This window comes from Halopiger aswanensis (genome assembly GCF_003610195.1).
Lineage (GTDB): Archaea > Halobacteriota > Halobacteria > Halobacteriales > Natrialbaceae > Halopiger > Halopiger aswanensis.
In genome coordinates, this window is sequence record NZ_RAPO01000002.1 from 1,005,598 (window position 1) to 1,063,268 (window position 57,671).

Annotated in this window: 50 protein-coding genes (2 of these 50 only partly in view); 21 read left to right on the forward strand and 29 right to left on the reverse strand. The window is 56.1% G+C overall.

What is annotated here, in order from left to right:
- A protein-coding gene (locus ATJ93_RS11905) for a hydrogenase iron-sulfur subunit (RefSeq protein WP_120244843.1) crosses the window boundary here: on the reverse strand, positions 1 to 1,819 show its 5' portion. It extends 341 nt beyond the left edge of the window; only the first 1,819 of its 2,160 coding nucleotides appear in the window; it begins with the start codon at positions 1,817 to 1,819; its stop codon lies off the left edge, out of view.
- A 277-nt stretch (positions 1,820 to 2,096) separates the two neighbouring features.
- Between ATJ93_RS11905 and ATJ93_RS11910 the strand changes: the two genes are divergently transcribed.
- The 4 genes from ATJ93_RS11910 to ATJ93_RS11925 are packed head-to-tail and all read left to right on the forward strand — an operon-like array spanning position 2,097 to position 7,500.
- Positions 2,097 to 5,330: a molybdopterin oxidoreductase family protein gene (locus ATJ93_RS11910; protein ID WP_120244844.1), complete on the forward strand. Its 3,234-nt coding sequence runs from the start codon at positions 2,097 to 2,099 to the stop codon at positions 5,328 to 5,330.
- 6 nt (positions 5,331 to 5,336) lie between these two features.
- Positions 5,337 to 6,017 carry a 4Fe-4S dicluster domain-containing protein gene (locus ATJ93_RS11915; protein ID WP_120244845.1) on the forward strand — a complete coding sequence of 227 codons (681 nt, stop codon included), beginning with the start codon at positions 5,337 to 5,339 and terminating at the stop codon, positions 6,015 to 6,017.
- Positions 6,014 to 6,463 (forward strand): hypothetical protein, encoded by a 450-nt coding sequence (locus ATJ93_RS11920; RefSeq protein WP_120244846.1) that lies wholly within the window; start codon positions 6,014 to 6,016, stop codon positions 6,461 to 6,463. Before ATJ93_RS11915 ends, ATJ93_RS11920 begins: the two co-directional genes overlap by 4 nt.
- Positions 6,460 to 7,500, forward strand: coding sequence for a cytochrome b/b6 domain-containing protein (locus ATJ93_RS11925; protein WP_120244847.1), 1,041 nt, complete (start codon positions 6,460 to 6,462; stop codon positions 7,498 to 7,500). Before ATJ93_RS11920 ends, ATJ93_RS11925 begins: the two co-directional genes overlap by 4 nt.
- Positions 7,501 to 7,796: 296 nt before the next feature.
- Here ATJ93_RS11925 and ATJ93_RS11930 read toward each other — a convergent pair whose 3' ends face one another.
- Complete coding sequence (locus ATJ93_RS11930) at positions 7,797 to 8,210, reverse strand: EamA family transporter (RefSeq protein ID WP_120244848.1); 414 nt, start codon at positions 8,208 to 8,210, stop codon at positions 7,797 to 7,799.
- A 226-nt stretch (positions 8,211 to 8,436) separates the two neighbouring features.
- Complete coding sequence (locus ATJ93_RS11935; protein ID WP_120244849.1) at positions 8,437 to 8,832, reverse strand: hypothetical protein; 396 nt, start codon at positions 8,830 to 8,832, stop codon at positions 8,437 to 8,439.
- Between the two features lie 96 nt (positions 8,833 to 8,928).
- Here ATJ93_RS11935 and ATJ93_RS23660 point away from each other — a divergent pair, with 96 nt between their 5' ends.
- Positions 8,929 to 9,102 (forward strand): hypothetical protein, encoded by a 174-nt coding sequence (locus ATJ93_RS23660; RefSeq protein ID WP_170155561.1) that lies wholly within the window; start codon positions 8,929 to 8,931, stop codon positions 9,100 to 9,102.
- A 48-nt stretch (positions 9,103 to 9,150) separates the two neighbouring features.
- Here the strand turns inward: ATJ93_RS23660 and trpB are convergent, their stop codons facing one another.
- Positions 9,151 to 10,302 carry a tryptophan synthase subunit beta gene (gene trpB, locus ATJ93_RS11940; RefSeq protein WP_120244850.1) on the reverse strand — a complete coding sequence of 384 codons (1,152 nt, stop codon included), beginning with the start codon at positions 10,300 to 10,302 and terminating at the stop codon, positions 9,151 to 9,153.
- Positions 10,303 to 10,400: 98 nt separating this feature from the next.
- On the opposite strand from trpB, the gene ATJ93_RS24060 reads away from it, so the two are divergent.
- The gene (locus ATJ93_RS24060; RefSeq protein ID WP_245977553.1) at positions 10,401 to 10,811 is read left to right on the forward strand and encodes a DUF7553 family protein; all 411 of its coding nucleotides are present in this window, start codon (positions 10,401 to 10,403) and stop codon (positions 10,809 to 10,811) included.
- A 7-nt stretch (positions 10,812 to 10,818) separates the two neighbouring features.
- Here ATJ93_RS24060 and ATJ93_RS11950 read toward each other — a convergent pair whose 3' ends face one another.
- On the reverse strand, positions 10,819 to 12,516 hold the full coding sequence (locus ATJ93_RS11950; protein ID WP_120244851.1) for an NADH-quinone oxidoreductase subunit D: 1,698 nt from the start codon (positions 12,514 to 12,516) through the stop codon (positions 10,819 to 10,821).
- Between the two features lie 213 nt (positions 12,517 to 12,729).
- Between ATJ93_RS11950 and ATJ93_RS11955 the strand changes: the two genes are divergently transcribed.
- Positions 12,730 to 13,887: an NAD(P)/FAD-dependent oxidoreductase gene (locus tag ATJ93_RS11955; protein WP_120244852.1), complete on the forward strand. Its 1,158-nt coding sequence runs from the start codon at positions 12,730 to 12,732 to the stop codon at positions 13,885 to 13,887.
- A 36-nt stretch (positions 13,888 to 13,923) separates the two neighbouring features.
- On the opposite strand, the gene ATJ93_RS11960 is transcribed toward ATJ93_RS11955, so the two are convergent.
- The 4 genes from ATJ93_RS11960 to ATJ93_RS11975 all read right to left on the reverse strand — a co-directional run bounded on the left by ATJ93_RS11960 (position 13,924) and on the right by ATJ93_RS11975 (position 17,271).
- On the reverse strand, positions 13,924 to 14,946 hold the full coding sequence (locus ATJ93_RS11960) for a zinc-dependent alcohol dehydrogenase family protein (protein WP_120244853.1): 1,023 nt from the start codon (positions 14,944 to 14,946) through the stop codon (positions 13,924 to 13,926).
- 118 nt (positions 14,947 to 15,064) lie between these two features.
- Positions 15,065 to 16,042 (reverse strand): flap endonuclease-1, encoded by a 978-nt coding sequence (gene fen / locus ATJ93_RS11965; protein ID WP_120244854.1) that lies wholly within the window; start codon positions 16,040 to 16,042, stop codon positions 15,065 to 15,067.
- A gap of 122 nt (positions 16,043 to 16,164) precedes the next feature.
- Positions 16,165 to 16,740 (reverse strand): GNAT family N-acetyltransferase, encoded by a 576-nt coding sequence (locus ATJ93_RS11970; RefSeq protein ID WP_120244855.1) that lies wholly within the window; start codon positions 16,738 to 16,740, stop codon positions 16,165 to 16,167.
- A gap of 39 nt (positions 16,741 to 16,779) precedes the next feature.
- A complete protein-coding gene (locus ATJ93_RS11975; RefSeq protein WP_120245267.1) occupies positions 16,780 to 17,271 on the reverse strand; it encodes a hypothetical protein in 492 nt (163 codons plus the stop codon).
- Positions 17,272 to 17,579: 308 nt separating this feature from the next.
- Here ATJ93_RS11975 and ATJ93_RS11980 point away from each other — a divergent pair, with 308 nt between their 5' ends.
- Positions 17,580 to 17,999, forward strand: coding sequence for a DUF7344 domain-containing protein (locus tag ATJ93_RS11980; protein ID WP_120244856.1), 420 nt, complete (start codon positions 17,580 to 17,582; stop codon positions 17,997 to 17,999).
- 905 nt (positions 18,000 to 18,904) lie between these two features.
- Positions 18,905 to 19,093 carry a YqaA family protein gene (locus tag ATJ93_RS11985; RefSeq protein WP_147376647.1) on the forward strand — a complete coding sequence of 63 codons (189 nt, stop codon included), beginning with the start codon at positions 18,905 to 18,907 and terminating at the stop codon, positions 19,091 to 19,093.
- A gap of 528 nt (positions 19,094 to 19,621) precedes the next feature.
- On the opposite strand, the gene ATJ93_RS11995 is transcribed toward ATJ93_RS11985, so the two are convergent.
- Entirely contained in the window at positions 19,622 to 20,335 is a 714-nt protein-coding gene (locus tag ATJ93_RS11995) for a hypothetical protein (RefSeq protein ID WP_120244859.1), read from the reverse strand.
- A gap of 600 nt (positions 20,336 to 20,935) precedes the next feature.
- Here ATJ93_RS11995 and ATJ93_RS24065 point away from each other — a divergent pair.
- Positions 20,936 to 21,820, forward strand: coding sequence for a hypothetical protein (locus tag ATJ93_RS24065; protein ID WP_245977554.1), 885 nt, complete (start codon positions 20,936 to 20,938; stop codon positions 21,818 to 21,820).
- 3 nt (positions 21,821 to 21,823) lie between these two features.
- The gene (locus tag ATJ93_RS24070) at positions 21,824 to 23,113 is read left to right on the forward strand and encodes a DsbA family protein (RefSeq protein ID WP_245977555.1); all 1,290 of its coding nucleotides are present in this window, start codon (positions 21,824 to 21,826) and stop codon (positions 23,111 to 23,113) included.
- A gap of 5 nt (positions 23,114 to 23,118) precedes the next feature.
- On the opposite strand, the gene ATJ93_RS12020 is transcribed toward ATJ93_RS24070, so the two are convergent.
- The 6 genes from ATJ93_RS12020 to ATJ93_RS12045 are packed head-to-tail and all read right to left on the reverse strand — an operon-like array spanning position 23,119 to position 28,873.
- Positions 23,119 to 23,598, reverse strand: coding sequence for a cytidine deaminase family protein (locus ATJ93_RS12020; RefSeq protein ID WP_120244861.1), 480 nt, complete (start codon positions 23,596 to 23,598; stop codon positions 23,119 to 23,121).
- Positions 23,595 to 24,191: a hypothetical protein gene (locus ATJ93_RS12025; protein WP_120244862.1), complete on the reverse strand. Its 597-nt coding sequence runs from the start codon at positions 24,189 to 24,191 to the stop codon at positions 23,595 to 23,597. The genes ATJ93_RS12020 and ATJ93_RS12025 overlap by 4 nt, the downstream gene beginning before the upstream one ends.
- A 15-nt stretch (positions 24,192 to 24,206) precedes the next feature.
- Positions 24,207 to 24,647, reverse strand: coding sequence for a hypothetical protein (locus ATJ93_RS12030; RefSeq protein ID WP_120244863.1), 441 nt, complete (start codon positions 24,645 to 24,647; stop codon positions 24,207 to 24,209).
- On the reverse strand, positions 24,644 to 26,617 hold the full coding sequence (locus ATJ93_RS24075; protein WP_170155562.1) for a chromosome segregation protein: 1,974 nt from the start codon (positions 26,615 to 26,617) through the stop codon (positions 24,644 to 24,646). The genes ATJ93_RS12030 and ATJ93_RS24075 overlap by 4 nt, the downstream gene beginning before the upstream one ends.
- Positions 26,614 to 26,811: a hypothetical protein gene (locus ATJ93_RS12040; protein WP_120244864.1), complete on the reverse strand. Its 198-nt coding sequence runs from the start codon at positions 26,809 to 26,811 to the stop codon at positions 26,614 to 26,616. Before ATJ93_RS12040 ends, ATJ93_RS24075 begins: the two co-directional genes overlap by 4 nt.
- A 43-nt stretch (positions 26,812 to 26,854) precedes the next feature.
- On the reverse strand, positions 26,855 to 28,873 hold the full coding sequence (locus tag ATJ93_RS12045) for a DEAD/DEAH box helicase family protein (RefSeq protein WP_120244865.1): 2,019 nt from the start codon (positions 28,871 to 28,873) through the stop codon (positions 26,855 to 26,857).
- Positions 28,874 to 29,139: 266 nt separating this feature from the next.
- Here ATJ93_RS12045 and ATJ93_RS12050 point away from each other — a divergent pair, with 266 nt between their 5' ends.
- Genes ATJ93_RS12050 through ATJ93_RS12060 form a run of 3 tightly spaced genes read left to right on the forward strand, consistent with a single transcriptional unit; the run spans position 29,140 to position 33,065 of the window.
- The gene (locus ATJ93_RS12050; RefSeq protein WP_120244866.1) at positions 29,140 to 30,252 is read left to right on the forward strand and encodes a DNA-methyltransferase; all 1,113 of its coding nucleotides are present in this window, start codon (positions 29,140 to 29,142) and stop codon (positions 30,250 to 30,252) included.
- Positions 30,249 to 31,847: an McrB family protein gene (locus ATJ93_RS12055; protein ID WP_120244867.1), complete on the forward strand. Its 1,599-nt coding sequence runs from the start codon at positions 30,249 to 30,251 to the stop codon at positions 31,845 to 31,847. The genes ATJ93_RS12050 and ATJ93_RS12055 overlap by 4 nt, the downstream gene beginning before the upstream one ends.
- 3 nt (positions 31,848 to 31,850) lie before the next feature.
- Positions 31,851 to 33,065: an McrC family protein gene (locus ATJ93_RS12060; RefSeq protein ID WP_120244868.1), complete on the forward strand. Its 1,215-nt coding sequence runs from the start codon at positions 31,851 to 31,853 to the stop codon at positions 33,063 to 33,065.
- Here ATJ93_RS12060 and ATJ93_RS23915 read toward each other — a convergent pair.
- Both ATJ93_RS23915 and ATJ93_RS12070 read right to left on the reverse strand, forming a co-directional pair.
- Entirely contained in the window at positions 33,062 to 33,205 is a 144-nt protein-coding gene (locus ATJ93_RS23915) for a hypothetical protein (RefSeq protein WP_211334051.1), read from the reverse strand. The genes ATJ93_RS12060 and ATJ93_RS23915 overlap by 4 nt on opposite strands.
- A gap of 174 nt (positions 33,206 to 33,379) precedes the next feature.
- A complete protein-coding gene (locus ATJ93_RS12070; RefSeq protein WP_120244870.1) occupies positions 33,380 to 34,180 on the reverse strand; it encodes a Cdc6/Cdc18 family protein in 801 nt (266 codons plus the stop codon).
- A gap of 221 nt (positions 34,181 to 34,401) precedes the next feature.
- Between ATJ93_RS12070 and ATJ93_RS12075 the strand changes: the two genes are divergently transcribed.
- The gene (locus ATJ93_RS12075; protein WP_170155563.1) at positions 34,402 to 35,463 is read left to right on the forward strand and encodes a Cdc6/Cdc18 family protein; all 1,062 of its coding nucleotides are present in this window, start codon (positions 34,402 to 34,404) and stop codon (positions 35,461 to 35,463) included.
- Here ATJ93_RS12075 and ATJ93_RS12080 read toward each other — a convergent pair.
- Positions 35,446 to 35,895 (reverse strand): hypothetical protein, encoded by a 450-nt coding sequence (locus tag ATJ93_RS12080; protein ID WP_120244872.1) that lies wholly within the window; start codon positions 35,893 to 35,895, stop codon positions 35,446 to 35,448. The two genes, ATJ93_RS12075 and ATJ93_RS12080, sit on opposite strands and share 18 nt — an antisense overlap.
- Positions 35,896 to 36,397: 502 nt before the next feature.
- Here ATJ93_RS12080 and ATJ93_RS12085 point away from each other — a divergent pair.
- A complete protein-coding gene (locus ATJ93_RS12085; protein ID WP_120244873.1) occupies positions 36,398 to 37,441 on the forward strand; it encodes a tyrosine-type recombinase/integrase in 1,044 nt (347 codons plus the stop codon).
- A gap of 15 nt (positions 37,442 to 37,456) precedes the next feature.
- Here ATJ93_RS12085 and ATJ93_RS12090 read toward each other — a convergent pair whose 3' ends face one another.
- Positions 37,457 to 37,756 carry a HalOD1 output domain-containing protein gene (locus ATJ93_RS12090; protein ID WP_342768860.1) on the reverse strand — a complete coding sequence of 100 codons (300 nt, stop codon included), beginning with the start codon at positions 37,754 to 37,756 and terminating at the stop codon, positions 37,457 to 37,459.
- Positions 37,757 to 37,833: 77 nt separating this feature from the next.
- A complete protein-coding gene (locus ATJ93_RS12095; RefSeq protein WP_120244874.1) occupies positions 37,834 to 39,111 on the reverse strand; it encodes a tyrosine-type recombinase/integrase in 1,278 nt (425 codons plus the stop codon).
- A 392-nt stretch (positions 39,112 to 39,503) separates the two neighbouring features.
- Here ATJ93_RS12095 and ATJ93_RS12100 point away from each other — a divergent pair, with 392 nt between their 5' ends.
- Positions 39,504 to 41,357 carry an ATP-dependent nuclease gene (locus tag ATJ93_RS12100; RefSeq protein WP_120244875.1) on the forward strand — a complete coding sequence of 618 codons (1,854 nt, stop codon included), beginning with the start codon at positions 39,504 to 39,506 and terminating at the stop codon, positions 41,355 to 41,357.
- A gap of 357 nt (positions 41,358 to 41,714) precedes the next feature.
- On the opposite strand, the gene ATJ93_RS12105 is transcribed toward ATJ93_RS12100, so the two are convergent.
- The 8 genes from ATJ93_RS12105 to ATJ93_RS23250 form a co-directional block, all read right to left on the reverse strand.
- Positions 41,715 to 43,691, reverse strand: coding sequence for an ATP-binding protein (locus ATJ93_RS12105; RefSeq protein WP_211334052.1), 1,977 nt, complete (start codon positions 43,689 to 43,691; stop codon positions 41,715 to 41,717).
- 339 nt (positions 43,692 to 44,030) lie between these two features.
- The gene (locus tag ATJ93_RS12110; protein WP_147376648.1) at positions 44,031 to 45,473 is read right to left on the reverse strand and encodes a hypothetical protein; all 1,443 of its coding nucleotides are present in this window, start codon (positions 45,471 to 45,473) and stop codon (positions 44,031 to 44,033) included.
- Positions 45,470 to 48,331, reverse strand: a complete 2,862-nt coding sequence (locus ATJ93_RS12120) for an AAA family ATPase (protein WP_170155564.1) — start codon at positions 48,329 to 48,331, stop codon at positions 45,470 to 45,472. Before ATJ93_RS12120 ends, ATJ93_RS12110 begins: the two co-directional genes overlap by 4 nt.
- Before the next feature lie 483 nt (positions 48,332 to 48,814).
- Positions 48,815 to 49,594 carry a deazapurine DNA modification protein DpdA family protein gene (locus ATJ93_RS12125; protein ID WP_120244879.1) on the reverse strand — a complete coding sequence of 260 codons (780 nt, stop codon included), beginning with the start codon at positions 49,592 to 49,594 and terminating at the stop codon, positions 48,815 to 48,817.
- A gap of 21 nt (positions 49,595 to 49,615) precedes the next feature.
- Positions 49,616 to 49,765, reverse strand: coding sequence for a hypothetical protein (locus ATJ93_RS23670; RefSeq protein ID WP_170155565.1), 150 nt, complete (start codon positions 49,763 to 49,765; stop codon positions 49,616 to 49,618).
- Between the two features lie 140 nt (positions 49,766 to 49,905).
- The gene (locus ATJ93_RS12130) at positions 49,906 to 50,913 is read right to left on the reverse strand and encodes a DUF932 domain-containing protein (protein WP_120244880.1); all 1,008 of its coding nucleotides are present in this window, start codon (positions 50,911 to 50,913) and stop codon (positions 49,906 to 49,908) included.
- Between the two features lie 89 nt (positions 50,914 to 51,002).
- Positions 51,003 to 51,338 carry a hypothetical protein gene (locus tag ATJ93_RS12135; protein WP_120244881.1) on the reverse strand — a complete coding sequence of 112 codons (336 nt, stop codon included), beginning with the start codon at positions 51,336 to 51,338 and terminating at the stop codon, positions 51,003 to 51,005.
- Between the two features lie 245 nt (positions 51,339 to 51,583).
- Entirely contained in the window at positions 51,584 to 52,654 is a 1,071-nt protein-coding gene (locus tag ATJ93_RS23250) for a hypothetical protein (RefSeq protein ID WP_147376649.1), read from the reverse strand.
- 465 nt (positions 52,655 to 53,119) lie between these two features.
- On the opposite strand from ATJ93_RS23250, the gene ATJ93_RS12140 reads away from it, so the two are divergent.
- The 4 genes from ATJ93_RS12140 to ATJ93_RS12160 all read left to right on the forward strand — a co-directional run.
- Complete coding sequence (locus tag ATJ93_RS12140) at positions 53,120 to 54,082, forward strand: hypothetical protein (protein ID WP_147376650.1); 963 nt, start codon at positions 53,120 to 53,122, stop codon at positions 54,080 to 54,082.
- A 266-nt stretch (positions 54,083 to 54,348) separates the two neighbouring features.
- Positions 54,349 to 56,205 carry a helicase HerA domain-containing protein gene (locus ATJ93_RS12150; protein ID WP_120244884.1) on the forward strand — a complete coding sequence of 619 codons (1,857 nt, stop codon included), beginning with the start codon at positions 54,349 to 54,351 and terminating at the stop codon, positions 56,203 to 56,205.
- Positions 56,202 to 57,170 (forward strand): hypothetical protein, encoded by a 969-nt coding sequence (locus ATJ93_RS12155; RefSeq protein WP_120244885.1) that lies wholly within the window; start codon positions 56,202 to 56,204, stop codon positions 57,168 to 57,170. Before ATJ93_RS12150 ends, ATJ93_RS12155 begins: the two co-directional genes overlap by 4 nt.
- On the forward strand, positions 57,167 to 57,671 hold the 5' portion of the coding sequence (locus ATJ93_RS12160; RefSeq protein ID WP_120244886.1) for a type IV secretory system conjugative DNA transfer family protein. Its footprint extends 1,391 nt past the window's final position; only the first 505 of its 1,896 coding nucleotides appear in the window; it begins with the start codon at positions 57,167 to 57,169; its stop codon lies beyond the right edge, outside the window. Before ATJ93_RS12155 ends, ATJ93_RS12160 begins: the two co-directional genes overlap by 4 nt.

Below are 57,671 nucleotides of genomic sequence, written 5' to 3' on the forward strand. Positions count from 1 at the left end.
CGTGGTTGAACTCGAGGCCGGCCTGCGTGCGACGCAGCGCGTCGGTCGGACAGAGCGTCGAACACGTCGGCGTGAGCGTACACGCGTCGTCGACCTCGACGCGGCCGAAGTCCTTCAACCCGCGGATCACCTCCCGTTCGGGGTCGACGTGCTCGAGGATCGCGCGGACGCTCTCGAGCGTCCAGCCGTGACTGTCGAAGGCGGGGTTCTCGCGCTCGGGGTCGTCGATCTCGCCGGTCGCCTCGTGCTCGCCTTCCGGAATCGGCGACTCCTCGAGGCCGACGACGAACGTCGAGATCTCCTCGACGAACGCCCGCGGCTCGTTCGGATCGGGTGCGAAGAACTCCACGCGCTTGCCGAGGCCGAGGTCGTCCGTGGCGACGTCGAGTCGGCGGACGAGTTCGGCCTTCGGGTCCGGTCCGGAGTGCAGACAGTCGCCGCCGCAGCCGACGATCGCCACGCCGTCGGCGCCGCAGGCCAGCACGTGCATGACGTGGGCCTCGCCGACGGTATCAGTACAGTTGACCTGGACGGGGAGGATCGGCGGGTACTCGATGTCCTCGCGGCCGGCGGCTGCGAGGCGCCCGTACTCGGCCAGCGCGTCGGCCGCCTGCTCCGAGCAGACGAAGGCGACGACGGACTCCTCGAGGCCGGAGCCGCCCCGGCCCGGGATCCAGCTATCTTCGACCTCGTCGGGCGTGAGCAGTTCCTCGACCTCGCGGGCGATACGCTCGTTCGAGGGTTCGCGCAGTTGGGTTGCACCCGTCGGACACGAACTGGTACAGGCGCCGCAGTTCTGGCACAGTTCCGTGTTGAACTCGACCTCGTCGATGCCCGACCGCTCGACCGCGTCGTGCGGACAGGCCTCGACGCACTCGTTGCAGCCGACGCGGCTCGAGTCGCCGGCCGCGCAGACGTCCATCTCGAGGTCGAGGAACTCGGGTTTGGTGAGCCCGCCGAGGTGGCGCTCGATCGATGCGATCTTCTCGGACGTGATCGGGGCGGTGTAGAAGCCGATCCGGCCGCCGCGGGCGGAATCCGTCGCCGAGGGATGGACGACCTGATCGACCTCGAGCGTGCGCTCGACGCCGTCGAGGTCGATGGCGTCGGTCGGACAGCACTCAGCCAGCGACTCGTCGTCGACCTCGGGGTCGATGTCGACCGGGTAGCGCGTCACCGCGCCGTCGGGACCCTCGTGGACGCACTTCATGCAGGCGATGCAGTCCTCGGTGACCTGCGCGCGGACGGTGACCTCGAACTCGCCGTACTTGCCGTCGACCGCGACGACGCGGCCGCGCTCGATCGTCACGTCCTCGAGGTCGTAGTCCGAGTTCGCGTAGTCGTTGCCGTTCGCGATCAGCGTCACGTCGGCGTCCTCGGCCAGCGCGGCGGCGGTTTCGGCGTCGCCGACGACCGCGACGGCGTCGCCGGCCTCGTGGGTGAGCGACTGGTGGACCGATTCGTGTTCCAGGCCCGCGTAGCGCGCGTTGACCATCCGGGCGGTCTTGGCCGTCGCCTCGGATTCGCCGTGGACCCAGCCCGCGCCCTCGCGCTGGTCGACGAACGAGACCGCGTCGGGATGCAGGCCGTTCTCGGTGGCCGCTTCGGTGATCTTCTCCTGGGCCGGAGCCTCCGGACAGGTGACGATGAGCTGATCGAGGTCGTGTTCCTCGATGACGTGTTCCATGCCGGAGAGTCCGTCCTGACAGAGCATCCGGGAGCTGGCGGCGACGTCGACGTGGTCGATCCCGTCGCGCGCCGCCTCCAGATCGATGTCGCAGGTGCCAGCGCACGAACAGACGAAAGAGCCGACGTTCATTAGCGAGCCGAAACCGCCGGACGGTAAAAGATGTTGCGTGACGGAATTCGGTTTTCGCCCCTAAATTATTGCATTCTAACAACTATTCTATCGATAGAAGCAATCGCAGTTTACCCTTCGGGATGAAGATAATCGGGTGCGATTACTTTTCTACACATTCACCGGAAAAAGAAGTATAAATTCCAAAGATTCATTATACTCGGCAAGAGCCCTACCGGATGGCAATCATCGGTGTGTGGGAGACTGTACTGTCACTGCAAATATCATCTCAACCAACATGAGTACGGAACCAGTTACACTGGATCTCGACCGGCGGTCGTTCATGAAGGCGTCCGCCCTCGCCGGGGCCACCATACTCGGCAGCGGGGCAACGGGGCGCGTTCTCAGCGACGACCAGGGCGAATCGACCGGCGTCGAGGACGACGCCGAGACGGCAAAAGTCATCTGTAACTACTGCTCGGTCGGCTGCGGGTTCAAGGCCGTCAAGGAGGGCAACTCCTTCGTGGGTCAGGAGCCCTGGAAGGAGAACCCGATCAACAACGGCTCGCTCTGTTCGAAGGGAGCGAGCATCCTCGAGACGGAGCACTCGCCGACCCGACTGAAGCACCCGCTGAAGAAGGAAAACGGCGAGTGGCGCAAGATCACGTGGAACGAGGCCTACGACGAGATCGCCGAGACCTGGCAGGATGTCGTCGAGGAGTACGGGCCCGACAGCACGATGATGGTCGGCAGCGCCCACCACTCCAACGAGGAGGCCTACGCCTTCCGGAAGCTGGCGGCCTTTATGGGCACGAACAACGTCGACCACCAGGCGCGGATCTGTCACTCCCCGACCGTCGCCGGCCTCGCGAACACGTGGGGCTTCGGCGCGATGACCAACACGATCAACGACTACCGCAACTTCGATCTCAACATCATCATCGGGCAGAACCCCGCCGAGGCCCACCCGATCGCGATGCAGCACATCCTCGAGGGCCAGGCCCGGGGCGGGACGATCGTCTCGATCGACCCGCGCTACACGAAGACCTCGGCCCACGCCGACCACTACTACCGGATGCGGCCGGGGACCGACGTGGCGATCATGATGGGCCTGCTCCACTACCTCGACGAGCAGGACGAGCTCGACGAGGAGATGCTCTCCGATCGGGTCAACGGCTGGGAGGACGCCTACGCCGAACTCGACCGGTACGACCTCGAGACGGCCGCCGAGATCTCCTGGCTCGACGTCGAGGATCTCGAGGAGATCGGCGACCTGATCATCGAGAACAAGCCCAACGTCCAGATCGAGTGGGCGATGGGCGGGACCCAGCACAACAACGGGACCCAGAACATCCGCTCGTACGCGCTGCTTAGCCTCGCATCGGGCAGCGCAGCCCGCTCGGGCGGCGGCCTCCAGGTCATGCGCGGCCACGCGAACGTCCAGGGTGCGACCGACCTCGGCGTCGACGCCGACATCCTGCCGGGCTACTACTCGGTGAGTTCGCCCGGGTCGTGGGCCCACTGGGCGAACGTCTGGAATCAGAGTCCGTGGACCAGCGGGAGCACGGACTTCAACGACATGTACAGCCGGTTCGACATGATGCCCGAGGACCTCTTTGCGGACCTCGGCGAGACGGAAGAGACCATCACGACCGCACAGGTCGACACCGAGGTGCAGGACAGCCTCGGCGGCGACGAGTACCGGCCGGACGAGGTCACGACCCGCTCGATGATGTTCCAGTCCGGGCTGACCGTCGCCCGCTGGTACGAGGCCGCACTCCCCCAGGAGGAGCGACTCCACGAGTCGAACCTCTACCAGCCGAACCCGCTGAAGATGCTGTTCCTCTGGGGCCACTCGGCCAACTCCATCAACGAGATGGACAAGATGAAGCAGGCGATGGAGGCGCTCGACCTGCTGGTCGTCGTCGACGTCTTCCCCGCCGTCGCCGGCACCCTCTCCGACGAGGACAACGTCATCCTGCTGCCGGCCTCGAGCCAGTACGAGCACTACCGGTCGCTGACGAACACGCACCGGTCCGTGCAGTGGTCCGAGCCCGCCGGCCAGCCGGCCCACAACTCCAAGCCCGACCTCCAGATCATGCAGGAGCTGGCCGACCGGTTCGGCTTCGGCGAGCACTTCGACTGGGGCAGCGGCGAGGAGATCCACAACGGCAAGAGCACCTACGAGGACGCGCTCCGGGAGATCAACCTCGGCGTGCGCTCGATCGGCTACCAGCAGCCCCCCGAGAAGCTCCAGCAACACCGCGAGTACGACTACGCGTTCAATACCGAGACGCTGCGAGCCGACTCCGAGGGGCTGCCGGTCAGCGGCGAGTACTGGTCGCTGCCCTGGCCCTACTGGGGCGAGGGCCACACCGGCACCCCGATCATCTGGCGCGACGACATGGACCCCCGCGAGGGCGGGCACGACTTCCGCGCCAACTGGGGTACCGAGGCGCCGTCGCCCGAGGACTGGGAGGCGATGGACGTCGACCGGGAGTACCCGCTCCAGGAGACCTACGACGAACACGGCGAAGAGGGCCTCGAGATGCTCCGCGAGCCCTACCAGCCCGACTGGTGGGACGAAGAGATCGAGGGCGTCCCGCAGTACCCCCACTACACGACGACGCTGCCGGACGATATCACGAACCCCAGCGAGATGTCCCTGCCCGTCGAGTACGCGCTGAGTCCGGATCAGTCGCCCTACGACGCGGCCCAGGCGCTCGAGGAGGAGTACGGCCACGACCTCGACATGGAGTTCTGGGAGCAGTACGACGTCGAGCAGCCGGATCCGCCGACGGGTCGCGGGAAGGCCCGCGCCGTCGCCTGGAACTTCCTCGACACGGTGCCGGTTCACCGCGAACCGATCGAGAGTCCGTACCCCGACCTCGCCGAAGACTGGCCGGCCAACGGCTTCCAGCAGAACGTCTACCGTCTCGACCAGAACAACGGCCAGACCCAGCAGCAGGCCACCGAGGCGGTCCACGAGAAAGGGTTCGAAGTCATCCTCACCTCCGGCCGACAGGTCGAACACCAGGGTGGCGGTTCCGAGACGCGGAACAACGAGATGACCGCCGACCGCCAGCCCCACATGTACGCGGAGATCCACCCCGACCGCGCCGAGGAGATGGGCATCACCGGCGGCGACGAGGTCATCGTCCACTCCGCTCACGACGCCAAGAGCGCGATCCTCGTGAAGGCGAAGGTCGACTACCGACCCCACCCCGACGAGGTCTTCCTCCCCTACCACTGGGGCGGCGTCTTCGGCGGCAAGGACAAGTCCGACGACTGGCCCGAGGGCACGAAGCCGCTGGCGATCGGCGACTCCGTAAACATCGTCACCGCCCACGGCTTCGACGCCGAGACCCAGATGCAGGAGACGAAGGTCGGCATGGTCCGCGTCGAGAAGGCCACGCCCGAACGGATCGAGGAACTCGACATGGAGTTCATCGACTTCCCGCAGGACGAGGAGGGACTCGGACTCCAGAAACAGTACGACGTGCGAGAGCACGACATGCTCGCAGACGACTAACTAAGGATGTCAACAAACGAACAACAGCAGACCGCGCGAATCAGCGACGGAAACATGACCACCGGGGAGGGAATGCGCCTCTTCCCGGACGTGGAAGCGTGTATCGACTGCGGCGGCTGCGTCGTCGCCTGTAAACGCACCTGGGACGTCGGTCCGGACCGCGAACGGATTGACATCGTCAACATGCTCGAAGGTCAGGAGGCCGACGAGGGCTACAACGGTCGCCAGTCCGCGGCGCTGGCCGACGGCGCGAACCCCGGCGAGACGAACGTGCCGATGCAGTGTTTCCACTGCGAGAACGCCCCCTGTATCTCGGTCTGTCCGACCGACGCCCTACAGAAGAGCGACGACGGGTTCGTCGACCTGAAGGAGAGCCTCTGCGTGGGCTGTCAGTACTGTCTCTCGGCCTGTCCGTTCGGCGCGCCGCAGTTCCCCAAGGAGGACGAGGGCTCGGCCGAAATCGTCGGCACCGGCGGCACCATGGAGAAGTGTACCGGCTGCAAGGAGCGCCAGATGGCCGATCAGGGGCCGGCCTGCGTCGACGAGTGTGCGACCAACGCACTGCTGGTCGGGACGGCCGGCGAGATCGCCGACGAACTCGAGAAGCGCGACAGCCAGCCGTTCTTCAACGACGAAGCGATGGAAATCATCTTCGGGAAGGAGGACGCCCAACTGTTCGAATCATGAGCGAGCAAGATACACCGACGGACGCGGACACCGGCGGACTCTCGGACACTGCGGCGTTCTGGATCGCCGCGGTCGTGAGCGCCGCCGTCGCGGTCGGCTCGATCTGGCTCGTCCAGGGGCCGAGCTACCAGACGCTGCTGCGTATCCGACCGACGGTCGGCGGCGGGGGCGTCGGCACCGCGTGGGTCGCCGGCAACACCGAACCGCTGCTGAACGCCCTGGTCTCGCTCCTGCACATCGCCGACGTGCTCATGGGCGCGTTCATCATCGTGATGGTCGCGATCCACTGGGCGGCGTTCCGCCGGCTCAGCGACCGGATGCAGCCGCCGGCGGGTGCCGAACCCGAAGCGCGATCGGGAGCCGACGCCGACGTCGCGACCGACGGGGGCGTCGAGTCCAGCGCCACCGACGAGACCGCCCGCGCCAACGGGGGTGACGCCGCGTGACGAACCTCGACCACGGGAAGTTCTCCCGCGTCACCACGATCTTCCACTCGCTGCTGGCGTTGACCGTATTCTTCCTGTTCTTTACAGGGTACTCCATCGCGTTCAACGCCGAGCTGTGGTGGCTCGTCGAACTCATGGGCGGCAACGAGTGGGTCCTGACCATCCACCGCGCCGCCGGCTTCGCGCTCATGGTGCTGACCGTGTTCTGGGTGCTGTACATGCTGCTGCGCCCCTCGAGCCGGTCGAACCTGCGCGACGTGCTCCCCGACCTCAAGAACGATACGGCGGCGTTCGTCCAGGACGTCAAGTTCGCGCTCGGCTACGCGGAGGAGCGCCACCCCCACGCCAAGCAGTTCGCCGGCTACAAGGCCGACGAGGTGCCGCTGCTGTCGTACGTCGGCAAGGGCGTCATCGCGATCTTCGCGGTCGAGCTCGTCCTGCTGATGATCTCGGGGCTACTCATCTGGCAGAAGACGTGGCTGATCGACTTCTACAACACCCAGTCGGTCGCCATGGGCTTCGTCGCCTTCCACGGCCTCCTCGGGATCATCATGTTCATGGGCGTGATGTTCCACACCTTCGAGCACGCCTGCCATCCGGCCTTCTACCCGGTCGAGATGAAGGCGTTCCTCCCGAAGGAGGAGACGCCGAACTTCCACGGCGATCCCGACGACTACGACACCACCGGGATCGAGAACCTGCGGCTGAAGCCGACCTGGAAGTGGGCGACGAACCTGTTCGGCGCCATGGTCATCATCGGCATCGCCGGCGTGCTGGCCGGCAGCATGACCTACGGCGGCTACCCGATCCCCGAAACGCTGGCGTTCAACGAGGGGAACATCTTCCGCACGATCGCCATCAACATCGGCGTCCTCGTGCTGTTCATCGGACTCGCCCTCTCGATGTACGGGAACATCCTGCGGGTTCGGTACCAGCGCCAGCGCGAGGCGCAGGGTGACCAGACGGCCGAGAGCCAGCAGGAAGGAACTGACGCCGACGCGGACGTGATCGCCGCCGACGGCGGCGAGACGCAGTAACGTTACCGTCGACCGCGGTTTCGGTCGGTTCTTGAATCTCGGTTTCCCGCGATCGACGGCGATTTCGCGAGTTTTGCAGTATTTCCGTTTTGCCGATTCCCGAATGTTCGACTACTCGAGCAGCGTCGCCGGCCGAGCAGTCCCTTCCGGAGCCGCTCGAGGCGAACGCAGGGGAGTCGCTCCGTTGAAATCCTATTCTTCAGAGAGTCGTTCCCCTGGAACGACCGCTTACTACGGGTGCGTATTGTGTCGTTTCGTAGAACACGCTCGAATCACCTGCGCTCAGCCTCGAGGCGTCACGTAGCTATGAGGACGACCGCAACAGCACCAAACGCGATGCCGAGGGCCTTCCTCGCCGTGACTCCCTCGCCCAATATGACGACTCCGAGGAGTGCGCCACCAACGAGGAACATCCCGAAGATCGGCACGACGGTGCTAACGGGACCAGTCGAGAGTGCACGGAAATACCCAACGACGGCACCAGCGAGGCAGATGCCTGCTGCGAATGCAAACCCAACAGATCGGCTCGCCGCCGACGGAATCGACCACTCACCGAACAGGGCCGCCACAGTTGTCGCTCCCACAGCCAGTGTGCCGACCGCAATCGGCATGACGGTGAATGTCGGCAGATCTTGGAGTGCAATTTTCATAAACAGGAACGCAAACGAATAACAACCCATCGCCAGCAGTGCCCACAACACGTAGTTCACAGGTCCGTCCCCTCCAGATCAAATATTACTCGGCCTTGTTGGTGTGGCATATGTCCACACATTCCTAGGTCCTGTAGAGAAAAACCTTACCGCTCGAACGATAACTGATTCAGTGCCAGCGTTCAGTCAGTCGACTGTACTTACTGCTGTGGGTGCCAAACAGAGTATCGACGAAGGGGACCAAGAAGTCGAGGGCGGTCAAAATCGGCGACAGGCGCGAGACCGTTTAGAGCAGTTCGGCGCTCTCCGAGGAGAGTTCGACGGTAACGTCCTGGCGGGTCTGCTCCTGAATCTGGTCGATGTTTCGCGTGAGCACCTCGAGGATATCGTCCGGATCCGGATACACGAGGACGTTCCCGTCGCCGTCCTCCATGACGAGTTGCGTGTCGTTCATCTGGATCTGATTGTGCTCGATGCTCGCCACGTAGACGGACAGCGCCTCGGCGCCGCCGTTGTCTCCCTCTTCGACCATCGAGACGTACAGCGAATCGATGCCGATGAGGTCCTTGTACTCCCGGATTCGGCGCGCACACTCGACCATGTCCTTCGTGATCGCCGTCTTCTGTGGGTTCCCGTGCTCGCCGTTATAGCAGTGCTTGCACACCCGAAGTTCCATCCGCATGGGCCGGAGTAGCAAATGGACGTATTATAATCGTTCGGTCGCAGGCGCGCACGGGAACACACAACATTTAGTACGAAACGCGGACAGTCCTCGAGCATGGAATATCTGCTCTACGCCGGACTGGTGTTCGCAGTCCTGATCGGCAGCATCGGCGCGATGGTCGCGACGACGAAGGACACGGCTGGCGGGTACGGCACAGTTGGCGACGGACTGCTCGCGCTCGTCGTGCTCGGGTTCGCGGTCCTGACGATCGGGACGTCGGTCTTCTAAGCGTCCGAAGCGTCCGCATGGCGGACGCGAGTACCATTCACGTACCGTTCAGAGATCGAACTTCGTCGCCGCGGTCTCCATATCCTTGTCGCCCCGTCCCGAGAGGTTCACGAGGATCGTCTCGTGGTCGCCCTCCTCGGCGAGTTCGATCGCTCGAGCGACCGCGTGGCTGGACTCGAGCGCCGGGATGATGCCCTCGGTTTCGCTCAGTTCGCGGAAGGCGGCGAGCGCTTCCTCGTCGGTGATCCCCGTGTACTCGCAGCGGCCGACGGCCCGGAACATGGCGTGTTCGGGGCCGACGCCGGGGTAGTCGAGGCCGGCCGAGACGGAGTGGACGTCCACGTCGTCCTCGAGCACGCGCGTTTTCATTCCGTGGATGACGTCGTCGGTTCCGCTCGCGAGGGGTGCGGCGTGCTTGCTCGAGTCCGCGCCCTCGCCGCCGCCCTCGGCGCCGTAGAAGTCGACCTCGTCGTCGCGGAACGCGTGGAAGAGGCCGATCGCGTTCGAGCCGCCGCCGACGCAGGCGACCGCGGCGTCCGGCAGGTCGCCGGTCCGCTCTCGGAACTGTTCGCGGGCCTCCTCGCCGATGACGCTCTGGAAGTCCCGAACCATCCGCGGGAACGGATCCGGACCGACGACGCTGCCGACGAGGTAGTGCGTGTTCTCGACGTTCTGCGCGAAGTCCTCGAGCGCGGCGTCGACGGCATCCGCGAGCCCCTCATCGCCGCGGGTGACTTCGTTGACCTCGGCGCCCATCAGCCGCATGCGGAAGACGTTCATCTCCTGGCGCCGGGCGTCTTTCTTCCCCATGTAGATCTCCGTGTCCAGCCCCAGCAGGGCGCCGACCATGGCGGTCGCGGTGCCGTGCTGTCCGGCGCCCGTTTCAGCGATCAGTCGCTCGCGGCCCGCACGTTTAGCCAGCAGGGCCTGGCCGAGGCAGTTGTTGATCTTGTGCGCGCCGCCGTGGAGCAGGTCCTCGCGCTTGAGGTAGATGTCGGCGCCGTAGCGCTCGCTCAGGTTGCGCGCGTAGTACAGCGGCGTCGGGCGACCGGCGAACTCCTCGAGCAGGCTGCGAAACTCCGCCTGGAACTCGTCGGTAGCCGCGACCTCGTCGTAGGCCGCCGCGAGCTGCGAAAGCGGTTCCTCGAGCGGTTCCGGAACGTGTCGACCGCCGTATCCCTCGAACTCTCCGTCGGACATACGTTCGTGCTGGCGCTCGGACACCGTAAATGTAGCTCCGCGCCGTTCCGTCATCGGCAAGCCCGATGGCTACCCGACTCGAGACGGTAGGGCGGCGTATGGTCGACGACGAGACCGACTCCGATCGCAACCTCGAGCCGGACCCCGAACGAGAACACGACCGCCGCTCCGAACCGGACCCAGAACCCGGCCCCGTCGGGGAGCACGCGCCCGACGAACACTTAAAGCGGGTTCGCGAGTACCTCCAGTACGCGACCGAAGGCGCCGATGGGCCGGTACAGACGCAACTGAACTCGCTCACCAAGGGCGTCTTCGAGGAGCAGGCCGACGACCTCACGGCGGGCGACGATCCGCCGAAGGCCGATCGCATCGAGGAAATCGCCGAGAAACTCGACGGACTCGCCGCCGAGGCCGACGGCAAGACGACCGAGCACATCCTGGCCGCGCGCGATCACTGCCTCGCGTTTCTCGAGGAGGGCGGCGGCGAAGGGCAAGCGGACAGCGAGTGAATCGGCGTCAGCGGTCGACGCTCCCGAGCACGATGTCAAGACTGCCCAGCGAGGCGATCAGGTCCGGGATGTACTCCCCTTCGGACATCTCCGGCAGCGCGGAGAGGTTGTGGAAACACGGGCTGCGGATCTTGAACCGGGCCGGCGAGTTCGAGCCGTCAGAGCGAACGTAGACGCCGAGTTCGCCCTTCGCGATCTCGACGGCGCGGTAAGTCTCCTTGCCGGCCTCGGGTTTCAGCGTCCGGGGCACGTTGCTCTGGACCTCCCGCTCGTCCTCGGGCCAGTCCTCGAGCAGGTCGAGACACTGCTCGATGATCTTTGCCGACTCCTCGACTTCCTCGATCCGACAGAGCACCCGGGCGTGGTTGTCGCAGCCGTCGCGGGTGACGACGTCCCACTCCAAGTTCTCGTAGTAGCCGTAGGGGTCGTCGCGCCGCAGGTCGTAGTCGACCCCCGAGCCGCGGGCGACCGGGCCCGTACAGCCGTAGTCCTTTGCGACCTCGGGCTCGAGGACGCCCGTGTCGACGGTCCGCATCCGGAAGATCTCGTTGGTGACGATGAGGTCGTGGTACTCGTCCATCTTCGCCGGCAGTTCGTCGAGGAAGTCGCGGCACTTCTCGATGAACTCCTCGCGGGGCCGGGGCAGGTCCCAGGCGACCCCACCCAGCCGGAAGTAGTAGAACATCATCCGCTGGCCGGTCAGGTCCTCTAAGATGTCCTGAACGACTTCCCGGTCGCGGAACGAGTACTGGAAGATGGCGGTGAACTCGCCGTAGACGTCCAGGGCGAAGGTGCCGAGCGCGAGGAAGTGCCCGAGCATCCGCGCGAACTCGGTCGACATCGTCCGCAGCACCTGCGCGTACTCGGGAACCTCGATCTCGGCCAGATCCTCGATGGCGCGGGCGACCGCCCACTCGTTGGGCAGGTTCGAGGTGTAGTCCCAGCGGTCGGCGTAGGGGATGATCTGGTGGCGGTAGGTGCCGTCCTGGCACATCTGCTCCTCGCAGCGGTGGAGGTAGCCCACGTCGGGATCGACGTCCGCGACCGTCTCCCCGTCGAGGATCGTCTTCAGGTGGAGCACGCCGTGCGTGGCGGGATGGTGGGGCCCGATGTTCAGCAACATCGTGTCGGATTCGGACTCGTCGCCCTCGAGACGGCGATCCTCCTCGAGCGGGTTCCGGTGCTCGGCGAACTTGACGACCTGCGGCTTGTCCTGATCGTAGTCGAGCGAGAGCGGGTGGCCTTGCCAGGAGTCCGGCAGGAGTATGCGCCGCAGGTCCGGGTGGCCGTCGTACTCGATCCCGACGAGGTCGTAGGCCTCGCGCTCGTGCCAGTCGGCCGTCCGGAAGACGGGTTCGGCGCTCTGGGCGACCGGATCGCCCTGGGGCATCTGGACCACTAGCGACACCTCGTGCTGGCGCTGATCGTACTTCGTCAGGTGGATGATCGACTCGTAGCGGTCCTCGTACTCCTGGGGCGTGATACACGAGAGGTGGTCGAACCCCGCCTCGTCGCGCAGCAGGCGCAGCACCTCTTGGACGTCGTCGGGCCGGATCACGAACGCCGGCGCGTTCTCGTGCTCGTCCCGGCGGAGCGTGTACTCGTCGAGGAGCGCCTCGAGTTCGGCCTCGTCGACGGACTCGGTCCGCCGGTGGTCGTACTCGGGGTCGATGCTCGGTCGCTCGCGCTGTGGTGTCTCGCTCATGGGATGGGGATCTCCTCGCGCGATCGGCGGCGGGCGCGGGTTTCGACTGCGCTACACCCGACGCGGAAATGAGGATTTTCCCGGATACGGGTGACTGTCCGCTCGAGTCGAACGAACGGGCCTGACACCGCACCGCGGTGTTCGCGTCGCAGTGCTCCGTTTCCGGCCGATCGACAGCACATCCCTATACCCCTCGAGTCCCTACCACCACCCATGCACGTCGTCGTGCTCGGCGCGGGCTACGCCGGCCTGACCCTGACGCGGCTGCTCGAGGACGAGCTTCCCGACGAGGCCGACCTGACGATCGTCAACGAGTCGCCGGATCACCTCGTCCAACACGAGTTACACCGGGTCGTGCGCCGCCCCGAACTCGCCTCGGCGATCACCGTCTCGCTGCCGCAGGTCCTCGAGCGTGCGACCGTTCGCGTCGCTCGCGTCGAGGGGATCGACCGCGAGGAGCGCGTCGTCGACCTCTCGAGCGGCCGCCTCGAGTACGACGTCGCGGCGATCTGTCTCGGCGCGCAAACGGCGTACTACGACCTCGAGGGCGTCCGCGAGCACGCGACGCCGCTGAAGCGGCTCCGGCACGCCCTGCGGATTCGGTCGCGGGCGCTCGAGGTGTTGCGAGACCGGTCCGCTGGCGCTAGCCGCATCCTCGTCGGCGGCGCCGGCCTCTCCGGCATCCAGGTCGCGGGCGAACTAGCCGCGCTGGCCGACGAGGAACGCGGGACCGCGACGGTCACGATCCTCGAGCAACTCGACAGCGTCGCGCCGACCTTTCCCGGGAACTTCCAGCGGGCCGTTCGCTCGGCGCTCGAGGACCAGGGAATCGAGGTCCGAACCCGATCGGCCGTGTCGCGGGCCGACGAGACGCACGTCCACCTCGAGTCGGGCGACGAAATTCCGTACGACCAGTTCGTCTGGACCGGCGGCATCGCGGGATCGGACGCGCTCGCGGGCGAGCGTCCGCTTGTCGAGAGCGACCTGCGACTGGACGAGCGGACGTTCGCGCTCGGTGACGCCGTTCGCGCGACCGACGCCGACGGGGAGCCGGTGCCGGCGAGTGCACAAACGGCCGTCCGCGAGGCGCGGACGGTCGCGGAGAACATTTCGCGCTTCGCTGGTGACGGGACCGACGCCGAAGCGGACCCCGACGCTCTCGAGCGCTTCGCGTTCGACTCGCCGGGCTGGACGGTCAGCGTCGGCGACGACGCCGTCGCACAGCTCGGCCCCGCCGTCCTCACGGGTCGACCGGCGAAGGCGCTGAAAGCGACCGTCGGACTGGGCTACCTCTCCGCGGTCGGCGCGGTCGGAAACGCGACCGACCGCTTGTATCGCGGGGTTCTCGAGAGACGGTTCGGTCGCGAGTGAGCGAGCGATATCGGCCGACTCGAGCCGGGAAGCCGCTCACTCGAGCGAGATGACGACCTTCCCCTGGTGCGCGCCCTCGTCGACGTAGCGGTACGCTTCGCGGACCTCGTCTTCCGAGAAGCCGAAGGTGCGGTCGATCACCGGCTCGATCTCGGCGGCTTCGATCGCGCTGTTCATCCGGTCGAACATCGCGCGACTGCCGACGCCCATCGAGCCCTCGACGGTGAGCGCCTTCTGGAGGATCGGGCCGGGGTGGACCTGCCCGTCGGGACCCGAGAGGACGCCGATCAGGTGGACGTAACCGTCGAACGCCGCGGCCTCGATCGACTGCTGAAGCGTGCCCGGGCCGCCGACCTCGATGACGTGATCGACGCCGCCGGTCTCCTCGGCCACCGCGTCACCCCACTCGGGCGTCTCCTCGTAGTTGAGCGTCCACGTCGCACCCAACTCGCGGGCCCGCTCGAGTTTCTCGTCGCTCGAGGAGGTGACGAAGACGTCGGCCCCCTGCATCGTCGCGAACTGGAGGGCGAAGGTGGAGACGCCGCCGGTACCGAGTGCGAGGACGGTCTCGTCGGCGGTCAGATCGCCTGCTTCCATCAGTTCGCGCCACGCGGTCAGCCCGGCGCAGGTGAGCGTCGCGCCCTGTTCGTAGGAGAGGTTCTCGGGGAGTTCGGCGAGCGAGGCGGCGGGGAAAGTGGCGTACTCGGCCAGCGTGCCGTCGACGTTCCCGCCCGTGGTTCGGGCGACCTTCTCGGGCGTGACGGGGCCGTCGATCCAGTCGGGAGCGAACGGCGTTGCAACGCGGTCGCCCGCCGAAAGGCGTTCGACCTCGTCGCCGACCGCGACGACCTCGCCGGCGCCGTCGCAGAGCGGCACGACCGGCGGTTCCGCGCCGGGATAGACGAGGTCCTCGTGGGCGATCGCCAGATCGCGGTAGTTGATCGACGCCGCGTGCACCTCGACGAGCGCCTCGTCCGCGGCGGGTTCGGGACGGTCGCGCTCGACTTCGACGACGCCGGCGTAGTCGCTCGAGGGTTCCTGGACTTCGTAGGCTTTCATCACCCGACGAAAGGAACCGGCGGAACTTCGGCCCTCGGTCCGGCGAGCGTTTTGCTGGCTCCGCGAACAACCGGCAACGCGGCGTTTCGGACCTCGGCGTGCCGTCTTCGGGTCTCCTCTACGTCCAGCGATCAAGTCCCGTCTGCGTCACGCTCTCCTCGATGCGCTCGAAGCCGCGTTCGACCTCGTCGGGGTCGACGCCCCACTCGTCGGTGACGTACTCCCGGGCCGCCGCGAGGTCGGGATCCATCGCGGTGTCGAACTCGTACTCGTCGGTCACGTTCGGATCGCGGAACAGCTGGCGGACGCGGTCGCCGTACTCGATCGAGTCGCCGCGGGCCTCGAGGACGCTCCAGAGGTCGCCGTGCTCGGTGATTTCCTTGATGGCCGTCTTCGGGCCGATGCCGGAGACGCCCTCGTTGAAGTCCGTCCCGATGAGAATCGCCGCGTCGATGAGTTGCTCGAGGGTGAGGTTGTGGTGTGCGAGGGTGGCCTCGAGGTCCATCAGTTCGGGATCGCCCTTGCTGGTCAGTTGGCGCAGCGTGAGCGGCGCGCCGAACAGCAGCGCGTCGTAGTCCTCGGAGCCGACGTAGTCAGCGTCGCCGCGACGGACGATGTGAGCGGCCTGGGCCTCGCCCTCCGCGGGCGCCTCGACGATCGGCACGTCGAGTAATCGGAGGAGTTCGCGGCTGGTCTCCTGAATCGTCGGCGTCAGCCGCTGGGTCCGGGACTCGAGTTGCGCGATGGCGACCTCGTCGCCTTCCTCGCGGGCGACCTCGAGTTGCTCCTCGTAGGTGCGCCGCTGATCGCGGCGGGATTCGATCTCGTCTTCCTTGAGTTCGGAGGGGCCGCCGTCGAAGACCATCACGGGCGTGACGTCGTTCTCGAAGAACTTGGGCAGTCCCTGCACGATGCCGACGAGGTTCGCGACCTCGGTGCCGTCGGCGGTCGTGTAGACGTCGCTGTTGGTCCACTTGACCGTCGTCGTCAGGTAGCGGTAGAGCCAGTTGTGCGCGTCGACGGCGACGACGCCCTCGATCTCGGAGAAGGGGATCTCCTCGATGACCGCGATATCCCGAAGTGCAGCGTTTCCCATTGCCGTGGTATTGGGCCGACCGGGATTTGAATCGTTGGCTTCCGGCCGGCCGCTGATTCAATCCTCGACGCTCGATTGCGGTTCCTCGAGACGCCCGGGGCGGATCACTCCACTCGCTGCGCTTAGCTGTCCGCCTCGACCTCGGGATCCGGCGGCTCGCTCCCGCGGCGCGACTCGAGGAACTCTTCCTCTTCCGCGGACAGATCGCGCTCGCGAAACTCCTCGAGGCCGGTCCGGTACCGCTCGGCGGCGTGTCGGTCGGGATCCTCGACCTCGTCGATCGGATCCGGCCGCGGGTACTCGAGGACGAGTTCGGCGATCCCTGTGGTCTCGCCGGTATAGGCGAACCCGCAGCGGTACAGCGCCTCGTAGGCGAAGGGGTTGTTGACCGCGATCCGGAGGCGCTCGTAGCCGCGCTCGAGGGCGCGGTCCCGGACCAGCCGACAGAGTCGCGGGCCGATGCCCTCGCCGCGGCGGTCGCGGGCGACGGTGACGTACCGCAGCCAGAGGGTGTCCTCGTCGGTGCGATCCTCGTTGAACGCGACGGCGGCGACGATCTCGCCGTCCTCGTCCCCTTCCTCGCGAGCGACGGCCTTGCCCGTGTTCGTCATGACGAACTTGCCGGCGTAGCTGAACCGCTCGTAGTCGAGGCGCAGTTTCGGTCCGTCCGGCGGCCAGTCGAGCAGTTCGTACTCCACACGCGCAGTTGGGGCGGGCGTCCCTATGTGGGTTCGGGATCAGAACCGATTCCGCCAGCGCTGGGTCCGCAGCACCTCGTCTTTCATCGCCGAACAGTGCTCGCGGGCGCGTTCCGCCTCGAATTCGTCGGTCAGGTCCTCGGCACACGCCTCCCACGAGCCGCCGATCGACGACCAGTACTCGAGGACGCTGTCCCGGTCCCAGCCCTCGGGCAGGTCGTCCAGCCCGTTCACGTCCTCGTCGACGACGTCGGTCAGCGCCTCGGTGTCCGTCGATTCGGGTGCGTCGTCGGCCTCGAGGGCGCTCGCTTGCATCGCCGAGGCGCGGTAGACCGCGGAGCCGACGGTCGGGGCCTCGAGGCCGACGACGTAGGCCGGACTGTCCTCGCTGGCATCGACAGACGTGAGGTCGTCCTCGCCCTTACCGCCGCCCTGCGGAAACTCGAAGTCCTCTGTCAGGACGGCCGCGACGACGCCGCGGCCGTCCGGGGTGGCGACGACGTCGCCCTCCTCGTATCTGGTACCGCTCATATCGGACCGTTCGAGGGCCGATTCGGTAGTGACGGTGCCGGGATTCGCAAGGACCGCGGGTAACTGACGGACCACGACCACTGAGGGGCGCCGAAACGGTCGCTAAACGTAACACTACGTCGGCCACCGCATGCAGTCACGGCCCGCTGCTCGAGCCGTCGCACCGTCGTGCCGTCGCGCCGTCGCGCCCGAGCGCTTAAGCGGTCGACACGTCCTACCGAACGGAACGCGGCCGCGATCGGCTGTCCAACCGAGTCTGCCGGCCCCAGACCTATCCGCGCCGCCGTGGATAGTGCGAACGTGACAGAATGACCGACGATGCCGAGTCCGACCCGCCGGACCAATCGGACCAGTCTGACCCGCCGGATCCTCCCGAGTCGTCCGCGGACGACCCGCTCGAGGACGTTCCGCTCTCCCTCGACGCACACCTCGATATTCTGGCCAACGAGCGCCGTCGCTACCTCCTCGAGTACCTCTGGGACCAGCCGGGACACGTCGGTTCGTTCGAGGCCGCGACGAAACACACGATCTCGCAACACGGGCAGAAATACGGGTGGCAACCGAACCACGACGACATCCAAGTCGATCTGCAGCAACACCATCTCCCGAAACTGGCCGACGCCGGCCTCATCGAGTACGATATCCGTAGCCAGACGATTCGGTATCGCGGCAACGACCGCCTCGAGGAGATTTACGAGCGGATCGTCGAGTTCGAGCGCGATCGCTAGTCGGCTCGAGAGTTGTCGGCAACGCTGCGAACGATCGGCTGTTGAGACGTGCGCGGATCGGGATTTGAACCACGCGAAGACGGTCGCGTTCGCTACGCTCACGGGCTGGGACTTCCCTAATTCAAATCCCTCATACGAGTGCTGTTGCTCGCAGGTTTGCGCATACAGAAATGCGCGGACCGGGATTTGAACCCGGGCCATGAGCTTGGAAGGCTTCTATCACAATCCGTGTGATTTCACCCGTCAAACAGGGGTCAATTCGACGCAGAACGACACAGATCCAACGATCATTTCGACAGTCACCCCGTCTCAGCCTTGCATTTTCCCTCGTCAGCGTTCCCGGTTTCCTCGTCTCGTAATACTATCTAGGATAATATAAAGACCCGCGGCGTGAGCTTCAGGGTCTACATCTATAACACGTACCACCTGATCTACCGCTGTTTTCAGTCGGTCACGATCTCTCACGGATACGGAGGCGGATATCTAGATCGGACGTGAGCTGCTACTGGGTTCGAAGCCCGATCTGGAACTGCTAACTGATCTCTGACTGGTGTTCCAGCCACGCTATTGGGACGCGACGATTGATCCGTCTTGAACTTATCCAATGTGATGCATTGTATGGCGCAAGGCGACAGATAGAACACGAGAGACCACCGGCCGGCGGCGCGAGTCTCGTAACTGGATCGGACAACCGCGGCCACCTCGGGAACGACGACATTCCGGAGATTCGGTTGCCCGTCGACGGTGATAGGCGAGTGGAAATTAGCTGCGTCAAACGCGGCAGACGGAAGATACGGGTGATATATATCGAATACGCCGCGCTAGCATAATCGTTTCAGGATGTGCTGTTGCCGTACGGTGTGTATGGTATATCCCTGTTGTCATTTTTCAATTCCTCGTTCTCAGTGATTCAGACCAAGATCCTGTTGGTGCCGCTGGTGTTGTTGCAGTCGGAGCAGGAATTTCTGCTCGGAACGGTGGCAACCGTGGCGTCGGTGCTGGGTGCAGTGTTCGCCTACTATGTAGGGCAACGCGGTGGCCGCCCGCTGCTTGAGCGGTTTATCTCTACAACGTATGTGGACCGGATAGAATAGTGGCTGCAGACGCACGGGTACGTGGTGGTCGGCGTATCTGGGATCTCGCCACTCCCGTTTAAGGTATTTTGTATCGCATCCAGGGTTTTCGTCGTGGGCCTGAAGAAAATCCTCGGTCCCTCCTTCCTGTTCCGCGGGTTCCGGTTCTTCTCAATCGCGTTCCTCTTAGCGTGGTACGGTGACGCGATTATCTTATTTGTCCGGCAGCAATTCTGGATAATGACTTCGGTGCTTGGTGTTGTTGTGATTCTCAGCTATGTAGGTTGGCAGCGGTATTCTTGATTTGATCTCGAGTGGTCTCACAGACCTAATGCTGAGCCGTATATTGAGGGGGAAATTGCTTGCTCGATTTGTCCCTCCCTCTTCCCAAAGCACCCGTCATAACCTCTGAACACTCATTTCAAACATTTTCATGCCGTAATTTCACTTACACTTTTACGTGTTAATAATAGATGGTAACGAGAAAGTATGCTGCCACCGAATAACCAGGACAACATCAATTTCTGACTACGCCGACTTTCATTTGGGTTACCGGCCTCTCATTCTATCGAGTTCTTCGTTCATCAGATAGTCTTCATACTCGATTTCTTGCTTTTCCAGGTCTTCGGTCTTCTTGGTCAGACCTTGAGCTGTTCTTACTACTTCTACCAGTTCTTTCTCAATCCGTTCCCGGTCCGGGTCGACGTCTTGTTCCAGAATCTCCCTGGATTCTTCAGCTGCTTCATGGATCGGCGAGTATTCAGAGTCGAACCTGTCGAATCGAGGTTCTGAGGAAAGCACTCGCTGTAAATTTTGTTCTACCAGAGTGACCAGTGCTTGTTTTGGGCTGAGGTCCTCCCAGGCGCGGTAGTATGCCTCGGTCATCTCTTCAATTTCTGTTCTCCATTCCGGTGCCTGATCTCGGATTTCCTGCAGGTCGTCGATATGTTGTCTTGGTTCACACCGGTCGTTGTGAATGATCGAATTTCTGGCTTCGATTATCGGAGTGAGTGTGTTCTCGAGTTCTTTGGGTACTTGACCGGGGACCTCTTCGAGTTTGTCCCGTACCAGGCTCCATTGCTTGTGTATGCGGTCTTGATTGATGGAAGCCATTGCTCCCAGGTTTTCTTCAGCGGTGTTGGTTAGAACTGTGGAAAAGTAGTTGTGGAGAAGGTAGTATCCGGTTCGCCGGTCTTCGATGTTATCCAAGTTGAGTTCGTCGAAAAGTTCGAGGTATCTCTCTGGTTGCGGTAGCTGGCTCATTACCAGTCGTGTTCACCCCGACACAGTGTAAACGATTGGGAGAAGGACACTAATTTGATGCGCGAGTCTGTACCGTCCTGCTATGGGCAGTAAGACGTATGAGGAGGAAAGGGAGTGTAACGAGTGCGGAGCTACCTATACTGCTTCTGTCTATATCGGTGTAGGCCGGGATTCAACTAGAGGTCTCTGTAATAGCTGCTACCGTGAGCAACGGCAGCAACGGGTTGATAGCGTTCTCTCGAAGCACGAGGATGTATGGTACAGGCCGGATTCCGAAAAGTATGAGATCGCGGTGTACAAGCCGGACGGCGATCGTCGGTACTACAAGCACGATATACACGCTGTCCAGAGAATTGAGTCCTGGTATTCCGAATAGCCGTGTTTCCCGAGTTCAGCTATACCTGAATTACCTTGTAGCCAGTATATTACCAGTATTTATCTATCAATCCGGCAGGATTACCTTGAGCAACTTACGGACCGCGGATTAAAGGGTTTAGTCGGCCCTAGATGCCTATTTTCGGCGGTAGTTATATAGTGTCTTAGAACATACGCTGACATGTCTCCCATCACGAATACACACCAGGAGACGGAGAGCAAACTTTGAGTTCGCACGCAGAATCCCAAGAACTCGGTAGAGGCCAGCAAACACTGCATGAGGCAGTTAATTCTCACCGGATCTATGAACCGGTTAGAGGTGTTCATCCCCGTGTCGAGCTTCCGGACGAGGAGTACGAGGAGTGGCTTGACAGTAACCAGGACGTCGAGTACGTGGTAATCAACTTTTCAGATGCTCAGAAAGTCATCAAGCGGGATGGGGGCCTGCGCCAGGCCATCGAGCCGTGGCATATCCCAGTAATCCTCGGAACAGAGCACGACGACGATGTCAACAAGCGTACTTTCCAGGACGTAGTGGATCTGCTGGAGGTGGTGCAGCCAGCGATCTACGTCCCAGACGTGGTCTACAGCTACAACTGGATGGAGGACGAAATCCAGGAAAACGCTATCGAGGCATACATCGGCCATGTCAGAGATCTCCAGAAGGAGATTATCGAGCAGGACTTCGATATCCGGTTGATCCCGACGAACAAGGGCTGGAAGTACGAACACTTCGTTGAGTACCGGGAGTTATACGATGAGTTCGATTACGAGGAGTTTGCGTTCTACGCTGTCCAGTACACCGGTGGGGATGCCGGTAACGGGATCAACGTGCTCCAGAGCCATGTCAGGAACTCCATCGCTGCTATAGACATGGAGGATGTTTTCCTGATCGGATGGCTTGCGGAGGACGACCTGTTTGATTTCGCTCCGCGTGTCCGTGGTGCTACCGGGCTTCGGCAGTGGAAGGATGCCTGTTCTACGAGGAACGGGCTTTCGCAGGATCCGTGGCCAGAGTTTCAGGAAAGCCGCGAGGCCAAGCTTTCGTTTAACGAGGATCAGGAGCAGAGGCCGGTAAACGAGTTCTTCAGCGGAAAAGAGGATAACTGAACGATGTTCGTATTCCTTGGTTCATACAGCGGCGGTGATTACGATTCGTCGGATAGTGATGATTCACAGAATGATGGATCGACTGACGATCATACTCAGACCGGTGTAGACGATTACACTGGAGACGACGGAGACGATAACCCCGAGGAAGATTCGGATAGCGCTGCAGGTGCTGCTGCAGGCGTTGCCGATGCTGCAGGTGCTGCCGCTGGTGCCGCTGGTGGAGGTGCGGGTGGTTCAGCTGGTGCTGCTGCCGGAGCCGGTGCTGGTGCAGGAGCAGTTACAGAGCCGCCAGAAGGCGACGATCCCGGCGACACGGATGAAACCGATGAAGACGAAGACTGTGAAGAGGAGGAAGAGGAACAACCTGAACCCCCGGATATTGAGGAACCGGACATAGATCCTGAAGACGACGTCGACGAGCCTGACACAGAGGAAGACACGGAAGAGGATGTCGACGAGTCCGAAGACGTCGAAGAGGATACGGAAGAGGAGGACTCGGACGATGAGGCGGCTGAAGACGAAGAGCAGGAGAGCGATGAAGACAACGAGGAAGACGAGGACGAGGAGGAAGATGAGACAGTGGTCGTGGTCCAGGAAGTCGATGCGTTGAGCGCCATGTCCTGGTGTGTCCAACCAGTGATGAAACGGGTTGAGGAGTGCTACGGTGAAGAGATTGAACTCTTCTACAAACCGGCTCCCGTCCGTGAAGTTGACCCAGAGCAGGAGAAGCAGAAGTGGATTGACGCCGGTCAGCAACTCGGTATGCCGGTTGATCCTTCGTTCTGGGAGGACGACCCGCCGATGTCTACGGAGCTAGTCAACAAGGCGTTCGAGGCAGCAGACAGGCAGCGTCGGGGTATGGATTACCTCAGGGCGTTGTGGCGGCATGGTGTTGCAGCTGGTCGGGACATCAACGACGAGGATGTTCTGGTCGACCTGGCATCAGATCTCGGCTTGGACCGGGAGCGTTTCGAGGAGGACTTGGATGAGGTTGAATTGGAATCCGGTGGGCGTGGCGAGCTGCCGTTCACGTTCATGGAGATTCAGGGTGCTCCGGTACCGAAGAATGGCCGTGTCCGGTACTCGGACTTCAGGACTCAGTTCACGTTCCAGGGTGTCGAGGAGCAGGAGCCTCAGGATCTGCAGGGATTCGTAGAGGAGCATGGGCCTGTGGCCACGCCTGAAGTGATGGAGGTCTATGGTATCCGGCGTGAGGAAGCCGTGCAGCGTCTCCAGGATGTCGATGGAGTTTCGTCGTTCGAGGCTGGCGGAGAAGACTTCTGGTGTTGAGTTAATCAGATCTCATCGAGGCTATACTGTCTTTCTCGTCCCGTGGTGTCTATTGTTCTGATGGTGAGGCCCGAGGTACCGAAGTCTTCTAACAGGTTTCGGCAGGAGTTGCAGATATCCACATGGCGTGTGTCGCTGTAGACTGCTACGTCTGAGACTTCGCTGGCTCCTTCTGAGAGGGCTTTGTAGATAGCTACTCGGAGTGCATGCACTGTGTCTTGTTCGCTGGGAATCTCTAACTCGGCTCCTGAGTAGATACTGTTGCTGTCGGTGTAGACCGTTGCCCCATTGCTTTCGCCGCTGGTAGAGTTCTTCGCAGCTTCTTTCGCGGTTTCCCGAAGTTCTTCTCGCAGCTCTTCTGGTGTCCGGCCTGTCCCCTGTGTTGACGGTGGCTGGATATCGAGGTCGCTCGGCTCAACCTGCCGGACCTTGTACGGTGTCAGGATGGTATCTTCGTCGTCCAGTCGGGCTTGATAATCGGTCATAGTTCTATGAAGTTGCTTGATTCGATGTCTGTGTTGCCGGTGCTGTAGAGTTCGGTGAAGTCAGGGTCGTCGCGGTCGTAGACGAACTCTTCACAGAAGGCCTGAATCAGTGTGTCTGCAGATGGATCCTCTACTTCGAACCCGTAGTCTCGGAAGAGGAATGCTGCGAGTGGTTCGACAGGAACCTGCTCGCCACTGCACAGGTGTTCTCTGGCGAGTTCGGCGTGATTGTCGAAGAGTTTCCAGCGGCTTTTGCGTCCGTCTTTTTCGAACTCTCCGACTTTCAGGAGTGGAGTTGTTGTCCGGAGTGACGAGGGTGCGTATGTCCCGGCCACGTTTTTGTTGAACCAGAGCTCGGTTTCCTCAAAGTCGTCGACGGTGAAGGGTACGAGGTATGGCTTTTTCCCGGACCTCATTTCGAAGTACTTGTCGAAGAAGTCGTTGTAGTTGAAGTCCAGATCGTCAAGCCGGTTTTCCATACCTGCTTCTTGTCGAAGGCAGAGGTATCCGGGGAACAAGCGGTGGATCGGCAGATCGACCAAGTCCCAGAACGATTCACGGACCACATCGACATCGAGGATGTATTCAGGCATCTGTTTCTCTCTCGGTTACTCTTCTGCTTCGTGAAGTGACTTAAGTTCGCTTGTCAGCTCGTTCAGCGCCTCGTCGGGACCGAACACCTTGCCGTGGAGCTTCTCAATTCCGCTGTTGGCGTATTCCTGGGCGATGGTGTAGACAAGTTTCTCGTCTCTGAGGATGTCAGGGTCTCGTGTTTCTTTGACTGCCACGGACTGGATAATCCATTCTTGTTCGTCTGCAAGGGAGTCCCGGCCAAACAGGTAATGGAGATCTCCGTCGAGTTCTACTCTGCCTCCTTTCTCCCGTCCGTAGCCCATAGCGAACAGGAATATTTCACGGAGTTCAACTTCGTAGAACGGGGAGGACTCGGTTGTCCTGAGTTCTTCGTAGAGTTCGCGTTTGGAGCGTTCAATGGCAACGTCACGAGGAGCTTCGGTTTCCTCGTATTCGACCTGGCTTGAGTCAGTCATCGGTCATTCACCTGGGTAACGTCTTTTTCGTAGTTGAGACGGTATTCGTGGGCGATACTGGGTTTTAGCATGGCTTGGACTTCCTGGCTGTACTCTTCGTCGGTCATCAGGAATGTGATCTGCGTGTCCTGGAGGTAGTCAGGAAGGTTTTGGGCGATCCTGCGTTTGGGGCGGCTGGAGATCCTGCCCAGTGGTGTGTCGATTACCAATGGTGCGCTGAATCCACTGATTTTGGAGAGGGCAGACATGAAGGAGAGAGCGAGTACCTGGCGTTCGCCAGCAGACAGGGAGCCAAGCTTTTTCTCTCCGCTGGGGCCGAAGACCTTCACCTGGTACTCGTCGGTAAGTTCTACGTCGTAATTTTCGTCTTTCCAGATAAGGTCGTTGAAATACTGATTCAGGTATTCCTCAGTTTCGTTCCTAACCTCTTTGAGAATCTCTGCCCTGATCTCCTGCATCTCTTCTTCGCTGTCATCGATGAAAGAGATCTTCTTGGCGAGGACTTCGTATTTTTCCTCCTTCTCCAGTTCTTCCTGCCACGCCTGACGGCGATCCTTGACTTTCTGTTCCTGTTGCTCAATCTCTCCTCGCAGCTGGCCGACTTCTTCCCGCATCTGGCGGATACGTTCCTCGATTTCGCTCCTCTGCTGTTCTAACTGGGCGACGTCGACGTCTTCCGGGATTTCTTTGCCTTCCAGTTCCTTGGAGATGTCTCGGAGCTGGCGTTCAATTCCCTCGATGTCGTCTTCGATACCGGTGATGTCCCCGACGCCTTGGAGGAGGGCGTTGAGTGAGTCGTCGGCCTGTGAGAGCAGGTGAGGTATCTCGATTTTACCCTCGATGTTCCCCTCGGTGATTACGGCAACCTCTTTCCGCAGCTCTTCCAGATGTTCCCGTTTCTCTTCGTCATCTTCGAGTTCTGCGCCACAGATACATTCTCCGCGATCCAGTAGTTGGTCGAGGAACCAGTCTTGGATCTTTGGCGGCAGCTGTCCCTGGTTCTCCAACTCTTCCAGCTGTTCCAAGGTGAACCGGAGAGCGTCCTCGTTGTAGATCAGTGCGCCTGCTTCAGCGAAGTTCTCAGCGACTTCCGCACGTTTCTCTACAAGATCGTCTCGTTTCTCGTCCAGTCGGTCATTGAGGTTTTCACGCCGTTCGAGTTTTCGCTGGACTTCAGGGTCGCTGCTGCCTGCAAGCTTCTCATCGATTTCATCAAGCCGGTCGTTTGCATCCCTGATATCTCGCTCGTACTCTTCTTCCCGGGATTCGAGGTCTTCCAGCTTGTCTTCGGCTTCCTCGTATTTCTCTCGTTTCCGCTTGGCTTCGCCTTCGTATTCTGTGGAGGTTCGCTCTAACTCTGTTCTAACGGTGTCTATGTGATCCAGTGACCGGTTCAGGAGTTCAATGTGGGAGACGTCCAGGATTGCGGATTCGACACGGTCGGTGTATCTCTTATCGAAGAAGTCGTCCAACTGCTCTCCGTCGAAGAGGAAGTATTCGTGGACTCGTGTCGGCAGGATCTCTGAAAGCCGGGTGTGAGGGTTTGGTACGTCCCGCCAGTCCTGCTGGAATTTCTGTCGTAGACGGAGGTCGCCGGTAGCGTCACTGAAGTCTCCGTCTTCCCTTTTGGCGGTGCGGAACTCCCGTGTGAAGATGTACTTGGGTTCGTCCTTCCCGAGTGTGACTTCGACGTATCCGGACGCGCTCTCTCCTTCGTTGATTTCGTCCAGTCGGCGTTTGTTCACCAGTGGATCTGATTCAAGGCCTTGTTCTTCCTGTGTTTCGAGGTGTGTTTCCTCGTTGTAGAAGCAGAGTGTGATAGCGTTGAGGAGGTTGGATTTCCCTGCTCCGTTCTGGCCTTCGATGATGTTGATATGTTGGTCGCCGTCGATCTTGAGGTCAATTCGGACTGTACCCTTGTACTGCCGGTAGTCCTTCAGCTCGATGTCGAAGATCTGCAGGTTGTTCATTCGTCACCTTGCTCTTGTGTTTCCTCGATGTGTTCCTCGATCAGTTCTCTGTATTCGTCGGAATACTGGTAGTTTTCCCGGTCGAGTTTAGACCGTTCGAACCGGAGGATTTCGTTGATGAAGTTGCGGAGATCGTCCCGCTCGATCTCGTCTGTCTTCTCGAGTATGAGGGAGTGGACATCAGTTTCTTTCATGTATGGTGTCGTTTACTAGTTCAACTCATATGGTCAGGGTACTTCAAATCTCGTAGACTGTTCTCAGTCGTTCGATTCCATTCCGTGCTTGGTGTTCGTTCCGCGCGTTGTCGGCAAACTCTTCAAATCGGTCGAGTTCTTTCCTCAGCAGGTTCTTTTCTGACTCTTGAACGTCGTCTGGGGGATGGAGTGAAGGTACAACGATCATGTCGTAGATTACTGCTTTGTCTTTGCCGGGGTATTGGCGTAGCAGTCTTCCACGCCGCTGGACGAACTGCATCGGATTTCCGCTGTTGGACATGAGGACTGCTTGCCTGGTCGATGGCACGTCGACGCCTTCATCGAGGCATCTCATGGCGACCAGGGCATCGTAGTCTCCTTTATCGAAGAGTTCGAGAAGTCGCTGCCGTTCCTCGTCATCTTCCTCGTAGGTGAATTTGTGCTGGATGATACCGTGTTCGTTCAGTACTTCCTGTACTTGGTCGATTTGTTGGGGATTAGTGTAGGCTAAGAAGTGGTCAACGTCTCCGATCTCGTCCAGGATATCGTGTAGGGCCTGGTACTTGTTTTCTGCACTTTTCACCAGCTTGGAGCGTTTCATCGCTAATCGTTCTACAACTTCGTCAGGGGCGTCTTCACTGGCGGAGGCCGCAGCTACCTTTTTTGTCAGTTGCTGGTACTCTTCTAATTCTTCTTGGGTCATCTCGACGATGATAGGGTGGTAGTCGTACGGTGTCAGGTAGTCTGGAATCGCATCTGCCAGTGTGTATTTGAAGATGACGCCGTTGAAGTATTCCAGTAGATACGTGGTCCCTTCTTCGTCGTAATGGCGTTCTGGAGTTGCTGAGAGACCGATGCGGGCGTCGTAGCTGGCCAGCAGTCCTTTTCGTTGGTCATCTGATCCGAGGCGGTGGACTTCGTCCCCTATCAGCAGGGTTTTGCAAGTTGCGGAGTCGAGTTTTTCCCGGAAATACGAGTTGCTAAGGGTCTTATGGGTGGTGATTACGAAGGCTTGGTCTCTGACACCGAGGTTGACGTTAGAGACTAATTTGGATAGATCTGATTTCCAGTCTGGGTTCATTGACCCGAAGATCATCCTGGGGTTGTCGAAGTCGAACAGTTCCATGCTTTCCGCCCATTGTGGAGCCAAGTGAGTGACAGGAACAGCGATAACAGTGATTACGGGTTCGTCCTGTTCTTCGAGATATTGTTCGAGGGCGGATAGGGCTGTGATTGTTTTCCCGGTGCCAGTTGCCATTTCGAAGAGCCCGTTGCAGGCGTTCTGGAACCAGGATTTGACGGCTTTGTCCTGGTAGTCTCGAAGCGTTATCCCGGATTCTTCCTCTTCATCAAAGTCGTATGGAGGGCTGTCGTATTCACGGAGATCTGCCAGTTCTTCTTTGATGCTTTCTGGGATGGTGTAGACAGCTACGTTGTCGTCTTGATTCTCCCAGAGCGCGTCGAAGCGTTTTTCGTGGTAGTCGACTCCTTCCTGGTCGCGTTTGCTGAGCCAGTCACAGTCGATGGTATATGCTTCGTAGTTCCGGAGAGCTTGCTCACTATCGTTTTTCGATCCGTGGAATGCAACTCGGTTCCTGTCCTGGTCGTAGAATACGCCGAATTTGTCGTGGAAGTCGCCGGAAAGAGAGTTCTGGGGGATTGCAAGTCGGATTTCTAGTAGGCCGTCAGCGATCATCCACGCTATGGCCTCTCGGGTGTCTTCTTCGAGATCGTTGTGTAGATCCTCGATGGAGCGTTCAAGAGCTTGTCGCAGCCGTTCGTCCTGTTTAGCTTGTTCTCCTTCGACGATTGCCTCCCAGTCCTCCTCGCTAAGATGGGGGCTGGTCAGCCATTTTGCAGTCCCGCCGTTCTTTGCGAGCTGTGTAAGTCCTCGTGCTGCGGATTGTGCCCAGTTTGAGGTGAAGTATCCGACTCCGCGTTTGTATTCGACTGAGCGGGAGAGTAGAGGGATGTAGAAGTCGTTGATGAAGTCTGTGTTTGAGGTGTCGATGACTCTTGGAATGTCGAGAGCCGGAAATCCTGGAGAATCGCCAGCCGTCATTTATACTCTACAATGGCGGGAAGGTCCGATAAGTGTATGGTTAGATTCTGTGGATTAGATGGAGTGAGCTGAGTGCAGATGATGTACTTTGTAGCTCTCGGTTATCCACTCCAAGTAACCAGCCTACTAATTTCCACCAAGATGAGTTCTCAGAGAACTGACTCGGCCTGTATTACACTAAGCAGGACGATTGCCTGTAATCTAAGTCAACTACTTTCACTGGGGTTCCGGTGCGTTCAAGTGGTCGGTACTCAGTATTTCTTGTAATGACTGAGAACGAGTCTGAGGATTCCGTTGTTCCATATCCGGATGCGGATCTTTCTGTTGAGAGGCCAACGATTCACGAAAGTGATGCAAGGGATGTCCCGCAAGAGGATGATTCTGTGGATATTATTTTTACATCGCCTCCGTATTGGCAGAAGCGTGACTACGGTTTTGAGGACCAAATTGGGCAGGAAGAGACGCCCGAGGAGTTCATCGATACGTTGATTGATTGTATGGATGAGTGGAACCGGGTTTTGAAGCCGAATGGTTCTCTATTCCTGAATATCGGTGACACGTACGATAACCGGAGTTTGGTTGGTATTCCCGAGATGCTAATGCAGGCTGCTCGTGAGAACGGGTGGCTTGTCCGGAATAAGATTCTGTGGGCGAAGCCGAGTGGGATGCCGGAGCCTGCTCCGAACAGGTTGGCAAATCGCCACGAGTACATTTTCCATTTCACCCGTAACAACGAGTATTACTACGATCTGCACGCTTACTCGAAGGAGTACGGTAACGGCTCGAATCCTGGAGACATCTGGAACGTAGGTTTCGACCGGAATACTGGTGATCACTTGGCTCCTTTCCCGTCTGAGCTTCCGGAGCGTGCGTTGACGATGGCAGGTCCTCGTGCTGTATGCAGTGAGTGCGGTCAGCCGTTGGAGCGGAAGATGGTTCGTACGACGAAACTGGATGAGAGCAGAGATCAGGCTCGGCGTGCGATGGAGATCTACGAGGAGTCAGATCTGACTGAGGAGCATATCCGTGCTGTGCAGGCAGTCGGTATCTCTGATGCTGGTAAGGCGATGGAGATTCAGGATGGTACGGGCCGGAATGCTGACGATGTCCAAGAACTAGCTGATGAGGCGAAGGAAGTCCTCGGCGGGTATTTCCGTGAGTTCACGTTCCCGAAGAAGGAGACGGGCGGCTGGGAGGGCTGTGATTGTGATGCTCCTACGGAGCCTGGTGTTGCTATGGACCCGTTCATGGGTTCAGGCACGACCCTTCAGGCGGCGTTGAAGATGGGTTTGAACGCTGTCGGCGTGGACCTTGATCCTGTAGAGGATTTCCAGATGCCCATTCAGGCCAAGTCAAAGATCGAAAGTGAGTCTTCATGACGGAATACGTCCTGACCGAGGAAGCAGCCAGAGAAGCCTTCTGGGAGCTTACTGACATCGAGATCCACCGCAGCTTTCCAGGGTACCTTGGGTTGAAGTGGGCCTCGTCGAAGGCTGGGACCACGGACGGCTTTCAGTTCGAGTACAACGACTTCTTTGACACCTTTTTCAAGATCCGCGAGCAGGCGGTCGGGAAGCCTTACGTAATTCCGTTTAATCCAAATGAGGATCCCGATGCCGAAACCGAGAACATGTGGCTGCAGAACAACGCTGCTGGCTCCTACGGTCCTTCTTACAACGGTGTAACCTTCGGCAGTATGGTCGAAGATGTCTCTGGGCGTGCTACCAGTGCTGACTGGGAGTTGGTGGACGATTACTGGACAGTCGTCCGGGACGACATGCTGGAAGGAGACAGTATCCCGGTTGAGTTGGTGGCCGCATTTCTTCTTCGAGACTTCGTGATCGAGATGGACGACCCGGGTGCAGAAGGGCTTGTTGAAGCCTTCCAGGACGAGTTTGGGTACGACGAAAGCGATTCCGACTACAATGCACTGTACCTGACCGATACTGGTCACATCGACGCTGACAATTTCGAGCAGTACGATTCATCGATGGGTAGCGGCTCCGGCACCGATGCTTCAACCAGTTCGAAATTGCAAGGGAAGGCGCGTGATATGGATCCTGCCGATCTCGGCCTTCTGGGGACTACGGGGCCGAGTCTTGACCTTGATGACATCGATATTGACGGCTTGAGCGACGACACCAGTTTCGACCGTGATGATGTCGAGGATTGGTTGATCGGTTTGAAGCGGAAGAAACAGGCCATCTTCTACGGGCCGCCAGGCACGGGCAAGACGTTCACTGCGAAGAAAATCGCGGATGAATTGGTGGAGGGTACTGATGGGTTCACTGATATCCTTCAGTTCCATCAGAACTACGAGTATGAGGACTTCATTCAGGGGATCCGACCATCGACGGATGGTAGCGATCTTTCGTATAGCTTGGAGAGCGGCACGTTCCTTGACTTCTGCGAAGAGGCAGGTGAACGGAGCAGTCCCTGTGTCTTGATTATCGACGAAATCAACCGGGCCGACCTCTCTGCTGTGTTTGGTGAGTTGATGTATCTCTTGGAGTATCGGGAGGACGATGTGCAGCTGGCGCAGAGCCAGGTCGATGAGGATGATTCGTACTTGGAGGAGAATGGTTTCGAGATTCCGGATAACGTCTACATCATCGGTACGATGAACACGGCAGACCGTTCCATCGCCTTGGTGGATTTCGCGTTGCGCCGGCGTTTCGCGTTCCTCAAGCTTCCTCCGAACTGGAGTGTATTGAGAGAGAAGTTCTCTGCTTCCGGTGTCGATGTCGACGACTTAGTCAATGTAATGGAATCCGTGAATGGTGATATCAATGATCAAAACTACGAGCTGGGGCACACGTACTTCTTAGAGGCCAGTGACCGGGATGAGGTCCGGAATATCTGGGAGCTGGAAATCGTGCCGTATCTCGAGGAGTTCTTCGTTGACCAGCAGAAGAAAGTAGATAACAACTATACCTGGGACGAAATCACGTCTTCCAGCAGCTTCGATCTATAATAGATGTGTGCAGATTGGATTATCGAAGAGTACGATGATAAGTACATTCCTCAGTCGGAACTATCTGATACTGATATCCGGTACTTAGATGAAGAGCTTGACTCTGAACTGGAGTTAGAGGGGCCGTCCAGTTTGAATGACTGGAACTGGGTTATATGGAACGATGGATATGTCGGCCACATCCAGCTGCCGGAGAACAGTTCTATCGAATTGAAGCCCGGTATCGACCTGGATAACGTGTTTGGGATGCTGGAGTATGCGTATGATCTAAGCAAGTTTAACCTGGCGGAAGAGGGCCTATATGATTCGGAGTCGGTTCAGGACTTCTACGATAAGATTGCCAGCATCTTTGCCCAGAGTGTGAATAAGAGGCGGAAGCAGGGCTTGTTTCGGTCGTATCAGGATCGAGAGGAAGAGTCACAACGTATCCGGGGACGGATTGATTTCAGGAAGACGGCTCAGAGGCCGTGGGATCCGAAAGCTCATGTGAAGTATCGGGAGATGACTTCTGACAACGAGGATAATCAGATCCTGTTGTACACGTTGAACCGTATCTCTCGTTCTGATGTTCCCCGTGAGGATACGTTGGAGAAGGTTAGAAAGGGTGTCAGGTCGCTTCGAGGCAGTATCAGTTACCGCGAGTTTGAGCCGAGTGACTGTGTGGGTCGCCGGTATAACCGTTTGAATCAGGATTATCAGCGTATGCACGCTTTGGCCCGGTTGATTTTAGATACGAGCGGGCCTTCTCACGAAGAGGGGGATGCGGATATGATTCCGTACACTGTGTATATGCCGGATTTGTACGAGTTGTTCGTTGCGAGGTGGTTAAATGAGAACTTGCCGACCGGGTACAGTGTTGATACTCAGAAGCACGAAGATCTCGGTGATACAGGATTGTTTTATAGGATTGACGTGGTCTTGAATGATGATCGAACCGGTGAGACGGTGGCTGTGCTTGATACGAAGTACAGGGAGCCGGATAACGAGAGTCCGGATACCAGTGAGGTGAATCAGGTGCTGGGGTATGCGAAGAAAATGGAGACAGACAAGGCGTTCCTGGTATACCCGGCTGAGCTAGATAATTCGTTCCCGTTGCAGCTTGATGACGTGGATATTCACTGCATCAAGTTTGCTTTGGAGGATGGTCTGGAGAGAAATGGCCGTGAGTTCTTGACGGATCTTTCCAGTGTTCTTGGCCGTCCAGACTTACTGAGTTAGGGCTTTTCGAGGTCGTTGTATCGGAAGTCAGATTCTCCGAACTCTTCATCGTAGAAGTCGACCGAATATAGGAAGTCATCTTCTGGGTCGCCGGATAATCCGCTTAGATCGTCTTCGAGAATATCTACAACTTCTCCCATCTCATCATGGTACTGATGGTCCGGATCTTCTGGATCAGGTATGTTGATTTGGACTTCATCTCCGATATCGTATTTAATTAGTGAATCACCTATTCAGTTCTCAGGTCTCGCTTAAAAATTGCTCGAGCGTTGCGTTTTCGTACGTGTATCTACCTCTACCCAGTCGATTCCGAATCACCCGTCGATCAGGAACTGTGGTGTTATCTTGTGGGCGTTTTCTTGGGATGCTCGACGGCCTGCTTGGCGGAGGCGTTCAAATGCATCTCGGCAGTCGCCGCCTGATTCGGCTACTTCTTCAGCAACCGTTTCTATGACCTCGGGTTGGACGGCTCCGGGCTCGAACGCTTTCTCGACTCGGTCACTGAGGATTTCCTGTAGTTCCTCAGCTGTGTAAGGCTGAAACTCGAGAGTCCGGCAGTTCAACCGGCTTCTGCTCCGTGAATCGAGGAGAAATTCTTCGGGTGGGAGGTTTGAGACCAGTATGAGGCCGAGCTTGTTCTCTGACTGCTGGCTCAACATATGGAGGTCGTAGATAATCTCGGCCTTGTCTTCGAAACGGTCGAATTCATCGAGTGCAACCGCAATACTTCGGTTCTTGTCGAGCCAGGTGCCGATCAGTTTGAGGAGTGTGTCGACCGGCTTTCCCTTCCTGGGAGCTGGGTATCCTAATTGGATCAGTAGTTCTGTCAGGAGGGAGGGCCGGGTTCTGTACTGCCAGCAGTTGATCCGGATGGTTTTCACTCTCGTCTCATTTTCGAGCGCATTGAAGACGTGGTTGACGCAGACGGTTTTCCCGCTGCCTGGCGGGCCATATACGAGAAGGTTGTCCGGAGTCTTCCCTTCTGTGAGTGGGCGGACCGCATCCCGAATATTATGAATCTCAGCTTCTCGGCCCACTATTTCTGGGGGAGGTGAGTCAGCGGTGAGGTGTTGTTCTGATCGGATGATGCTTCTGTTAGATGTATCGTCGAACATATCGAAACCACGTCCTTTCTATACCATATCTACCGGTCCGTATTGAAAAACGGAGCCGTGGACGCTATTTCGTATGTGGAAGTCTGCATTCATCCTCGAAAACATCCGTGCCGAATAAGATGTAGGGAGATAGGATGCCCTACCCGTTTGACGGTTTTGTATCCCAAGTGAATATGGGTGTGTGAAAACCTGTGTAGATGTTCTCCACCGGTTACGTTACAATGTCCGATCTTATCGATACGCGAACGCCTCTAGAACTCTCGCATCTCCCGGCACAGTTTGTAGGACGGGAGGCTGAGCAGGATACTCTCACTGATGCCTTCGGCGTTGAGGGGGAAAGCCGTCTCCAAGATTTCCATGTCTATGGGTCGCGTGGTACGGGAAAGACACATCTCCTTCAGCGGTTCTTGACGACGTTTCCGCCGACGTTCACAACCTGCTACCTCTCTGGAATCCATCAAGATACACAGTACAAGGCCTTGGAACGTCTCTACCAGCATTTAACAGGTACTGCGCTCGGTACGGGCCACCATGTCGCCGATATCCAGCGGAAAGTCAAGGAACAGGTAACTCTACCGACTGTGGTCGTGGTCGATGAAGTCGACTTTCTCCTATTGAATGACGGGGACGACCTCCTCTACTACCTCACCCGTCTTGAGAACACCGCGGTCATCACGATCTCAGCCTACCGGCGATCGATTGAAGAACCGCTTGATGACAGGACGTATAGCTCGTTCCATCCGCAGCATCTAACACTGAACGGATATACATCCAACGACGCCCGTCAGATCCTCGCTGATCGGGCACGGAAAGCACTCCATCCACAGTCATTACAGAGAGCGGCTTTGACGTATATCACAGCGACGACGCAGAACATCTCTATTGGAATCACCTGGCTCCGTGAAGCGGCCGAGACCGCTGAAGACAGAATCACACGTGATCTTGTCCAGGATGTAGAGCTGACAGCGTATCACGAGTACGTGAAAACGCTTCTCAACGAGTTCACTACTCACCACCGCCGGCTGTACAATACCATTGCCCGCCTCGAACAGGAACAGGATCCGCCTCTTACAACTGGAACCGTCTACAAGGAGTATAGCAGACGGTGTGAGACAGCGGGTGTTGCACCGCTCAGTGAACGCCGGATAAGCGATTTCTTGACTCATCTGGAACTACTTGACCTGATCGAGGCCACCTACTACCGTGGGGGACGGAAAGGGAAGACGCGTGAGATTAAACTGGTCGACTGGAACAACCGTCCGGATTCAGAGGAGACTGGTTAAGAGGTTATCGTCAAGCGCGTCTAACTCGCGGCGGGCCTCCCGGCGTTCGGCCAGCAACTTCTGTCGGTCGTGCCAGTGCCGCTGCTGTTCCTCCCTGATTTCCTGTTTGAGCTCCTGTATACGTTGTTTCTGGTGCGCCTTCTTTTCCCGGCTACCGCTGCCGAACTGTCTGAGCAGTTTCTGTAGGTTTTCCTCGTACCGTTCTAACTCCTGTTCCAGCTCATGGATTAGGTCCTCATGCAAGCCGGTGCGCTCCTGGATCTGTCCCTCTATTTCCTTAAGCAGTGTTTCAACGCGTTCACGTTCTTCCCTGTATGCTTCGGACAGCAATCGGTCGATCTCCTGTTTACTGGGATATCCTTCGTTACCGCTAGTGAACTGTGGTACGGGATCGGCGGACTCTAGGAGACCGGTGTAGTCTTCATAGACCATTCTATCCTACAAGGGGACTGTAGTATCTACAGTTGTTCGGGGTCGCCGTGTTTCCGAAGCTTCCGGTACCGTTCTGCCCGTTCACGATAGAACCGGGGTAGCTCCTCGAGTTCAGTCTCCGACCATGTTCCAACCTTTTCGAGTAACCGTTCCGCCTCCGCAATCTCGTGAACTGTCATTTGTCTTCACGGAATTGGCTGGGAGTCCAGCTTTGTCTATGCTTCAGAGGGCCGTGTTACAGTTGACAAGAGAACTAGGGCCTATGGCTAAAGCTACGTGTATCCTTTTTCCGGGAGATGCAGCAGAGGATGACCTACAAACGAAGTGGATTCGTACGAAGGAGGGTCCATATATTCACTCAGAAGAGTTTCAGAGATTCGCCTGTTCTGGGCTTTATCTCCACAATATACCTTGGATAAAGAGTCTGTTTTACCAACTGCTGTTAGTCAGAAGGCTCTGATAGAATTATCGTGTCTGAAGGAGTGGTTGACCAAGTACCACTATGAGCGAAGATCAACTGGAGTCGATCCACCCCACAGAGGCGTTTGAGCTGTATCTTGATGAGCGACGTTCCGAGGTCACTCCAAACACGCTTCAGGCGCATAGATACCGTATCAGGCATTTTCTCCGGTGGTGCGAGAAAGAGGATATCACCGACTTGAATGAGTTGACGGGGCGGCAGCTACATGAGTACAAGGTTTGGCGGCGGAAGGAAGGCGATTTGAACAATGTTACTGTGAAGACGCAGATGGACACTCTCCGTGTCTTCATCAAGTTCTGCGAGTCAATCGACGCAGTCCCCTCTAATCTGCATGAGAAGGTGCTGTCTCCGAAACTTAACCGGGGAGACAACCAGAGTAACGATATCCTCAGAGAAGAGGAGGCACACAGCCTCTTGGACTATCTCTACCGGTTCGAATACGCATCCTTTCCCCATGTCTTGATCCGTCTTCTCTGGACCACAGGAATGCGGATCGGGGCGGCTTATTCACTTGATATCGAGGACTACCACAGCGATGACCGATTTCTCGAGATCCGTCACCGAGAATCAACTCCGTTGAAAAACAAGGAGGAGGGAGAACGTCTCGTCGCATTAGATCCGGAAACCTGTGAAGTCCTCAGTGACTGGATCAACCATCAGCGGCCAAGTTCTCAGGACGATGAAGGACGAGAGCCTTTGTTGGCAACCGTTTATGGACGCGCCCATAAGAACACGCTTCGAAAGACCGTCTACCAATGGACCCGGCCGTGTGAATACACCGGGACTTGCCCTCACGGAAGGGGTCTCGGTGAATGTGAAGCCTTGAACGATAACCAGAAGTCGCCGAGCCTCTGCCCATCCTCAGTTGCACCGCACGCGATCCGCCGGGGTTCTATCACCTACCACCTCACAAAAAATGTTCTAGCCGAGGTCGTCAGCAACCGGATGAACGTCAGTCAGAAAGTCCTGGATATACATTACGATAAGAGGAGTGAAGAAACGAAGATGGAGCAGCGGCGGCGGTACTTGGAGGATCGGCCATCAACACGGTTCCGCCGCCACTGACATACTCAATGGGGGTTAGTCACTGAGCGTATCTTCGGTCGGCTGTGTCCCTGGTCCGTTTCGTTCTGCAAAGGAAACCGTCTCACCTATCTGTACCTCTCCGGAGCTATCGACTTGAACTTGGTAGCCCTGATACTGGAACTCAACCTTTCCAACTGCCCTCTCTGTACTCGAAGTAGATTGGAACAGAGAGTCCAAAGCTTCGGTATCGACGACCGTATGAAGCGGCGGGGTAAGATCCACTGGATCAACTCCTTCACGGTCAGCAACTTTCTCAACAACTTTGAGACTGATCGACCTCCCCATCTCTTCCATAGACCGGTCTGCCACAGCCCGACACATAAATTTGGATGAAAGGGTGTGACGTGCGTCAGACATATATCTAACGAGTGTCAGATCCCAACGGAATCAGTTCCCATATTTTCTCCATTCGACTGTGTAAATGCGTCTAATTGATCGAGAACTCCTTTCTCCTCGAGTTCGGCGAGGCGTTCCAAAGTTTCGAGTTTCTCCTCACGCGTCGACTGGTTCTCAAGCGAAAGCGGTCTTCCACAGGTCCTACACTCTGTCTCCTCTGACTGGTTCTCGGTTCCGCAGAAGCTGCAGTTCACGGGTTGACTTTCGTCTTCCTCGCCACTGATACCGTACTGGTCTCTAATAGCTTGGTTGACGTCGTCGTTGTTGAGGTGGACATACACTTTGGCCCTGTCCGAACCAGGTTTCCATCCGGCGAACTTGTTCAGTTGCTCGTAACCCATGAAGGTCGCCACTTCCGTCAAACGTGTGTGTCGAAGGTTGTACGGGCGGCGTTTGTTCTCCGGGATATCGACTCTTTCACAGGCGTCCTGAAACCGTCGGAGGAAACTGTCGTACTTCCATCTCTCACACCGATCGGGTTCGTACAGACATTCGGTGTCGCCGTGTTTCTGGGGGAGCTCCCCGCATTTCTTGCATTCCTGTTGCTGTGTCTTCACCCATAATGGTGTAGATGGATCCTGTATGTCGCCTACTTCGCCGCCTAACGGGTGTTGTGCGATCCACTCTCTGAGAGGTCTTCCGCTTCTAACGAGTTGGTTGGTCCTGTCAGGAGTGCCCTTGATCCCTTCTAGGTGGATGAAGTCGCCTTTCCCGTTGGAAGTGAAGTCTCCAATGTTCCTTGAGAGCAGTTCGCCTGGCCGTGCCGCACTTTCGTACAGCACCATTGTGAACGCCCGGTCACGAGTGTTGATGAACCCGCTGAAAAGCCGTTTCAGTTCTTCTTTGGTGAAGAGGTCTTCTCTTGAGATGGTGGTCGTCTCTTTGGCGGTAGCGTCGAAGAAATCGACCTTCTCCGGGTGCTCTCTTCCACCGTTCTCGACCTTGTAGAACTTCTTCGTGGCGGCCTTCATCGTGTGTTTCGTGGACTCGGCGTAGTCACTTCTGTTCAGTTCGGCGACTGCCCGTTTCAAGTCCTGTTCCGAAGCACCGCGAAGTTCGAAGTTGTCGGGTGCGAAGTTGAGCACCAGTGATTTGAGGGCGGTGATCAAACGGCTTTGACGGACTTCGCTGAGGCCTTCTGCGGCGCAGTGATCGATGAAGCATCGTATCGCTTCGACGTTAGCCGGTTTAAGGTCAGAGTCTTCCAGGTTTTCCAGTTGCGTCTTGACGTTGATGTACCGTTCTGTAGACATAGTCTTCGTACCTCTGTCGAAGAAAAGGAAGGCCGGGGAGACACCACGGTTCAAATGTATAGGTTGTTCTGGAAGGGCAGTGAACCCTCTGTCAACTGTTCCAGTACCCGGTGTTTCTCTTGGGGTTTCCACCCCTAGTCACGTTTGAAGGACAGTGAACCCTTGATAGGTAGTTCGGACGGGGCTACCTCTTATCCGTTCACCGTCTCCTATTCAAGTGTTATCCGGCTCTCCTTCTTTCGTTTGGTTTTCAAGAGAAATATTGTCGTCCAAGATTCAAATATGGTTATTCAGTGTACTATACCTATCTAAGTACGTCTCAAAGATAGTGAAAGAATAGAATTTTAAGGGTTTCTTCCTTCAGCATTGACTGAACGGGCTGAAGGTCGTAGATGAAACTAGAGAAACTTCGGATCAGGAATTTCAGGTCGTACAAGGACTCCCAGGTCGTAAGTGTCGGAAATAAGCTGGTTCTGGTTGGGGAGAACAATGCGGGGAAATCGAATGTTCTCCGGGCTTTGGACATGTTCTTCGATATCAGTCCTACGTCTCCGCATACGGTAGAAGACTTCCATATGAAAGACACTGAGGAGGATATTGAGATTGAAGCCTGGTTTGAAGATCTGTCTGAGGAGGAAAAAGAGGTGTTTGATGAGTTCTTAGTGGATGATCGTCTATGGGTGAAGACGGTATATCCGTTTGACGATGAAGGTGGTGTTGCTGAAAACAAGCAGTTTGTTGTGAAGAAGGAGGTTCCGGCAGAAGAAGACTTCCGAGGGTATGACGATATAACTGCTGATGAGGCAGAAGAGATCTACAAACGGCATGAAGAGAAGCTTCAGCCACATCAGGTAGAGGATTGGAGTGGGAATCTGTATAAGAATGAGATCCAGCCAACGATAGGGAAATACCTTGAATCGGATGATGCAGAATGGGAAAACGAGGAGGTAGTGGATCCGAGAGGTATCAAAAAGAAGCTTAAAGCACATCTCCCTGAGTTCGAGTACTTTGAATCAGATAGGAACATTGAGGATGCAACTAAGACGAGTACGAGTGCTCTACTTGGAAAGCTTCTGGATGATGCTCTTGATTCCGTTTCTGACGAGGAAAAGAGCGAGATCGAGGATGCCTTAGAAGATGTCGATGAAAAACTCAATCAAGAGGATAAGTTTGATCAGATCAAGGACTTGGAGTCGGAGCTACAGGAGAAGCTGTCTGAACACGTCCCTGTTGACAATGTAAATCTCGAGATTGATGTTCCTGACTTAGACTCGATCCTCTCGAGGGTCAACGTCTCGATCGACGACGGTGTCAAAACTGATATCACCACGATGGGTTCTGGCCTCCATACTTCTTTCATCCTGGCTTGTCTCTGGCAGATAAACGAGGGAGATACCGGCGATAAGGATATCATCTTCGGGCTGGAGGAACCGGAGAACGATCTTCACCCACATGCGCAACGCCAGCTCTACGATACTTTAGATGACTTAGCAGAACAGGACTACCAAGTCGTGCTCTCGACCCATTCCGCATTCCTCGTAAGTTCCGAGGATCTGTTTGATACAGTCCGGGTTGAGAAGCCAAGTAATGAATCCCAGCTTCACTCTATTGACACCGACTCTTTCGATGAACAGGAGATGGATAAAATCCGGAGTAAGATAACGCCGGACAACAATGAGGTATTCTTCTCACGTGCGGTCCTCCTCTGTGAAGGCCAGTCAGAACTCCAGGCCCTTCCTGTATTGAACTCGTTGGTAGATGGTGTGAAAGACGATGTCTACGCGTTCGACCGGTTAGGGATCTCGCTGATAGAGGTCAACGGTAAGATCGGTTTTAAGAATTTCTTGAAGGTCACAGACATGTTCAATATTCAGTCGATAGTGCTGGTGGATAATGACCGGGAGAAGGATGAGGGACATGAAGAGCTGATCGAGGAACTCGAGGAGAAGGCAGACGAACTCGTTGAACTCCCTCTTGACTTTGAGGAACAGTTCTTCAGCTCGATCACATTCGAGCAGTTCTGTACTGCGATGAGTAGGATCTCTAACTACGATACGACGGCTGACAACCTATCTACAAGGCAGGAAAACACCGGGGAATCCAGACAGGAGATCCTAAGAAGTGAGTTCGAAAAAGAGCAGCCTTCAAAACCCCAGTTAGGACGTACATTGGCGAAAGAAGTCTCCGAGGACGAGGTACCTGAAGAGATCGTCCACGTGTTCAAGCAGTGTAAAGAGATAGTGTAGGACCATCTCCCCCCTCCGGTGTTGCCAATAAGGAGAGCTCTGTTGACTCGCGAACCCTTTTTTCTGTAAAGGGTGTACACCGTTTTTCACCTAAACGGGAACCCTCTGTAAGAGGGTGTTCGCCGCCCTTGGCATACAGCCTTTTCACCCCCTTTGGTTTGGTGAGCGATGTCAACAGAGCTTTATTTTCCGTTTTGCCGAATACCCCTAAGACCCTGCCGATCGCTGCTGCTTGAACCGGGTTTCTGCCGAAGTAGCCGAACTAGACCGTTTCCTCCCCACAACTGTTGTTCCGGTCTTTGTAACTATGCTGGACGGCAGATCGACCAGGATGTGGCTTTTGACCAGATGTGGTTTCTACGGCCACTTCTCAAGAGCATCGGAAACGTCCTGTACCAAGTGAAACACGACCTGGTCCGGATCAATCCCTGTCTCTTTGAAACGTTGCTTCAAACCATCCCGTACTTTTTCTGTCCGGCATACGACCCAGATCACGTCAAATCTGGTTTCAAGATGTTTCTCTACGTGTTCCTGTTCTCTCTGAGTGTTCTCCATCGCAATCTCGATAGCGACTTCGAACCGGCCTGTGTTCACGTAGACGTCAGCATCGAATAGCTCAAGTTTTGTGGCCCATCCCGCTTTCTCGAACGCCTTCTTGACCTGATGCTGCCAATACCGGTGAACAATACCACCTCTCCCCTCATGGCTTGAATCAAGATCAAGCTGGTCTTCGACGTAGGTACGTCCTCTGTCGGTTAATTCCAGAAGTTTTCGAGCACCTGTCCTTGTTTCGAGAGAGCGTTCTGTGACCAGGCCTGTCTCTACCAGTTCAGATTTGGCCTTGTTACCTTTGTACCGGCTCGAGAACGTTTCGTATCTTTCAGTCAACGGGATGAACGGCTCCTCAACAACTCCTTCCAATAACTGTTCCGCCTCCTCAGAGACTGTGACCTTCGACGGTGGATCGTCGATAACCTCAGGCTCTTCCGAATCCCTACTTTCGGACTGAACGGTCTCTTCGAACCGTGGCGGTTGTTTCCGAGGTTTAGCTGAAAGCGAGTTCCAGAACTGTCCCTGGTTTCTCTGTAGATCAGTGTCTGTAACCGTTTTCTCCAGTCGGTACTCATCGAGTATCACCCGTTCGGGTTCATCGTTTCCTGTCTGGATGACTGCTTCCCCGGTACCGAGGTCTTTGGCAGCGTTTGCTTGCCGCTGAGTAAGATTCATTGAGTCCGCGACCGCTGTGAACTGCTTCCGGTCACCTGTAGAGAGAAGGATCTTAGTGTAGGTGTTGGCCTTGATTGAATCGGTCAGCTTGGATGCTTCCTGATCTGCCACGATCAGTCCTTCCCCGAACTCCCTCATCTTGGCAGTCAGTTCGTCGACGGCCGGGATACCGGATTCAGATTGTCTCTCCTTGTAGACACTGAAGATTTGCTTGGCCTCGTCGAGGACGAACACGTGGTTGAGATCTTCCGTTCGGTGTATCTGTGTGAGCCGGTACTCGTAGACGGCTGCCAACAAGATATCCATTAGGAAGTTCTGTGTATCGCGGCTTAACCCGTCGAACTCGAACACGACGTTTCGCTCAAGAAGATCTTCGAACGTGTAACCTTCACTGCAGTCAAAGATGGTTCCAGCTCCCAGGTTCATCGCTTCTATTCGGTTGAGGACTGTGTCCCGGTAGTTCGAGGTCTTCCGCATATAGTTGATGTAGTCAGAGGTGAGGAACTGCTCGAGTTCATGGAAGCTGGGATACGGCGGTGATTTCTCCTCAAACAAGTTGTACAACCGGTAGAGTTTGAGAATGGATTTCAAGAGATGGTTTTTCGATCCGGATAGGAGGGCGGTGGCGTGGCCGAATATCTCGCTGACAACCTGAGCCCACCGCCGTGGCTGCACGCCTGGGGGTGGAACCAACGGATTATACTTGAGTTCGGTCCACGGCAACACCAGTACATCATTTCTGTCCTTGACGAGATGGCGGTAGTCCTTCTTGAGATCGAAACACCAGAACGGGACATCCAGTTGGGAGAGAAGATTGTAGAATAAGGTTGTTTTCCCGGAACCCGACTGACCGATAGCCAGGAGATGTTTCGAAAGCAGTGATTCACTGAGGTCATAGGATCGTCCAGAAACCGTCGTCCCAATTTGGATCGTCTCCGAAATCGGAGGACCGACTGTATTCGAGGTGTTGAACGGGTGTGACCGATGGTGTGCTAACGTGGCTGCAAGTGCTTTCCGACCCTGTTTCTGAAGCGGTTCCGGGGCAAGGATGTTGTATAGTGCCAGCCGTCGAATACGTGGATCCGATAGCTCGTCATCCTCGAGCATCCAGAGAAGAGAAGTCCGATCTCTAGAAAGGGAGGACATACATTCAACATAGTAGGGTAGGGTTCGAAATATGCTTGTAGACACCCTATTTCATTTCCACGGCCTCGTTGAAACCCTCAAATAGTGATGGTTCTCGGCGATCGTGCTGAGTACACAGCGCAAATCGGTCATGGTGTTGATGCAGTAGTGTGTCAAGGATGGCGCTTGATTTTGAGCTGGGGCAGCAGATAACTCGACAATATCGGTATGATAGTATCGCTTCAGAAATTCGTGAAAGTCATCCATTTATTCCTCATCCATCCGACTACGGTATCTGAGCAATACCAATAATATCATCAATTATATTAAATTACAGGTAGTCGTTCGTGTCTCGCTATCTCTCTCATCTTTGTGTGCCGTCAGTTGTTTCTCCACCTCCTCGAATTGTCCCAGAACGTGTTGCGGATGGAGAGGTTTCTCGTGCAGGTGATACTCTCGAATGCGACCATCCCGTCCAGTCCGCTGGGTACCTGGGTAGAAGAGCACTCCGTCACCACCGATATTGGGATCAATCAGGTCAACTGCGTAGCCGAGTACTTGTCGCACGTCCGAAACACTCGGCGCATCCTTGTATTTTGCGTCGCCGACCCAGATCGTCTCGCCGTCGTAGTCAATAACGAAATCGGGATCGCCGACACTCCGGCCGAGGTTTGGTTCGAAGTATCGACTCGTAAAAGGAGTCGAGACGTCCGACCCAGAGACCCCGTTTGGACGATTCGGAGATTGGTTGTAGTGGACCGTGTAGTCGCCAATTGAGTACGCACCAGCGATTTCGCCGATATTCGGTTCGACCCCCTCGATATCGGCGACGCTCTCGAGGAGTCGGCGAAGAACCCACACCTCATAGACCTTCGACATCGGCTTGACGGCAGTGTCGTAGTGATCGGTGAACGCAAGCTCTAGGTTGATGTTCTGAAGGAACGATTCCCAGAGATCGATGATGAGCATGAAGTCCTCGTCAGCACCACGCCGTGCCTCATCTATCGTCTCGATCGTCGTTAGTGGCTCGTCCAGTCCTTTCTCCAGTAGTCGATCGAAGAGAGGCTTGTCGAGAACACTCCGATGGTAGGCAAGACGGTCTCCCAGTAGGTCCATGTAGTACTGGTGTTGCTGGGTGAGTCGACGCAGTTCTCTCGCGAGTACCGCGTGAAAGCGGACGAGAATAAGGTTCTCCAATGAGTCGAGACGGAACTCCGTCCGTTGGGAAACGATCTGGTTAGACTGGCGTGCCTGCTCACGTAGTGTTTCTTGGATCCGGACGCGCCCCCTGGGCTCTGGATGTCGTTCTGTCCGCTGCTCGACGTCGACGGGAAGCCGGTGTGAGAGAACTTGGTCCGTCTGTGTTTGGAGTGCGTTGCTGTAGGGTCCAAGGCGTGCTTTTTGATCCAAGAGGAGATCCGGGGAGAACTGAAACGCCGCCGTGATCGTGTCCGGGCCAAGTATTTCTGACCAATCCTGAACCTCCGTGATCAGCGTTTCAAACGCATCGTCGTCGAAGTGCTCCGGTTTCACGACGACGCCTGGAGCGAACTCGCCGACCCAACCCCCAGGCTCAAACAGGTCTCCCCGTATCGATGGTGGTCCTTCTTCAAGCTCCTCGATCGAGCTCGCGTACTCTTCGCTAACGACGTCTTCAATATGTGCAACCCGATCACGAAGCTGCTGCTCGTCTTCGTCATCGAGGTCGAGGTCCGATACCGGATATGAGTGAAACGTGATATAGTCGCGGTCGTTCCCGCTCATTCCAGAATACTGTTGCTGTCCTTGGCGTCTTTCAGCGCTTGGGCCGTCTTTTGGAGGCCTAACTCGGCAGCGATACCGACCGCGTTTGTGTAATGTTCGGCTAACTCTTCGTTCTCACCAAGCGTCTCAGCCCGGCGGAGATCACTGAGGACATGCTCGAACTGTGGAACAATATACGCACGGGCGGCTCGGTCGACGACGTCGGCATCAGTTTCACCAGGGAACAGTAGTTCATGTGCGAGAACAAATGTCACAGCATCCATAATGACGGCCTGTCCGAGTTCGAGGACAGCGTGCTTGTCGACGTACCGAGCGAAGGCGACCAATGACTCAATGAAATCCTCGCCTTCGAGATCGAGACCGCCCTCAGTTACCGCTCTGAGGGCTTCATCGATCCGTTCAGGGACTGCAAGCTGTGGAAAAATCGTAACTTCATCCGGAGCCTCGGTGAGTACCCGATCGTCAACTGCTGTTCGCTCGACTCGAGCTCGCGCGACATCCGCAATCGTAGATCGGACTTCCCCGTCGTCGACGAGTGACAGCGCATCGTGTGCGGTAACCCCTGCAGTGTCGATATCGCTCAGATCGATCGTCGTTGCGTTCGAGAGGAGGGACGGAACGCGGACAAATGCGAACCGGCGTCGAAACGCATACCCGAGGGAAAAGAGTTGTGCGAGGTCATGTGTGTTCATCGTCGCAAGAATTCGGAAGGAAAGCGGGACGTACTGGTCCTTGCCGGCATACGTGATCGGGAGATCTGACCGATAATCGAGATCGAGAAGAGTGAACACATCGCCAAACGCCTGATCGAGATTTGCCCGGTTTAGTTCGTCGATAATGAGCCAGGCCGGTCGACCCTCTGTCTTAAGATGTGACTCGCAATCCTGTACTGCGCTTGTGAGAATACCTGGTTCCGGTTCCCAGAGACGATCACCATCATCCGAGATTGTTGGTTGAAGACCGCCGGCGATCTCATAATTTGTCCATTCCGCGTTCGCAGTCGCCAACGCGAAGTCATCTTCCGAGCCGCAAACGAGTTTGCTCAGCTGTTTTGCAGTGTGAGTTTTTCCTGTTCCTGGGGGGCCGTACAGTGCTAGGTTCCGACCGGCAACTAGGTGGACAAGTGCTTCTTTATATAGATCGGGTCGGTCAGTTTCGTCAATTTCAGCTAGCGTCTCTTCTAGGGGGCCGTCGTGCCACTGAAGAATTAGTCGTAGATCTTGTGGCGTTACTTTGTGGATTCCCGGGCCATTTAGTAGACCGTTCTTGCTCAGGTACGGTTCGATGACATCGAATGGGATTGGCGGAAATCTTTCGAACTCGTCAATTTTCGCATAATAATCGGTCGTCGAGTCATCTTCATCTCGGGATTCTTCTCGAATCGTCTCGATTGTTCCGACACTATCGAAGATCCGCTGTCCAGCACTATCTTTCCGAAGATAAACGAAGGTTGTTCCCGCCCCAGCAGACTCAAGCTGACTGTATCCCGGTATTCCGGATTCAAAGTGATAAATTTCATCAAGTGTGTCTTCGTATTCTCCGCCCTCTGGAAGGAGAACGAAGCACTGGTCTTCGGGGAGGTCATAATCAGATATCGCTGAGACACCTGGGTTTTTCTGTGGAGCCGGGAGATCACCCTCAGAAACGTCGTATTTCACTTCTGGATCCGAGAATTCCTTGTCTGGGAAAATTGCCTCGAGGACCGTCTTTCCGCCACCCGCTTCTTTGATTGGGAACGGATTGAATTGGTTGAACATCCCCGCAGCGCTATCGAACAGAAGCGGTTCCCCATCGAGGTTTAGCGTATCTGTCAGCTGACCTTCGATCGATGACCAGTCCTCATCCGGTTGGTGGATTTCCGCACTTGAGATCCAGAGTCCGCTAAACGAACTATTTCCAGCGATCTCCTCCGCGATGTTACTCCGGATGTTTTCGGGTAGATATCCTAGCGAGTGATCGACACGTTGGATGTATTCAATCGTGCCGGAGACATCGTGAAGCACCCAGTCACCGCGATCGAGGACAGCATACTCTTCGACGTGTTGTCCTTTTGTGCCCCATAGTGTCGTGTTTTCACTCTCCAATAGCTGCAACGCTTCTGATTTGACGTTTGGCGCCTTCAGTAAGTGTTCTCGAATCGTCTCACGTTGGTCCGATGATAGTGATTGTCCAACCGTCTTGTCGAGATTGTCCTTGAAGGCTCCCTTTCCGCCTGCATTTCTGAAGAGATTCGTTGTCTGGATTGGAGATCGTTTGTCTGTTTCGTACGATGAGTATCCTAGATGACGTGCAACCGCTTCTTTTTCTATCCGTTCGATATCTCTTTCAAGATAACTCGCCGAAGGATCGCTCACATCATCGGTATGACTGAGGATTGCGGATCGATAGTCCGGATACTTTTCAGTTCGATTTACAAGCCCAGTGTGTCCACTGACGACTGTAACACCGGTTGTCTCTACATCGATGCCTTCCCTTTCACCGTCGAATGTCAAATCGAGCCAGCCTACCCAACGATAGTGGGTGTCTGAGGAATCTCCAATAGATGGGTTTTTCTCAAATTCATACTCGGAGCGTACGACACCGAACCCCTTCAGGAAATTGCTTCCATTCGCGATAAGGATATCCCCCTCCTCTACTCTTGAAGCGAATTGGAACAGCAGTCGTCCCTTATCGTTTCCACTACTCTCAATTCCGCATTGCGTACGTACTTCCTTGACCGATTCAACACCCTGTAGATCTTGTTCACAGCCGGAGAAGCCGATTCGGATTTGGCCGGCATCCCGCAGCGTTGGCCACATCCCATCGTCACCGATTGTATATACTGATACTCCAGCGTCGTCCAGTGGCTCGTCAGGCATTGATTTTTCTAATACAGTGAGCTTACATTTATTTTCCCCCATCAATATATGTTACTCTGCCTATATTTCTACGGTTTTATAACAGAGAAATAGACAACACAAGATCACATCCTCGTACAAGTGCCATAAATAGTAGAAGTGTAAATTAGCGGGTTTTTGACTACTCTGTGGTCTGGATTACAGTCCGGATATCCGCAAGCTCTGATTTCACTTCGCTTTCAATCTCTTCTAATTCTTTGTCGATCTCATTTGCCGTCTCCTGATTGACGTCGTTTCTTCCGGATCGTGCTGAACCGGTCAATCTAGTTGCTCACCTCACCGACCACGTTTTGAATGATCTCGGGATCCAAGTCAGCCCCCGTATGAAGTGAAATGCGGCGGGTTGATGACTACGACCTCTGTATGCAGCACGCCATTCCTATCAAGTGCAGAGGGATTCAGCAGAGCCCTTTCCACAGATTGCGATCAGAACAGACGGTAAAGTTACTGCTGGAGCGACTGAAGGAGTGACTGTTGGCACTTAGACTTCTGTCTCCATGACTTGATCTGTCGTTTCATACTGAGGTAGTGGTAGACTTGTTGACGCCAGGTCTGTCGAGGTTCTCGCATCCGTGTCCGGAAGTCGTAGGCAGCTGAATCAGCGGAGTCCAGAGACTCGATGACCCGTGGAAGTTGGAGAGTATCTGTTCCGATACCGAAGGCATGTAACCTGTGTTTGGAGGAGAGGGCGTTTCGGATTTTATGGATGATCTGAGCTGCTGTCTCCGGGTTCCGGTTACTGAGTGAGCCAATTGCCACATACTGTGTAAGTACGCCTTCTTCCCGGAGCTCATCGAGATGAGAAAGGTACTGTTCCGGTTTCCATCCCTGGAGAACAGCGACCGGCTCAGAACCGATATCGGCGTTGTTGTACGTATCAAGCAGTTTTCTGTGGTGACGGGTGGTCCTCTGCTGATGATCTCTAACGGTTCGGTTGAGCTTCCATAGGAGTCCGGGTTCACACGGGTAATCCCTGAGAGCGAACAGCTCCGGCTCATATTCCTTAAGGTACGAGAGATACTGCCTATCGGAGGACTGGTACTCTCGGTGAGTGTGGAGCTGGCTGTAGCCGCCTGAATCAGTGAAGAGGTTCTCGATCGTCTGGAACGGCGTATTGTTCGCTGTGGCGTGGCTGATCATCACATTTGGTTCTTCCATCTTCCTCAGTGCTTTCCGGGCGCTGCCTGAGGCACAGCCGTAGTAGAACCGGAACTCATCGGCCATAGACGTGGTCACCGTCGCCGTCTACCGGACCGCTCCAGAGTGGGCAGCAAGCTCCACCTCGTAGAGTTTGACCTCGACAGTAGCATCAGTAGGTTTCTCTTCGATTGCCACTGGATCAGCACTATTTAATGGGAAGTAGATATACCGCGGGGTGTGGTTGATCTCAATCATATGTAGCACCATACTGACATGGTGAAGAGTTCATCTAGAAACATGTACTGAGACCCTCTGTTTCATTTGAGCTGCTGGAGTCATGGTTGAAGCAGGGTCTTCGAGGCAACCATCTCTAAAGGAAATGGGATGATGGGAGGTTAGGCCTGTGTCTGATGTTCTGCCATGAGTTCTCGAAGACTTTCTTCCTCCCCTTCCCAGTATGGCTCTGTCTCATCCTGGTCTTCGATAAATTGGTTAGCCCGATCCTCTACGGTTTCCTTTCCAAGTTTGGTGGCGTCAGGTAGTTCTGAATATCCATTTTCAAGGAGAGCAGCGGCCCGTTCGAAGCCGGTGTCAAGTTCGTAGTCAGGAACGTCCCGGCTGTAATGGGTGAGTGCACGTGTCGCAGCGTTATATGTCTCCCAGAGTGTCGGACTATCCCTATCATCAATCTCGTCGTGTAAGGAGTTCAGGAGGTCGGGTACTGGCTGCTCGAGGTACTCTCCGATCCCTTGCTCAAGGAGGACCAGGAGTGCTTCGTCCTGGTTGAGAAAGGTCTGGTTCTGTGCTTCTTCGATCCGATTTTCGACGATTTCCGGGCTTTCGACAACGCTGTCAACCGCGTTGTAGGCGAGACTCGGTTGGAACGGCTCACTGTGTGTCTGTTCGAAATGAAGCCGGCCGTCGAACGCCATCATGCCGTTGCTACAGATCTGACGCATCCCTCCGACATCATATTTGACGGCGTGGAAGCCGGAGTGGCCAGACCGGATCTGGAGCCCGAGGTCGATAGGATCATCGTCGGCTGCGTATACTGTGGTATCGCCGGTGAGGCCGATTTTAGCACTCATCTTATGTGCAGTCGGTGATAGACTAACGGTACCGGTGACATCGAGCTCAGAGCTGTCCTGATGGCGGTCTACTGCATCACCAACTGTCTCTAAGATATCTCCGTACTGGATGATGTTGTAGAAGTCCCTTGAGGAGGATACTACGCCGGTTGCCCGTAGATCGTCAGTCCACAGACTGTCTCTATACGGGATTTCTTCCCACTCATCTTTGTCCTCATGGTGTGCGTAGACTTCGTGGCGATCGACTACAGGGACTTTTTCAGCGGTTTGGTAGAGTTCGTCGAGACTGTCAAAACGGTAGAGTTCTTCCGAAATAACGTACCACCCTTACCAAATCCGGGGACAAGAAAATAAATTATACTCGACGGAACACCGTGTTTCACATGAGAAGGGTGAATTGATTATCAAAGAATTTTGTCTCTGAATCTCTCGTGTATCTCTGCTTGGAGTCCTTCTTGCTCAAGTATTTCTTTGAACTCCTTGATATAGTCTTCCGCATAGGGAGTTCCCCAGCTGAGTTCGAAACGGCTGTTTTGGATCTGTGGATGGTAGTCTACAAATGCGTGCTGGATGATGCGGTCTAGATCGTCGTTTTCTGGTTCGTCAACCCAGACTCGGCCATTTATCTGGTAGAGATATTCATTAAGGGCGTTTTCTATGTTTTTCTTGGAGAGTCCCTCAAAGACACCTGATAGGCTGTCTGTTGAAGGATACATTTCTGTTTTCTCAGCATTGTACATCTGGTCAAGGAATCGGTCTACTGTTTCGCCGGGTTCGGATTCGGTTGCTTAAATCCGGTCATCTTGATAGATTCGAACGGTATATGACACTTCATACCCCTTGTCTTGGATTGCATCTCCGGCTTTTCGAAGATCTTCTACCATCTGGGATTGGAAATCACGCCCAAGGAAATCGATATGAGCCACCCTCTACTGGAGAGTTATCCATTTCTATTTATATGAAAATGTGATCTCTGGGTGAATGGTTAGGTCCACCAGATACCGGGATCTCCTCCTTTTATGAATGGGATAGGGAGGTACAACTTGATACAGGATTCATCGGACTCTGAGGCATCAAAATATTTCCCGCCCCATTCACTGTTGATCGGGTTTCCTTTCGGAAGGGTTTCGTCTTGTAATTCTCCGCCAGTATAGGCTAGCCATGAATATCCGAGCCTTCCTGAGTGAGCTCCCCAGATACCAAACCCTCCCTTCTTTGGAAGAATCACATCCTTAGTTTCTATCTTTAACCCTTTGAATACTAATGCGGTCTTCCTATTCTTACTATGAGTTCGAAGCTTTTCGATATCCTCACTGGAAGAAAGTTCTTGCTCCCATCTAACACCTAACTTATCTAGGTTTTTAGGCGGGATAGAGTGGTCCTCTGTTACGGAAACTACATCATCGGAAGTCACGCTAATGTTATCTCCATGCCATCTCCCATCTGCTTCCTGTATTAACGGATCAAAAACAGGTTCGACCGGGACGATTCTAACCTTCTGCCCATCAAAAGGGGTCCGAGAAGCTAAGTCGATAACACCATCCTTTGATTCTATAAGCTCCCAAGCATCTTCCTTCTCATCTTCTTCCTCCTTCTTCGCCTGTTGTGGACGGTATCCAATATCGGAGAGTTCCGAGGCACGATACAAACCGTAATCTAGGGGATCATAGATACGGAAGTGTGGTTCTCCGCTTAGATTGGCCTCAACTGCTGCCTGATAGAATTTTTCAGGAAAGTTTTCATTCCATCTTTTCGGAATCTCTACGTAGTTATCTGTATGGACTTTGTAGTATCCTTCGGCAGGTGGTCCCTCCTCTTCGGTTTTGACAGCACGGATATACTCTTGTTCACCTTCCTCCATCCATTCTAATCGGATAGTATCCCCCGGGTCTAGATCCAATGCCGAAAAGACCGAAGGTAGTTTTACCCGGTAATAGGTCTCTCTTTCGTTCGTCTTTACATCAATATCTTGAACCCGGTATTTAATCCAGGTTGTTTCTATTGGTGTCATTGTCCCAAGGATTTTCTCAGAGCTCAGAGACTCCTGTTGTGTCATCTCGAAAATAGTATATTGTTATCCAGATTCTACCCTGGGTTACGCGAGCTTCGACCCGAAGATGTCGAAAGCTCGTGAGAAACCGGAGTGAGAAAAGTCAATGTACCAAGCTGTGATCCGGATAGTGGCAACGCTATCCTCGAGAGTCGAACCGTTTGTAGAAACAGTGTATCCAGCGGTGTCTGTCTTTGATGCTGTTCCCTGTGAAGTTTCTCAAGAGTTCGTTCCGTTGTTTAATCTAATTGATGCCCTGGTTCAACTGGGGACTTTCATTGCGGTTGCCGCTGCTGTTCTGTCGTTGACGTATGCTGGACTGATCTACATTTTTGGAACAAAAATCCAGATTGAGAGGGCGAATCGCCGCGTTCGGTCTGTCCTTATTGGAGTAGTGATTGTACTGATGGCGAACTCAGTTATCGTGTTTTTAGCAGTCAACCTTGGCGTCTGTAACAGGGGTGTGTAGAGATGCGTTGGAAACTCCTGTTCACCGGCCTACTTCTGGTCTCGGTGGTGCCCGGTGTTAGCCGTGGACAGATACCAGGGTTTAATGGAGACGGTTTGATCGAGTCTCTACTTAATGCCCTTGTAGCGGTGTTGGCAAATACGCCGACGATTCATCCGAACCCGCCTGTTCAGGAGGTGCATAGGCTTTCGTTGATGGTGGTGTACGCCTGTGCGATACTGGTGGTGATGGCCGCTGGACTCCACTATATTGTCGGGGTAGAGATCGGAGTTTCTTACGAGGAAGTTCGGATCATCTTGCCGCGTCTCATAGTTGCATTGATGTTTTCCACTGTCTCTCTTCATCTTCTCCAGTTCGGGGTTCAGGCAAGTGATGCCTTCGTTGAAGCATTCCAGCCCCGAGGCTCTTTAGAAGCTTTCCAGGCCCTGGGACTAGCTAGCTCATTTTTCCTTGTCACGGTAGTTAACTCTGTACTCTTGTTATCACTAGTTGTCTTCTTTATCATACGGAACGTCTATATCTTATTCGTAGCGGCGATCTCACCGTTACTGGCGTTGGCCTGGGTTTTGCCGAATACCCGGTACTATGCCCAGTCGTTCATCAGCGGGTGGTGGGCGCTTTTAGCCGCTGCACCTCTCGACGTTCTGGTACTCCGGTTTAATTTGACGATGTTGGAGGCAAGCGGTGTATTTGGGTTACAAGGGGTCTCGAACTGGATTCTCGGTGTCGCCAGTTTCACCCTCATGCTATGGGTTCCTCGGCAGTTGTACAGCGTATCCCAGTCAGCGGTCTTCCGTTCAAATCGTATTGCCTCGCAGTTCTGGCCGGATGATGATGATGATGACGATGATGAGGGTGATGGCGGCGACGATGGCAGACCAGGCAACGGTGATGATTACTGGGGTAGTGGCGAGGGGCGTCGTGGGAACCGTAGACGGGATCGACGGAGAGGAGGGAGGTGGTAGACGATGGTCCGTGTTCCTGGTGATTTCGATGAACCGGTCCGTTTCTTCGGCTGGTTCACATGGAAGGATTTGGTCCGTCTCGGTATCCCTCTCGTATTGATGTGGTGGATATCGCAAGAAATGGGTGCCTCAGTAAGGCAAACAGTTGCCTTACTTTTCTTTGGCTGGCTGCTGAGCTCGTTGTGGTTCCTGTGGCGGCCGTACAGTGATCCGATAGAGGTGCAGTTGTACCACTTGCTGCGGTGGGTTCTTTCAAAGGTGGTTCCATGAAAAAGTCAATTCGGCCGCCTAAGCTGACTGTGGAACGCACCTATGCTTCGGTTGATGGAGATACGTTGATCGGTGTCCTCCAGGTTGTTCCGGTTAACTTTGAGCTGAAGACAAGGGATGGAAAACACGCCTTGCGGCAGTTCTACCAGGAACTGTTTGACGCGGTCTCCTTCCCTCTCGAGATCTACTCGAGGCAGGTACGGAAAGATCTCGACACGTATATCGACCTTGTTCGTCGAAGAGATGGTTTCGAACGGTTCCGAGAAGAGTATGTGGAGTACTGTCGGCAGCTCTCCCAAGACGGGATCGTAGATACGGAGCATTTCATCGTCGTCCGTGTTTCCAGTGTTAGTAACAGTTCGCTTCAAAAGCTGTACCAACGTCTTCAGACAGTGGCTTCGGCGCTTGTAGGCGGTAGCCCTGATGTTGTACACCTTACAGGGAACGAGCTTCAAAGGTTTATTCGCCGGGAGATAGACAGGAAGCCGGTTGTGACTCGGGAGTTCTGCAGTTTAGGTACCGAAAAATCTCAGGAGTATAGGAAGCTGTTGTATATCTCGGGGTTTCCCTCGGATCTTGATATGGACTGGTTGCTGAGGGTTCTCCGTGTGGATGGGTTGGTGGATGTGACGCAAACGGTCGATCCTGTAAGTATATCGGCGGCAACCCGGAAGCTGAAACGGCACTTAACCAAGTTAAAAGCGGAGATCGCCACCTCCCGTCGAGCTGGCCGCTACGGTGTAAACAACTTGGAGAAGCTGGTGAATGATATCGAATGGTTCCTTGATCTCCTAGCAGATCAGGAATGTACCCCTGTCCGGTACGGCACGTATATCACGGTCCACGGAGCCACTCGAGAAGAGGTGCAGGAGACGTTCGAACAAGTGATCTCTCAGCTCCGAGTATTAGGGCTTGAGGTTAGACAGCCTGGCTACCGTAACGATCACGCCTACTGCACGGACTCCGTATTCTATCCAGATCGGTTGGATGAAACCTTTCTGATGCCATCTCTCTCAGCATCTTCCGGCTTTCCCTTTGGCACACAGCCTTTGGAAGCTGAAAACGGAGTCTTGTACGGGTTTGACGTTGAGGATGGCACTCCGATCCTTCTTGATCGGTTTTCTTGGAGCTCGCATTCAATGACGGTAACAGGCATTCTCGGCTCTGGGAAGAGCTACACGGCCCACCTCGAGTTGATGCGGTCGATGCTTGTCTACCCTGATCTTCGCCTTATTGTATTGGATCCGAAGAAGGAGTACGGTTCCACGGTCAAGGCGTTAGGCGGCGAATCACGGCTTATCGACCAGGGGAACGAGTATAACTTCGACCGTGATATCATCAGCTTCGAACCTCGTGAACGCGGCGAGTTCGAGAACGTTACGGCTTTTGTTGAACTTCTCGACCAGGTCTACTCGAAAGTCTCGAAAGATCAGAGAAAAACATTGGTCCTAGTTGACGAGGCACACAACATTTTAGATGATGACAGGGGTCGGGCCGTTCTCCGGCAGCTCGTTCTCGAGTCTCGAGATTGCAACATCGCGGTCCATATGATTAGTCAAAGTGCGTCACACTTCACAAAGTACCAAGAAGGGAAAGAGATCCTGAAGGAGGTCGTAGGCGAACTGTTCTTCCGGGAAAAGGAAGTCAGCGACTCGATGATCGACTACTATCGACTGTCAGACGAGAAGATATGGCGGTTGAAGAACTTACGGATCGGAGAAGACGCAGGGATCGGCGAAGCACTTCTCCATGTCAACGACGTTATCGACACCAGGATCCGGATTCCGTCTACCGACTTGGAACACCGAGTGATCGAGAATAGCCGTGAACAAGGATTGGAGGTGGTTCGATGAATCTTTTGAAGCAGAGCTACACAGTTGTCGACGAGGACCAAGCGGAACGGTTACAGCATCCGGGTCCGGACTGTTACTACCCTGTCGAAATCCATCCGCCTCGAGACGGAGACGTCCCTTCAACGGTCGACAGATTCGTTCGTGGGATACTTGAGATCCAGACGAAGTTATTGAAGACAAGCAATGTTTCCCCGTTAATTGCTTATGAGATACGGCGGCCGAACCCTGACCAGTTGCGGCTCCAGTTCTGTACTCCCACTAAACGTTTGGATAGAAAGGTACGGACGCATCTCTCTAACACAGTTTCTGGTATAGGGTTCGATACCGGTGTCAATGGGCTTCCCGTCCTCCCCGAGGACACGGTTGGCGGAGGAATACTTACGACAGGCCGGAAAGACAGATTCCCGTTACGGACTGATTTTGACTCACCACCGATCAACAGCCTTGTCGCAGCGCTTCACCGCCATGCGATGATGAATACACGTATAGTGGTCCAGATCCTGTTTCAGCCGATCGCAGGACGGTCACTGAAGGAATGGTGGCGGAAACGCAGAGCGTATCAGACAGCGGGATTCCTTCGGAAAGAGAAGGAGAAGCTCTGGGGCAGTCGGTCGGCCACACCTCGTGAACAGAGCCAGGCAGACCTGGTGGAACGGAAAGCCGGTACACGCGGGTTCTATGTATCGATCCGTTTCGCAGTGATCAGTGCCGGGGAGTATACCGCGTCAAGGGTCAAGGAATTGGCTGGTGCTTTCAACATCTATGAGAACCCGGAAAGCGGGCAGTACCTCAACGCTACTCCGGTCAAAAGCCGGCGGCAGAAACACCTTCTAGGCCTCAACCAGGCTATCGCTGACAGAGAGTTCGGGGGTTACAGCCACCGTTTCCGCGTTTCGACTGAAGAACTAGCCGGGCTCGTATCGGTTCCTGACCGCAATCAGCAAAACCTGGAAACAGCGTTATGACTCCCGAAGAAGCCCGAAAACTGATAGAGAACAGCGGTACAGGTACGACGTACGTCGGTACACACACCAGTATACTCGGAGTCGAGGAAAACATCGGGATTCCTGACGACAAACGTCTGCTCCACGTCCTGAATACCGGGCCAACCGGCTACGGGAAGACCCAGATGATGGTTCATGCTGCGTTACAAGACATCTACAAGGGCCGTGGTGTCTGTATGGCAGTTCCCAAAGGAGAGGCAATCAGACAGGTACTGGGAAAACTACCTAGAAGTCGTTTTGACGACGTTCTCTACCTCGATCCGTCTATTGACCCGGTTCCTTCGATCAACGTGTTAGAGCCGTACATCACAGAAGGAATGACTGAGGCACAGAAGGAGAACCAGAAAGAGATCATCGTCTCTGACCTCATCGACCTGTTCAAGCGGCAGAGTGAGAACTGGGGCGACCGGTTCGGCCGTATCCTTGAAACGTTGCTTAGAGCGCATCTCGACCTCAACATCT

Coding starts and splice junctions, on each gene's coding strand:
- ATJ93_RS11915 (WP_120244845.1), top strand. CDS start 5,337: ATGTCAACAAACGAACAACAGCAGACCGCGCGAATCAGCGACGGAAAC.
- trpB (WP_120244850.1), bottom strand. CDS start 10,302: ATGTCCGACGGAGAGTTCGAGGGATACGGCGGTCGACACGTTCCGGAA.
- ATJ93_RS12095 (WP_120244874.1), bottom strand. CDS start 39,111: ATGTCTACAGAACGGTACATCAACGTCAAGACGCAACTGGAAAACCTG.
- ATJ93_RS11910 (WP_120244844.1), top strand. CDS start 2,097: ATGAGTACGGAACCAGTTACACTGGATCTCGACCGGCGGTCGTTCATG.
- ATJ93_RS12070 (WP_120244870.1), bottom strand. CDS start 34,180: ATGTTCGACGATACATCTAACAGAAGCATCATCCGATCAGAACAACAC.
- ATJ93_RS12125 (WP_120244879.1), bottom strand. CDS start 49,594: ATGGCCGATGAGTTCCGGTTCTACTACGGCTGTGCCTCAGGCAGCGCC.
- ATJ93_RS12090 (WP_342768860.1), bottom strand. CDS start 37,756: ATGGAAGAGATGGGGAGGTCGATCAGTCTCAAAGTTGTTGAGAAAGTT.
- ATJ93_RS24060 (WP_245977553.1), top strand. CDS start 10,401: ATGGTCGACGACGAGACCGACTCCGATCGCAACCTCGAGCCGGACCCC.
- fen (WP_120244854.1), bottom strand. CDS start 16,042: ATGGGAAACGCTGCACTTCGGGATATCGCGGTCATCGAGGAGATCCCC.
- ATJ93_RS11975 (WP_120245267.1), bottom strand. CDS start 17,271: ATGAGCGGTACCAGATACGAGGAGGGCGACGTCGTCGCCACCCCGGAC.
- ATJ93_RS12085 (WP_120244873.1), top strand. CDS start 36,398: ATGAGCGAAGATCAACTGGAGTCGATCCACCCCACAGAGGCGTTTGAG.
- ATJ93_RS11935 (WP_120244849.1), bottom strand. CDS start 8,832: ATGCGGATGGAACTTCGGGTGTGCAAGCACTGCTATAACGGCGAGCAC.
- ATJ93_RS12110 (WP_147376648.1), bottom strand. CDS start 45,473: ATGAGCGGGAACGACCGCGACTATATCACGTTTCACTCATATCCGGTA.
- ATJ93_RS12105 (WP_211334052.1), bottom strand. CDS start 43,691: ATGCTCGAGGATGACGAGCTATCGGATCCACGTATTCGACGGCTGGCA.
- ATJ93_RS24070 (WP_245977555.1), top strand. CDS start 21,824: ATGTTCGTATTCCTTGGTTCATACAGCGGCGGTGATTACGATTCGTCG.
- ATJ93_RS12150 (WP_120244884.1), top strand. CDS start 54,349: ATGAAAAAGTCAATTCGGCCGCCTAAGCTGACTGTGGAACGCACCTAT.
- ATJ93_RS12060 (WP_120244868.1), top strand. CDS start 31,851: ATGTGTGCAGATTGGATTATCGAAGAGTACGATGATAAGTACATTCCT.
- ATJ93_RS12050 (WP_120244866.1), top strand. CDS start 29,140: ATGACTGAGAACGAGTCTGAGGATTCCGTTGTTCCATATCCGGATGCG.
- ATJ93_RS12140 (WP_147376650.1), top strand. CDS start 53,120: ATGCGTTGGAAACTCCTGTTCACCGGCCTACTTCTGGTCTCGGTGGTG.
- ATJ93_RS12030 (WP_120244863.1), bottom strand. CDS start 24,647: ATGACTGACTCAAGCCAGGTCGAATACGAGGAAACCGAAGCTCCTCGT.
- ATJ93_RS11995 (WP_120244859.1), bottom strand. CDS start 20,335: ATGAGCCAGCTACCGCAACCAGAGAGATACCTCGAACTTTTCGACGAA.
- ATJ93_RS12040 (WP_120244864.1), bottom strand. CDS start 26,811: ATGAAAGAAACTGATGTCCACTCCCTCATACTCGAGAAGACAGACGAG.
- ATJ93_RS11955 (WP_120244852.1), top strand. CDS start 12,730: ATGCACGTCGTCGTGCTCGGCGCGGGCTACGCCGGCCTGACCCTGACG.
- ATJ93_RS12080 (WP_120244872.1), bottom strand. CDS start 35,895: ATGGTCTATGAAGACTACACCGGTCTCCTAGAGTCCGCCGATCCCGTA.
- ATJ93_RS11920 (WP_120244846.1), top strand. CDS start 6,014: ATGAGCGAGCAAGATACACCGACGGACGCGGACACCGGCGGACTCTCG.
- ATJ93_RS12075 (WP_170155563.1), top strand. CDS start 34,402: ATGTCCGATCTTATCGATACGCGAACGCCTCTAGAACTCTCGCATCTC.
- ATJ93_RS11950 (WP_120244851.1), bottom strand. CDS start 12,516: ATGAGCGAGACACCACAGCGCGAGCGACCGAGCATCGACCCCGAGTAC.
- ATJ93_RS11980 (WP_120244856.1), top strand. CDS start 17,580: ATGACCGACGATGCCGAGTCCGACCCGCCGGACCAATCGGACCAGTCT.
- ATJ93_RS24075 (WP_170155562.1), bottom strand. CDS start 26,617: ATGAACAACCTGCAGATCTTCGACATCGAGCTGAAGGACTACCGGCAG.
- ATJ93_RS11960 (WP_120244853.1), bottom strand. CDS start 14,946: ATGAAAGCCTACGAAGTCCAGGAACCCTCGAGCGACTACGCCGGCGTC.
- ATJ93_RS12120 (WP_170155564.1), bottom strand. CDS start 48,331: ATGCCTGACGAGCCACTGGACGACGCTGGAGTATCAGTATATACAATC.
- ATJ93_RS12135 (WP_120244881.1), bottom strand. CDS start 51,338: ATGTACAATGCTGAGAAAACAGAAATGTATCCTTCAACAGACAGCCTA.
- ATJ93_RS12100 (WP_120244875.1), top strand. CDS start 39,504: ATGAAACTAGAGAAACTTCGGATCAGGAATTTCAGGTCGTACAAGGAC.
- ATJ93_RS12025 (WP_120244862.1), bottom strand. CDS start 24,191: ATGCCTGAATACATCCTCGATGTCGATGTGGTCCGTGAATCGTTCTGG.
- ATJ93_RS23670 (WP_170155565.1), bottom strand. CDS start 49,765: ATGATTGAGATCAACCACACCCCGCGGTATATCTACTTCCCATTAAAT.
- ATJ93_RS12045 (WP_120244865.1), bottom strand. CDS start 28,873: ATGACGGCTGGCGATTCTCCAGGATTTCCGGCTCTCGACATTCCAAGA.
- ATJ93_RS23915 (WP_211334051.1), bottom strand. CDS start 33,205: ATGGGAGAAGTTGTAGATATTCTCGAAGACGATCTAAGCGGATTATCC.
- ATJ93_RS12055 (WP_120244867.1), top strand. CDS start 30,249: ATGACGGAATACGTCCTGACCGAGGAAGCAGCCAGAGAAGCCTTCTGG.
- ATJ93_RS23250 (WP_147376649.1), bottom strand. CDS start 52,654: ATGACACAACAGGAGTCTCTGAGCTCTGAGAAAATCCTTGGGACAATG.
- ATJ93_RS12020 (WP_120244861.1), bottom strand. CDS start 23,598: ATGACCGATTATCAAGCCCGACTGGACGACGAAGATACCATCCTGACA.
- ATJ93_RS12155 (WP_120244885.1), top strand. CDS start 56,202: ATGAATCTTTTGAAGCAGAGCTACACAGTTGTCGACGAGGACCAAGCG.
- ATJ93_RS23660 (WP_170155561.1), top strand. CDS start 8,929: ATGGAATATCTGCTCTACGCCGGACTGGTGTTCGCAGTCCTGATCGGC.